The sequence below is a fragment of the Bradyrhizobium sp. Kon69 genome (assembly GCF_055807515.1).
Genome location: NZ_JBVVOS010000020.1, coordinates 107,897 through 161,984 on the forward strand (window position 1 = coordinate 107,897; position 54,088 = coordinate 161,984).

Here is a 54,088-nt window from a genome sequence, read left to right on the forward strand (position 1 = left end):
GATGGCGCCCGCGATCCAGCGATCGTTGCGACGGGCCATCACCAGCAGCACGTCATCGCTCATGGTCTCGCCGATCAGCGAAAAGAATTCCCGCGTCAGATAAGGCCGGCCCCATTTGCGCGAGCCGGTCTCCATGTAGAATTGAAAGAAGGCGTCCCAGGCATCTTCGGTGATGTCCTTGCCCGTGAGGCAGTGGATGGTGATCCCGGCTGCCAGCGCATCGCGCCGCTCGCGCTTGATCGATTTGCGGTGACGGGAGTTCAGCGTCGCCAGGAAATCGTCGAAACTCGCAAACCCCTCGTTGTGCCAGTGGAACTGCTGGTCGGTGCGCTGGAGGAAGCCGTGCTCGGCCAGCAGCTTCCACTCCGCCTCGCGGGCGAAGGTGACGTGGACCGAGGAAGCCTTGCTGACGCCGCACAGCGCCACCAGCCCGCTCGCCAGTGCCTCCGTGATACGCGCGCGGTCGACGCCGTCGCGGACCAGCAGTCGCGGTCCCGTGGCCGGCGTGAAGGGAACCGAAACCTGCAGCTTCGGATAGTAGCGCCCCCCGGCGCGCTCATAGGCATCGGCCCAGCCGCGGTCGAAGACATATTCGCCTTGCGAGTGCGATTTCAGATAGCAGGGCACGACGCCGGCGACGCGGCCGTCGACCTTGGCCACGAGATGCCGCGGCCCCCAGCCGGTGCGGATCGTGGCCGAACCCGATTTCTCAACGGCCGATAAAAACGCGTGGGAAACGAAAGGGTTATAGGCAGGCTTTGAGAGGCCGAGAGAATCGCCTGGATGCCCGGATGAGGTTCCCTTGTCATGCCCGTTGCAAGACTTGCCGGGATTGGCGCAGGCGTCCCAGTCGTCCGGCGATACTTCGCCAATGGAAGGTACGGCCTCAAGGGTGATTTCGGATGGTGCCATCGTGCCCAAGATCGTGCATTGCAGCAGCGACTTCAAGAGTGGGAAACATCAAGCCTACGGTACGAAGCCTTCGAAGATCATCTGATCCGCATGTTGCGCAACCCGCGTGCGCTGCTCGGTCGTGCGCACGGTCCAGCCAAGCAGGGCGCAGCCGAACGCATTGCGGGCGATCCAGGGGGCGGCGGCGGGCAGGTCGTCGACCCTGAAGGCAACGAAATGCGGCTGGGTCTGGAAGCCGTGGCGCAGGTACAGCATGCTGTCGCGCTGCTCCTGGGTCAGGTAAGCCCAGTATTCGTCCTCATAGCTCCGCTGCGCGACGATGCCGCGGGGACGGGAGGGCAACAGCTCGCGCAGCGCCAGCACCTGGTCCGGGTCGAAGGACATGCCGACGGCGGGGCCGTCATAGGACGCCAGCACCTCGGCCATCCGCCTCACCAGCTTGCGGTCGCCGTCAAAATGACTCTTCACCTCGATCACCAGCGGCACGCGGCCGGCGACCAGGCTGCAGAGGTCGCTGAGTGACATCATCCGCTCGGGCGTGTCCTTGAACGTGAGCGCCTTCAGTTCAGTGGCGGTTTTCTCGACCAGCGGGCCGGTGGCCTCAGTCAGGCGGCCGAGCGCATGGTCGTGATGCACCATGGCCTCGCCGTCGGCGGAGAGCTGGATGTCGACCTCGATCGAGAAATTGCCCGCAATCGCAGCCTGCACCGCGCCCGGCATGTTCTCGACGATGCCGCGGGAAATGTCGTGCAGGCCGCGATGGGCGACCGGGCGGGCTGTCAGCCAATCAGGAGCGCGCATTCGCCTCAGGCGACCTCGAACACGCCTTCGACCTCGACCGCCGCATCCGCGGGCAGGGAGGCGACGCCGACGGTGGTGCGAGCATGACGGCCCTTATCACCGAAGGCGGCGACCATCAGGTCGGAGGCGCCGTTGAGGACCTTGGGCCCGTCCAGGAAGTCCGGCGCCGAGTTGATGAAGCCGCCGAGGCGCACCACGCGCACGACCTTGTCGAGGTCGCCGAGCGCCGCCTTGACCTGGGCCAGCAGATTGACGGCGCAGCCGCGGGCAGCCGCCGCGCCCTCTTCGATGGTCACGCCGGCGCCGAGCTTGCCCTTGGCGATCAGCTTGCCGGCGGGATCGAAGCAAACCTGCCCCGAGACGAACAGCAGATTACCGGTGCGCACGAACGGAACGTAATTGGCCACGGGGGTGGGGGCCTCGTGCAGCTTGATGCCCTGTTCCGCCAGCTTCTGCTCGACCGTTCCCGCCATATCCGACCTCGTTGTCCAAAAATCCATCAGCCCCGGCGCATCCGATGCAGCCCGGGGCGGGCCCTGTTTCGCCCATCGTGCCGCCACATGCAAGCAACCCTCGGGGTGGCATTTTGTTGAGGCAGGGCAGGAGGTTCAACGCGGGGGCCGCAACTTTACGTGAAACGGCCTCAGTTGCGACGCAATGGAACGTTCATTAAAATGTCGAATCTGCGCTTTCCCCAAGGGACCAGACATGCTGCACCTTTTCCGGACTTCGCTCGGTGTGACGGCGCTCGCGGCGGCCGCTCTCGCCCCCGGAGGCGGGGCGCTGGCCGCGAACGGTCCGTTCCTCGCGCATCAGGCGCTCTATGATTTGAGCCTGGTGAAATCGCGCTCCAATTCGATCAACAGCGCGCGCGGCCGCATCCTCTACAATTTCACGGGAAGTTCGTGCGAGGGCTACACCTCCGAATTCCGCCAGGTCTCCGAGCTCGACAGCGGCGAGGGCAAGGTCACGCTCAGCGACCTCCGCTCCAATTCCTGGGAGGACGCCGGCGGCAAAAGCTACCGCTTCAAGATCGAGACGCGGATGAACGAGGCTGACGCCGGCCGGGTCGACGGTTCGGCGGAGCGCGACGGCGACCACATCAACGTCAAGCTGAAGCTGCCGGTGCCGAAGAGCTTTACGCTCGACGGCAAGATCGTATTCCCGACCGAACAGATCCAGCGCATCATTGCCGCCGCGAAGGACGGCAAGTCGCTGCTCGAGCTCTCGGTCTATGACGGCTCCGACGATGGCCAGAAGGTCTACAACACGCTGACCGTGATCGGCCAGCCGATCCCGGCCGAGCGCGAAGGTTCGCCCGATCCCTCAACATCCGATGAGCACATGAAGTCGCTCAAGCGCTGGCCCGTCACCGTCAGCTATTTCGACCGCGAGGCCCAGCAGAAGGAAGGCGAGCAGACGCCGGTCTATGCGATGGCGTTCGAGCTCTACGAGAACGGCGTCTCGCGCCAGCTCGTGCTCGATTACAATGATTTTGTGATTTCGGGCGCGATGGGCAAGTTCGACGCAAAGGACAGCAAGCCCTGCAATTGAGGGCTGGCCTGCAACGCGGTCTCTGGCTACGCTCCTCCCAACCACAAACATCCGGGAGGCTCACCATGCCCAAGCTCGATCATCTCCGCCCCAGCGGCTTGCATCACAATCCCGCCTATTCGCATGTCGTCACCGCCACGGGGGCGCGGACGATCTACATCTCCGGCCAGGTGTCGGTGGATGAGGAGGGGCGGATCGTCGGCGAGGGCGATCTCGCCGCGCAGACCACGCAGGTGATGCAGAATCTCGGGCACGCGCTGAAGGCAGCCGGTGCGAGCTACGCCAACATCGTGAAGATCACGACCTTCGTCGTGAACTACAAGCCGGAACTGCGCCCGATCATCGGCAAGGCCCGCTCGGCCTTCTTCGAAGGCATGGAGCCGCCGGCTAGCACCCTCGTCGGCGTCTCGGCGCTCGCCGCGCCGGAATGGATGATCGAGATCGAGGCGGTGGCGGTCGCGGATTGATCCTCCATCCGCGCTACGCTTCCCTCCTGCGCGACATCTCCTGCAGAAGAACCATCGCGTCGTTCGCCCTGTCAGCCGGCACAAACATATGATCGTGGTGGAACGCCGAAACGGCGTTCACGCTGATGCCGGCTGCGGCGAGGCGTGCCGTGATCGCCGCCAGGAAACCGACTGCATCGAGTGCGGAGTGAACCGTCAGGGTGATCAGGCACGATGCGAATGCGTAGCGTAGTCCCGCCGCTTCGGCCTGTTCGCGTGGGATTACGAGCGTCGTTCCTTCCTGCTCGCGGAACGTCAGCAAAGGGCTGAGCGCCGCAGGGATCGGCTGGTTTGTCGGGATGGTGCAGAACACGAAAATGCCCGGTCGCATCTCCGGCTTCATGCCTCTCAGCAGCGCGTCGAGATCGCGTTCGCCTGTCATCACTCCTGCGCCTTTTCCGGCCCCTCATACGCGATGCCGCGGATCACTGCGGCGCTGCCGAATTTCTTGCGCAAGCTGTCCACCGCGCGCTCGGCGTGGGCGGCACGGCGGTCGAGCATGTCGGTGTCGTCGGCAACCGAGCCCTCGCGCAATGCGCTGACGCCGGCGCCCATCAGGCGAAAGGCGGTGCCGTCGATCTCTTTCGCCAGCATCTCGCGGCAGATCGAAAAGATCTTTGCGGCAAGCTGCGTCGGGGCCATGATCGACTGCGAGCGCGTGCGCTGGCGGAAATCGGCGGTCTTCAGCTTCAGCGTGACGGTCAGGCCGGCGAGCTCGCTGCTCTTGAGGCGAGACGACGTCTTCTCGCACAGCCGCCACAGGATCTTCTCCAGCGTCGCGAAGTCGCGGATGTCGGTCTCAAACGTCGTCTCGCTCGAAATCGTCTTGGCGCCCCGATCAGGCTCCACGCGGCGGTCGTCGATGCCGCGTGCGAGCCGCCACAGCCTGCGGCCGTCGCTCGGAAATTGCCGCATCATCTCGATCTCGTCGGCCTTCTGCAGGTCGGCGATGATGCGGAAGCCGCGCTGCACCAGACGCTCCTGCGTTGCGGGTCCAACGCCGAAAATGAAACCGACCGGTTTGTCGGCCAGCATCTCGCGCGCTTCCTCCTGGTCGAGCGCGGCAAACCCGCGCGGCTTGTCGAGGTCGGAGGCGATCTTCGCCAGGAACTTGTTGCAGGAGAGGCCGACCGAGACGCTGATGCCGATGTCATGCTCGATGTTGCGTGCGAACCGCGCCAGCACCTTGGCCGGGATCATGCCGTGCACCCGCTCGGTGCCGGAGAGGTCGAGGAAAGCCTCGTCGATCGAGAGCGGCTCGACCAGCGGCGTCAGCGCCTGCATGGCCTGGCGCACCTCGCGCCCGACCCGGACATATTTCGCCATGTCCGGCGGGATCACGGCCGCATGCGGGCAGGCTTCAAGCGCCTTGTACATCGGCATGGCCGAGCGCACGCCGTAGGTGCGCGCGATATAGCAGGCGGCCGACACCACGCCGCGCTTGCCCCCGCCGATGATGACCGGCTTGTCGGCGATGTCGGGATTGTCGCGCTTCTCGACGGTCGCGTAGAAGGCGTCGCAGTCGATATGGGCGATGGTCAGGCTTGCGAGTGCGCGGTGGCGGGCGAGGCGGGGGGAACCGCAGGCGGAACAGCGCCGCACGCCCATATCCAGATCGGCCGAACAATCCCGGCAGAAGCAGCGGGGGCCGGCCGTCTCCAGGGAGGTCACGGCACGTCGCGCTCCCAATTGGGGTCGCCGAGTGCGTCGCCGAGAACCTGCCGCGCTGCGGCAACGTTGGTCGGATGCAGTTCCGCGGTGCTGGCGAAGGCCTTCACGGTGGCGTCGTCGCGCATCACGAAATCGAGCACGCTAAGCAGGAAATTGGGGTCCGAGGCCGCCTTGCGCAGCATCTCCGGGCCGACCCCTGTCTCGGCCAGGAACAGGCCCAGCCGCTCCGGCTCGCCCGCGACGAAAGACAGCGCCTGAAGCGCAACGATTTCAGCGACTTCGCGCGGGTTGTGAACAGGCTTTTTCACGTGGCCGGTTTGCCTTTCCGTTAACTTTAGGTGTCTACTTTGGGCCACCATGCCCGAGTCTCGTTCCTAAGTCTTGCGACCCCCGACAAGCAACTGGAAACCACATCGCAGAAAGTTGGCCCTCGGGTTTAACGAAACTCAAGCGAATTCGAGGCTAGTTTGAATCCAGTTTTCGAAGCGCCGGCGACCGGCGCCTGAGGCGTCACATGCATCGGTCTGCGGACCAATCAGGAGGGCGGGATGGCTAAGACCGTCCTGATCGTGGAAGACAACGAGCTCAACATGAAGCTCTTCCGCGACCTGTTGGAGGCGCACGGCTACCAGACCACCGGCACCAGCAACGGCTACGAGGCGCTCGACCTCGTTCGCAAGATGCGGCCCGACCTCGTGCTGATGGATATCCAATTGCCGCAGGTCTCGGGCCTGGAGGTGACGCGCTGGATCAAGGACGATCCGGAGCTGCGCAATATTCCCGTCGTCGCCGTCACGGCGTTCGCGATGAAGGGCGACGAAGAGCGCATCCGCGAGGGCGGCTGCGAGGCCTATTTGTCCAAGCCGATCTCGGTCGGCAAATTCATTGAGACGGTCCGACGTTTCATCGGATAGGAAGTGAGTTTACAGTGTCCGCGCGTATCCTCGTCGTCGACGACGTCCCTGCCAACGTCAAGCTGCTCGAAGCTCGCCTGTCCGCCGAATATTTCGACGTGATGACCGCCGCGAACGGCACCGAGGCGCTGGCGATCTGCGCCCGCGCCGAATGCGACATCATCCTGCTCGACGTCATGATGCCGGACATGGACGGTTTCGAGGTCTGCCGCCGCCTCAAGACCGATCCGGCCACGCATCACATTCCCGTCGTGATGGTCACCGCGCTCGACAGCCCGTCCGATCGCAACCGCGGGCTGGAAGCCGGCGCCGACGATTTCCTGACAAAACCCGTCTCCGACGTCGTGCTGATCGCGCGCGTGCGCTCGCTGACCCGGCTGAAGATGATGACCGACGAGCTGCGCATGCGCGCCATCACCTCGCTCGAGATCGGCATGCAGGCGCCCGAGCGCAGTGCAATCTCCGACACCGGCAAGGGCGGCCGCATCCTGCTGGTCGACGACCGCCAGTCCTCCTATGAGCGGCTGGCGACGATCCTCGCTGCCGAGCACACCATCGACGTGGAGCCGAACCCGACGGAGGCGCTGTTCCACGCCGCCGAGGGCAATTACGATCTGCTGATCGTCTCGCTCGACCTCAACAATTTCGACGGCCTTCGGCTGTGCAGCCAGGCGCGCTCGCTGGAGCGCACGCGACATGTGCCGATTCTGGCGATCGCCGACCCCGAGAACGCGACGCGGCTGCTGCGTGGGCTCGAGATCGGCGTCAACGACTATCTGCTGCGTCCCATCGATAAGATCGAGCTGCTGGCGCGTGCCCGCACCCAGATCCGTCGCCGCCGCTATACCGACCATCTGCGCGACAACGTGCAGAACTCGATCGAGATGGCGATCACGGATGCGCTCACCGGACTGCACAATCGCCGCTACATGGAGAGCCATCTCGCCACGCTGGCCGAGCAGGCCGCCACCCGCGGCAAGCCGCTGGCGCTGATGATCCTGGACATCGACTACTTCAAGTCGATCAACGACAATTACGGCCACGACGCCGGCGACGACGTGCTGCGCGAATTCGCCGTGCGGGTGCGCAAGTCGATCCGCGGCATCGACCTTGCCTGTCGCTACGGCGGCGAGGAATTCGTCATCGTGATGCCGGAGACCGATCTCCACGTCGCCGGCATGGTCGCCGAGCGCCTGCGCCGCTCGATCGCGGGCGAGCCTTTTGCGATCCACAAGGGCACCAAGCGCATCGAGGTCACGATCTCGATCGGCCTGACCACGCTGGAGCAGAAGGGCGAGGCGGTTGGCGACGTCCTCAAGCGCGCCGACACCGCGCTCTACCGCGCCAAGCACGACGGCCGCAATCGCGTGGTGTCGCACGCGGCGTGAGGCCGATTGCACAGGCCGGCGATAAAAAAGCGCGAAAACAACCCCATGCACAGTAGCCGACACTAGTCGGATCAATGGCTTACGTCGGCCGCAAAACGGCTGATGCAGACAGCAATGCCGTTTGACTCGTCGGGCAAAACAGGAGCATCCTGCTAGCATCCCGAACATCCCACGAACTTCGCTGTCATCGCGCAGGCGAGGAATCCGGCACGCCACGGCGGACCAGCGGGCATCCATTCTTCAAGTCAGGGAGGATACGGCTCCGACCATTCTGCCTTGGCCAGGGCCGCGCCGGTGCTGGACTTTGCGATGATCTCGTAAGTGTACAGGCCGGAATTGCAGGGGCCCCAGGTTCGTAAGCTCTCCGGCTTCACGATGTTGTCTGAAGGAAATGGGATCTCCTGGCCGCCCATCTCGTAGTTCTTCTCTCTGCGAAACTTGACGACGATCGTGCGCGTGCCGGGCGGAACACTTTTCATCTTGATTTCGGGATTTGGAAAGACGGTGGTGCAGGGCCGCGGAGGTCCAAACGTGAATTGGATCTTCATCTCGTCAGCCGCGGCCGGGGTGCAGATGATCGGGAATGAAATTAGCAGCAACGACGACAATCTAATCATGGGCACGCCCCAAAAAGAAACCAGTGTATCGGCAGGGCCGCCTGATGCCAAGTTTACCCGTTTTTCGCTCTCGCAGCCCTCTTCGGGACGTCACAAAAAAGGCCCGCCGTAGCGGGCCCTGTGGAGATGGAGAAAGTCCGGGTCACTTCTGATCGACGTTGCTGGTCCCCGAGCCGGGCGTGCCGATCGGCAAACCATTCGCCGCATGACCGACGCCAACGCCGGGCGCACTGACCGCTCCTGGAGTTTGATCCTGTGGAAGCGTCTTGACCCCGGTTCTTGCTTGTTCCGCGGGGCTCATCTGCCCCTTGTTGTCGCTGTTGGCACCGTTGGTGGCCGTGATGCCGGACCTGTCGGTCCCGTTTGGCGTGCCCGTCTGCGTCGACCCGGACGCGGTGTTGCCCGTGCCCGAGCTGCCCGGTGCGGCCGGTGTGCTCGCGGTGTTGCCGTTCGGCGTCGGGGGCTGAACGTTCGGATTGGTTGGAGAGTTGTTGGTGTGAGCGCCGGTTGAGGTTGCGTTTGTGCCCATGCCGGATGGGGCCGAGGGACCTCCATTGGCGGCACCAGACGTGCCAGTGCCTGCACCTGAGCTCGCGGATGATCCGGACGCGCCGCCGCTCGCCGCCGCGCCACCCGCGCCTCCGCCGGCACCACCACCACCACCACCGCCGCCTTGTGCGAAGACGGGCGCGGCAACAGCGAAGGACAGTGCGGCTGTAAGAAGAAGCGTTTTTCGATTCATGACCTTCTCCAGTGTAAAGAAGGTCAACTACGCCGAAATGACGATGGTTCCTTTTCCTCCACTCGCTTCAGGAGTTCAGCTTCTAGCGGAGCTTTCAATTCGCGGACGTTCGCGGCATACTCTTCGATGGTTCTCATCCCTCTCGCGCACTTTCACTTCTGGCTCGGACGTCGGTGGATCATCGCTCATGCGTCACCCCAGCTGTCCCTCGGCAGCCGACTTTGATCAAGACTAGATCAATGCGAAGGTGGGACTTGGTTGAGCAGCTGCGATACTGCCGTAACGACCTGGGCGGGCGCGAAGGGCTTGCTCAGCAGAACGCTATTGGGCACGCCGTGAGAGGGCCACTGATCGGCTCCAGCGCCGGTCATATAGACCACCGGCATCTCTGGATTGATCTCTCGGGCTTGCTTTGCAACGTCCCAGCCGGTGAGCTTACCGGCCAAATGAACATCGGTGAGCAACGCGCGGTATTTGGTGGGGTCGCCTTTCAGCAGGGCAACCGCGTCCTCGCCTGATGAAACAATCTCGGTCTGAAATCCACCGTCTACGAGGGCCTCGCCCACCATCTCTTGGATGAGAGCTTCGTCCTCTACAATGAGGACTAGCAACAATTGGCTATCTTGCACCGGCCCCACCCTCTGTCGCGCACCATCGCGACAGTACAGATAAGTGTAAAAGTGCACAAAAGTTCCCGCATGGAAACCTGCGCCGCGTGCACTCCCTCAGCGATATCGGCGCGCTCTCTTGGAGAGGTCGAAGGTGAAGCATGGCAAACTGGGGTGGAGACTGCGGTGCGTGCTCTCCCATCCGCCCTCTTGCGGCGAGCGGAATCGCGTTGACCCTTCAGCTGCGTCAGGGATGCCGGGCCGACCGCTTGCCTCGCTTCACCGCAGCCTCGTCTCCCACGTCCACCCCCGCATTCCGCAACAACACCGTCGCCGCCTCCTTCGCGGCACGCGCCATTGCGGGGTCGTCGCGGACGAGGTCCTGGGCGATCGAGCCGTCGACCAGCAGCACGAGCTGCGTTGCGAGCGCCTCCGCGTTCGCAATGCCGAGCTCGTTCAGGCGGTCGCGAAACCAGATGCGGCGGCTTTCCTTGAAGGCGATGGCGATCTTCTTCACGGCGCGGTCGGCCGGGCCAAGCTCGGCGACCGCATTCACGAACGGGCAGCCGCGAAAGTCTTTGGCGGAGAAGCGGCGCTCCAGCGAATCGAAGGTGGCGAGGATCTGCTCGGCCGGGGGCTTGTCCGAGGGGCGGGGCTGCACGAAACGGCGCTCCAGATAGGCCGCGATCAGCGCGTCCTTGGAGGGGAAGTGGTTGTAGAGCGTGCGCTTGGAGATGCCGATCTCGGCCGCGATGGTGTCGACGCCGATGGCGCGAATGCCCTGCAGATAAAACAGCTTGTCGGCGGTCTCGAGGATCCGCTCTTTCATCGTCTGTGGGGCGGGCGGGGGAGCCATGCGGCGGTGAATGTCCTGTTCGCTTGACAGCGCGCGCTAACCATAGCCTAAGTACACAGGTCTGTGTAACCAAAATCAACCGATATTGCAGACGACGGCGCCCGCGCCGCGCCGATAAGGGAGAACAAAATGCCCCTGTTGCAGGTCCTGCGCCCGACATTGCCCATCCTGATCGGCGCCTCGATCATGCTGACGCTGAGCATGGGGCTGCGGCAGAGCCTCGGCATCTTCATGCAGCCGCTGACCCACGACATCCATCTGTCGATCTCCGACTTCACACTGGCGCTGGCCGTGCAAAACCTCGCCTGGGGCTTTCTCCAGCCGCTCGCAGGCGCGATGACCACGCGCTACGGCTTCCGTCCGATCATGATCGCAGGCTCGTTCATGTACATCGCGGGCCTGGTGCTGATGGCAACCGCGAACGGCCTCGTCGCCATCATGATCGGCGCCGGCGTGCTGATCGGCACCTCGCTCGCCTGCACCGCGGCGGCAATCGCAATGTCGGTGGCGGCGCGCGCGGTGCCCGCAACGGTGCGCTCGACCGTGCTCGGCATCGTCTCCGGCGCTGGCTCGCTCGGCGCGCTCCTGTCGGCGCCGATCGGGCAGATGCTCAACGAGGGCTTCGGCTGGCGCGTCGGGCTTGCCGGCTTCGTGGTGATGTCGGTGCTGATGATCCCGGCGGCCTGGTATGCCGGGCGCGTCGACGCGGTCCCGCTGCCGAAGCCCGCGACTGACGAGATCGTCGATGCCACGGCGATGATTGCAGCGAAGACCGCCTTCGGCAATGCGTCCTTCGTGGTGATGACCTGCGCCTATCTCGTCTGCGGCATGCAGCTCGTGTTCCTCACCACGCACCTGCCGTCCTACCTCGCAATCTGCGGCCTCGATCCGATGCTGAGCGCGCAGACGCTGGGCATGATCGGCGGCTTCAACGTGCTCGGCTCGCTGTTCTTCGGCTGGGCCGGCCAGCGCTGGAACAAGCTCGCACTGCTCGGCGGCATCTACGTCTTCCGCTCACTCGCGCTCGCCTGGTACTTTACGCTGCCGGCCACACCGGCCTCGACCTTGCTGTTCGGCGCGATCATGGGCTTCCTGTGGATGGGCGTCGGCCCGCTGGTCGCGGGCGCCGTCGCCGAGATGTTCGGCCTGCGCTGGCAGGCGATGATCCAGGGCCTCGCCTTCATGAGCCACCAGATCGGCAGCTTTCTCGGCGCCTACGGAGGCGGCGTGCTCTACGACGCGCTCGGCTCGTATACGATGGCCTGGCGCATCGGCGTCGCGCTGGGATTGGCCGGTGGCATCATCCAGGTCGCATTCGCGCTGATCCGGCCGTCACAGCCGCCGGCGCCGGTGTTGCGGACGGCGTAGCGGGGTACCGACCTCAGAGGCGCTGGCTTTTTTCGGATCCTGTCGGAACACGACGGGTCGGTTGTCGGCCGCGGCACAGGGCGCGTCGAGGGCATCACTGCGAATCTCGTCGGCCTCTTTGTTCGAACGCCGAGTGACCCAAGTCACAGAGCTGTATTGCCTTCGCGAACGTTCTGGATACTACTTTATCCCGGTGCTTTCGCGGGGCTACGATGGGCGCATTCAGACTCGTCACATGTCTGATCCTTTTGCTTGGGTTGGGCGGAGTCGCGCACGCCGAACGTCGCGTCGCCCTGGTCATTGGCAATTCGGCCTACAAGAGCGCGCCGCTTCTCTCCAATCCCGTGAACGATGCGACGCTGGTCGGCGGCATGTTCAAGAAGGCCGGCTTCGACAGCATCGACGTCAAGCTTGATGTAAGTGCTGCCGAGATGCGCAGGTCGTTGCGCGAGTTTGCCAACCGAACGCGCGATGCGGATGTCGCCGTCATCTACTATGCCGGGCACGGTATCGAGCTGGACGGAAACAACTATCTGATCCCGATCGATGCGACGCTCGAAACGGACGGCGATGTGCTCGACGAGACGGTAGCGCTTGATCGTGCGCTGTTTGCCGTCGAGTCTGCGAAGCAGCTTAGGCTTGTCATACTCGACGCCTGCCGCGACAATCCGTTTGCCAGGACGATGAAACGCACCGTGGCTTCGCGCGCCGTCGGTCGTGGTTTGGCCAAGATCGAGCCGACGAGCCCCAACACCATGATCGCGTTTGCCGCAAAGGCGGGCTCGACGGCCTCGGATGGTGACGCCAAAAACAGTCCGTTTGCCGCAGCTCTGGTCGAGCGGCTGCCGACGCCGGGGCTCGATCTGCGCAAGGCCTTCGGATTCGTCCGCGACGACGTTCTCAAGAGCACCGGCTACAAGCAGGAGCCTTACGTGTACGGCTCGCTGGGTGGCAACGATGTCTCATTGGTCCCCGCCAAGCCGGTCACGGTTGGACCGCAGCCGAACCCGCAGGACGCGATCCGCCGGGACTACGAGCTCGCGATGCAGATCGGCACGCGAGAGGTCTGGACGGCCTTCCTGGCTCAGTATCCCGATGGGTTTTATGCCAGCCTTGCCAACGGACAGTTGAGCAGGGTTGCGGCCGAGGAAGCGCGCGCCGCCGCGGCCGACAAGACTCGGCAGGCCGAGGACGAGAAGGCCCGGCTTGCTACGGAGCGCGGCAGGAAGGCCGAGCAGGACAAGGCGGCGGCCGCAGCCAAGGCGGCCGAGGATGCCAAACTCGCCGCAGAGAAGGCCAAACAGGCCGAGGAAGTGAAGGCGACCGCTGCCGAGCAGCGGCGCAAGGAAGCCGAGGCTGCTGTTGCCAAGGCGCTGGCCGACAAGCTCGCCGCCGAAAAGGCGCTTGCCGAGAAGATTGCATCCGACAAGGCTGCGGCCGAGCTCGCCGCCAAACAGGCGGCGGAAAGGAAAACGCAGGCAGACGGTGAACAGAAGATCGCCGCTCTCGCCCCGGCCGCATCGCAGCCCGGCATGTCTGCGCAGGAGACGGCGAAGTTGCTGCAATCGGAATTGCGCCGGGTAGGATGCTTCGCAGCGGCTGCCGATGGAGCTTGGAGTGCATCGTCGCAGCGCTCGCTGACATTGTTCAACCAGTACGCCGGCACCAAGTTCGACGCCAAGCTTGCAAGCTTCGACGCCCTGGACGCGATCAAGGCGAAGCCGGGTCGGGTCTGTCCTCTGGTGTGCGATCGCGGCTTCAAGGCCGACGGCGATGCCTGCGTGAAAATCGCGTGTCGCTCTGGCTATCGCGTCAACGACGACAACGAATGCGAGAAGATTCCGGAGAAAAAGCCCGTTGCTACAAGAGATGACTCGAACAGGCGAGACGAGCAGCGCAAGCAGGTCGAGTCCGCCCCGGCCAAGCCGCAGGCGACCGGCCAGATGTTTTGCAACGGAGCAGGGTGCAGGCCCGTACGGTCCGGCTGCAAGCTGGTTCCCGGCGGCTCGAGTCTGCCTTCTGGCGATGGTAGGCCTAAGGCAATGCTGGAGGTTTGTGGTTAAGGTCGGCAGCCGCTTCGGATATTCAGCCCGACAGTCGAGCGTCTCGGTCGCGGCCGATAGTGGGAGCGCCTTTCGGCGAGATGGGTCGGCGCGCTGGACGTATGCTCATGAGCGTCCGCTTTGGAGTCTACAGCGGACGCTGCGCTTGCTTGGTCGTGACCGCCGGCTGGCGGCGTGCATCGATGAGCGTGCGTCTCTCAGGGACGAATGTTGATAATCGTATTCCCCTTGCGTCGCTTGGTCGGATTTAGCGCGGAGACGGCATCGTCGAGGGTCGAGACGTTGCCGATGTTCGTCCGCAGTCGTCCGTCCCGCACCCGCTGGACGATCTCACTCAGTTGGGCACGATCGGACTCGACGACGAAGTCGACCGCCAGGCCATCGGAGGGCCGCGTCTCGGCCGGCCCCACGATTGTCACCAATGTTCCTCCGGCTCGGATCCGTGCTGTGGATCGCTTCTGGATGTCACCGCCAATGACATCGAACACCAGATCGACTTTGCCCACGTCCCCCAAGGTGTCGTTGTCGAGGTCGACGAACTCCTTCGCGCCGAAGTCGAGCACTGTCTGACGGTCGGCGGCGCGTCCAGAGCCGATGACGTAGGCGCCGGCCTCTCGTGCGAGTTGCGTCACCATCGACCCGACTGCGCCGGCCGCGCCGTGTGCGAGGACGCTTTGCCCCGCCTGAAGGCGGCCGTGTTGGAACAGCCCTTGCCACGCCGTCAGGCCTGAGATCGGCAGACTCGCACCCACCGTAAAGTCGACGTCGCCCGGCAGCGGTGCAAGGTTGCGTGCCTCGATCGCCACATACTGCGCCAGTGTGCCGTCGCGATACCAGTCCGCGAGGCCGAACACCCGCTGTCCCACTGACAGCCCCGTCGTGCCATATCCGAGGGCGGAGACCACTCCGGCTAGCTCGTGCCCAGGGATCGACGGTGTTCGGTCACGTTCGAGGCGATCGGTCCAGGTCGAGGGCCACGCCAGCTCGGTCGGTACAAATCCCGACGCATGAACCTGAACGACGACGTCGTTTATCGCCGCCTGCGGCTCGGGCCGGTCCATTAGCTTCATCCCGGCCGTTCCTGCGGCCTGGTCCGTTACAACGATCGCCTTCATGGGAATTGTCTCCTCGGTCATTTGTCTCTTGATCGAATATGCAGAGAGCGTGGACGCAGCGGCTATCCACAGAATGCCGGGCTGTGTGAAACTCCTGTCTCCGTGTCCGCAATCTGCGCTGTCCGCATTGACCGGGACTCCCACTCATCCTGATGGATCGGGATCGCTCCGGTCGCTGGTGTCAGCGATTAGATGCGTTGCGCCCGGCTATAGAACAGTACCAAGAATGCCGATTTTGGCTGTACCAAGCGCGACGGCCGCCTCCCGATACAACTCGATTGTGCCAAACGGGCTCCATTGGCTGCCGAGATTTGCTCGGTGATCGAGAGCGCCTTGAGAGGGGCGAACAGGATCTGAATTGCGGACGGTTTCAGTCTTTCGAGCGCAGCCCCGCTTCGATGCGCTGGATCAGTTGCTCCCGCAGCGCAGGCACCACGTTTCCGAGGACGACGAAGGTGCGGACGATAGGCAGATACGGCTCCATTGCCGCCGTCAGCTCCGCCAGAGACATGCCGGCCAGCCGCGCATATTCGGATTGCGCCGCCGCATCGGTCGCGCGCGGCCGCTCCGGATTGTCGGCTATTTCGGGGGCGAGCTCGGACAGGATGACATGCAAGAACCCAAGATCGAGGGCGGCGGGCCCCCGCATCGCGAAGGTCCAGTCGACGAGCTTTGGGCCTTCCGCCGTCATGATCACGTTGCCGGGGCTAAGGTCGCAATGGCAAATCCCGTCGCCGGTCGGCAGGCGATCGATCAGGGCGAGGATATCGGTGGCGATGTGCTTCGGGACCTTGCCGTCGTCGTGCCGCAACTCGCTCTCCATATACGCGCGCATGGAGAGGAGCTCCGGCGGCGCGGACGTCTTGTGAAGAGTCATGGCCAGCGCCGCGACGATCGCGCCCGCCTGTTCGAACGTCACCGCGCCGGTCCGCGAGAGATGCAACAGGGTCGGTCCGTCGAGGCGCTCCAGCACGATGCCGAAGCGCCCATCCAGCGTCACCTCGCCGAATACCACCGGCACCGGGGCGCCGGCGGCCCGCACGGCGCGGATCATGCGTACCTCGTGTCGGCCGAGCAGATGAGAGACGCCGGCCTTGAACAGCTTCACGACCTGACCGGGCGCCCAGGCGTAGGCCTCGGAGAAGGCGCCTTCACCGATCTTTTCCCCCAGCGATCCCCGCATGCCCGTTCTCCGCCGTGCAGATGAAACACCGGCGGCGAGAAAAAAGGAACCCTTCACGTCGCGAGGGCAGCCGGAGATCATGATCGCGTTTTAACCTGCAGGGACCTTCGACAGCGTTCGCGCTGATCCGACCATCGCAACCGCCGGCGCCGGTGTTGCGGACGGCGTAGGCGAGGGTGTGCTCGCCGGAGTCAAGTCCAGAGGATGACGCTGATATCGCGCCGATCGGGGGTGACGCATTGGCAATGGTTGTAGTATTTGATATTGTACATCCTGAGATAGCATTGAAGCTATCCACTATTGGGGAGAAGACGATGAGAGCTTCGGTTTCTCTTCTTGCGGGTTTGACCATTCTGTCGGTCAGCGCAGCCAGCGCCGCCCCTAAGGGCGCTTCCGCTTCGATCTCCGAAACGAAGGTCAGCTCGGTCGCGTGTTCCACGTCTGGTGGAGGCTTCGGGACCTATCCGGCAGGCTGCCGAAACGGCGCAAACTTCAAGAGCTACAACGAATGCAAGGAATCAGGCGTCAAGCGCGGCTGGAGGCACGAAGACATGGCATGGTATTGCAGCGGGCTGGGACTGCAATAGCGAGCAGACGCCAAAGCGCGGGGACGGTTCATTCTGATCTCATCGCGCTCAAGGGCACCGCGACATTCACCTTGACCGACACGGGCAGCGGAAGGCGCAGCCCGCGGGCCGAAGCCTGATAGCGCGATGCCGGCTGTCTCTTCGGCAGCTTTCCGAAATGCGAGAGGGCCTGCATCAGCGCGCCTCTGACGGCGGGCTCGACCTTCGCACAAATGAGCCAGCAGACCAGAACAAGCAGGCCCAGCGCGATCCAGACGGCCGAGGTGGCATCGAAACCGGCATCGACCAGGGCACGAATGATCGCGGTGCCGATGACGTTATGCGTGAGATAGAGCGGATAGGTGATCAGTCCGAGCGTTCTCAAATAGGCTGGCGTTTCAGGAGAAGCTTTGCCCGCAGAGCGCCGGTGCCGCTTCGCGGCAATGGCAATGAGGAGCACTGCAGCAGCCCAGACCATGATCGGCACGAGAGCCGATTGATCGGAGATGGCGGGGATGGACGTCAAGAAGAACGAGGCGAAGAAGTAGATTTCCGCCGCGCCTGATAGACACGTGATGGCAATTGCGACCTGTTCGAGCGCCGTCAATTGTCTGTTCGCGGAGATGAACAGCCAGATCCCCAGCGCAAAGAAGCAGCCATGCGTCAGCAGGAATGCCGCGCACGGCACCCGAAACATCAGAATGACGAGGTAAGGCAAGTCGGATGGCGTCGTGCATGACAGCACGAGCAGCGCGACGGCATTGAATATTGCGCTGTAGATGGTGAGGCCCCAGGCCAGGTGCCGCAGGGTGACCTTCTTGGTGAGCATCGCGCAAAACACCAGACCATAAAATGCCGTCTCGGCTGCCAGCGTCCAATAGACCTCGTCAAGCCACTGACCAGTGACTCCCTTGGGGACCATCAGCATGGCGTGGATGTAGGGCAGAATGAGTTCGGATGCCGGTCCGCTCCCGAAGAGGAGCAGAACGAGGAAGGTCGCGGTCGCGCAAACCCAGACCGCCGGATAAATCCGAAGCGCACGGCCAAGAAGAAACCCGCCCGGCGAAGACGTGCTCGCGGAATTCGCGATGACGAAACCGGAAATGACAAAGAAGATTTCGACGCCGACCCAGCCGAACCACGTGTAAGGCGCGGCGGACGGGTAGAGAACATCGGCGGCGACGGTGCGCTCGAAACCCGGGACGCCAATCGAGGTCCAGGCCCAGGACCAGAACATCTGGTGGAACATGGCGACGCCGAGGGCGGCGGCGAAGCGCAGCGGATCCAGCAACGGCAAATGGCTCTTCACGCGAATGGACCAGGTTCATGCAACGATCCCGCTGGAGATATTGGAGCTGGTGAAGGCGCTCTGCGAGGTGGGTCACACTTGCTTTGCGTCGTCGAGATGCGCAGCACCCAATGGTTGCTGGTTGCGGGATTGACAACAAGTACAGTGCCGTCATCCTGAGGCGCGAGCCGTGCGGTGCGCAGCATCGCGCGGGGAGCCTCGAAGGATGATATTGTGGGCATCTATGTCTACATGCTGAAATGCGCGGATAGTTCCTTCTACATTGGAAGCGCCACCGGCGAGGACGTGTCCAAGAGAGTCCATGGGCACAATGCCGGCGCCTATCCGGGATACACCTTTTCGCGGCGTCCGGTCGTTCTGGTGTGGTCCGAATATTTCGACCGCATAACAGATGGCATCGCCGCCGAGCGGCAGCTCAAGGGCTGGAGCCGGGCCAAGAAAGAGGCTCTTGTTCGTTCGGATTGGAAATTGGTGAGCCAGTTTGCCCGACGGCGCGCGGGAGCGCCTCGATCTAAGAAGTAGAGATGATGCGGCTAGTGGGGCCGCTCATCCTTCGAGGCTCCCCGCACGATGCTGCGCATCGCGCGGTTCGCACCTCAGGATGACGGATCGGCAAACAAGACGGGCCAGAAAAGGCCCCTTCAAGCTCCGTGACGTCCGCGAGCTTACGACAGGAGGGCTAAGTTCAACTGCGCCAGAAAGCCGGCGGATGGCGTGGACTAACGCGTGCGTCCTGACCGCTTGAGATCGGCGACCTTAAACCTGTTGCCGGCGGCCAGGCTGCTGCACAACCAGTGGGCCTTGTTTCGGTTGTCGCCCAGGAACGTTCTGGTGTCGACGCAATCCAGGTAGGATTTGTGGGTGATGGTGTCGCGGCAGGTTGGCGAGAAAGGACCGTAGTCGATGTTGCCGCCCGACAGGCTGCATCCCACCCAGGGATCCTTGCCGCTTGGGAAGCTTGATGCACAGCCACCGTTGCAGCTGCTTGCGACTTTCTCCAGGCTGGCAATTCTCCCCATCACAGAACCCGGCGCATACGAAGGCGTGCGCGCGGTTGACGTTGGAGCTGTTGACGCAGTCCGACGCGGCGCAATTGTGTTTGCTCCCCGCTCCGACACGTGCGGCCTTGCCACCTGTTTCGGCGCGTCGACCGTGACGGGGGGAATCGTGGCGGCGGAGCCGGTTGGGATCTGCGACGCTGCCGGCGCGCACAGCAAGATTGTTGACAAGGCAGCGATGGTTGAAGGCACGACAAGGCTTGATGAGAATCTCATGACCATGTCCTTCCAAATCCGGCACGGACATTCCGCCCGGCAAGTGCACGGTAACATACATTCGGAAGCGAGCAACCGGGGGTTGAGAGAATATCTGGCGATGACTCGCTGTGCCGAGCTCAGCCCTCGTGCCCAGGTCGCAGCGTAGCGTCACGTCCACGGGGCGCTGCGCGTCCGGGACACGAGAGAGGGGCCAAAATAAAACGGGGCCCGAAAGGGCCCCGCAAAAGTCTTCTACGTTCCGCGATCTTCTTACTTGATCTTGGATTCGCGGAATTCGACGTGCTTGCGCGCGACCGGGTCGTACTTCTTCTTGACCAGCTTGTCGGTCATGGTGCGCGAATTCTTCTTGGCGACGTAGTAGAAGCCGGTGTCGGCCGAGGACACGAGCTTGACCTTGATGGTGACCGCTTTGGCCATGTTCAGTACCTCAGGAATGAAGGGAATCTGGAGCCGGCCAAATGGCCCGCGTTGGCCGGCAACCTAGCCAGAAACGGCCTGATGTCAAGATTTTAGGGGTCGAAAACCGCTCAAATCGGCCCGATCAGGCCTCGAAGAACCGGTTTTTCGGCCGCGGCAGGCCCAGATTCTCTCTCAAAGTGGGCCCTTCATACTCTTTCCGGAAAATCCCGCGGCGCTGTAGCTCCGGGACCACCTTGTCGACGAAATCGTCGAGGCCGGCGGGCAGGAACGGGAACATGATGTTGAAGCCGTCGGAGCCGCGCCCGACCAGCCACTCCTCCATCTGGTCGGCAATGGTTTTGGCCGTGCCGATGAAGGAGAGCCCGCCATAGCCGCCGACGCGTTGGGCGAGCTGGCGCACGGTGAGCTTGTCGCGGGCAGCGAGGTCGACCATGCGCTGGCGGCCGCTCTTGCTGGCATTGGTCTCGGGGATTTCGGGAAGCGGTCCATCCGGATCGAAGCCGGAGGCATCGGTGCCGAGGATGACCGAGAGCGAGGCGATGGCGCTGTCGTAGTGCACGCGGCTGTCGAGCAGCGCGCGCTTCTCCCTGGCCTCGTCGACGCTGTCGCCGACCACGACGAAGGCGCCGGGCAGGATCTTGAGGTGTTCGGGGTCGCGACCGACCTTCTCCATGCGGCCCTTGATGTCGGCATAGAGTTTCTGGCTGTCGGCAAGGCTGCCGCCGCCGGTGAAGACGGCTTCCGCGGTCTCGGCCGCGAGCTGCCTGCCGTCGTCGGAGGCGCCGGCCTGCACGATCACCGGCCAACCCTGGAGCGGGCGGGCAATGTTGAGTGGACCGCGCACCTTCAGATATTTGCCCTGATGGTCGAGCACATGCATCTTCGCGGGATCGACGAACACGCCGCTGTCGACATCGCGCACGAAGGCGTCGTCGGCAAAGGAATCCCAGAGGCCCGTGACGACGTCGTAGAACTCGCGGGCGCGCTTGTAGCGCTCGGCGTGCTCCATGTGGTCGTCGAGACCGAAATTCAGCGCCGCATCCGGGTTCGAGGTGGTGACGATGTTCCAGCCCGCACGGCCGCCGCTGAGATGGTCCAGCGAGGCGAAGCGCCGCGCGACGTGATAGGGCTCGTCGAACGTGGTCGAGCCCGTCGCAATCAGGCCGATCCGCTCGGTAACAGCCGAGAGCGCCGACAACAGCGTGAATGGCTCGAACGACGTGACCGTGTGGCTGCGCTTGAGCGCATTGACCGGCATGTTCAGCACGGCGAGGTGATCGGCCATGAAGAAGGCGTCGAACTTGCCGGCCTCGAGCTTCTGGATCAGCGTCTTGATGTGGCCGAAGTTGAAATTGGCGTCCGGCCAGGCCCCTGGATAGCGCCAGGCGCCGGTGTGGATGCTGATCGGGCGCATGAACGCGCCAAGCTTGAGTTGCCGTTGTGCCATCGCCCGGTGTCCGTTCTTGGTGTCGTTCCGGAAGACATAGGCATGCCGCGGAACTCCGCCATTGGGGGAGGCGGGAAGATTATTTTGTTTTTCGCGACGCTCTCAGCACATTCGCGTCATCCCGGGCCGCGCCCGGAATGACGGAGGAGGCCCATCGAACCGATCCACGGCTCACTCCGACCAAGCCATGACTTTCGCTCCCAAGGAGATCTTCGATGGCAGGTGCAATGACCGTGGACGGGCGCATCGTCCGCATCGACCGGCCCATGCCCTGGGTCGGGCGGCTGTTGTCATTGCCGCTGCTGGCGGCGAGCTTCTATCTGCTGTGGAATGTCGCGCTCGGCCCGCGGCAGGATTTCTCCGGTTTTGGCCGGCTCGCCGATGATCTCATGCCGGTGCTGGTGTTCACGGGACTCGGGTTGCTCGTCGGCATCCCCGGAATCATCCTGCTCACCTTCCGCACCTTCGTCATGCTGAACGAGACGCTGCGCCAGATCGTCATCACCAGGCAGTTCGGCCCGCTGAATTTTCGCAACCATCGCGATCTCGCCGATTATCATTTCATCAGCATTACCGACGAGGACGATCCGGAGCTGACGACATACGATGTCAATCTCTGCGGCAACAAAGGGACCGAGCCGATCACGCTGATGAGCTTCACCAAGCGCGAGGAAGCCAGTCGGTTCGCCAGTGAGCTCGGGCGAGTGCTGAACGTTCCCGCGCGCGACTATGTCGGCACCGAGCCTGACGCGCACGATGCGGACGTCACAAACTGATCAGCTCAAAATATCCTTCTGCATCTTGCCGCCGTAGAAATGGAAGAACGGCACCGGTGCATCATGGCGGAGCGGGCCGGTCGCAAGGCGCGCGTCGAGCTCGTTGAGCACGTTGCGCGTCATCGGATGCAGATCGGCGAGCGGCTTTGAGCCGAGCTCGACCCAGACCAGCTCGACCAGCTCGGCATCGGCATGGATCACGCCATCGACGCGATGGGTGATCGCGGAGGCGTCCGCGGTGAAGAAGCGCGTGTCGAACCGCTTGACGCGGCCGGGCGGGGTGATCGCGCGCGCGATCAGGAACAGGCTGGAGGGATCGGGCAGCAGGCCCGCATCTGCGAACGGCTTCCAGGCGCCCTCGAGTTTGGCCTTTCCCTCGGCCTTGCGCCCGAGGCAGAGGCCGGTCTCCTCGCAGGCCTCGCGGATCGCGGCAATCGCCAGCGACTTGGCGCGCGAGGCCGGCGTCTTCGGACTACCCTTGGCGAGATTGGCTTCCAGCTCGGCGGTGACAGGCGCCGCGCACGGCACGCGATAATCGTCCTTGTCGACACGGCCGCCGGGGAAAACGAACTTTCCGGGCATGAACACCACCTTGTCGTGGCGCTTGCCGACCAGGACCTTTGGAATGGCTCCGCTGCGATCGACCAGGATTAGTGTCGCCGCATCCCGCGGGCGGAAATAGGGATGATGGTCGGCTTCCTTGCCCTCGTGGATTTTTGCCTTTTCCGCCTGCGCCGTATCCGTCATGTCCTCACCCGAACTACTTTTGCTTATTTTGCTTACACAGGCGGAATACCATCCGTCGGGTTCTCGTCAAACCCGTGCATGCGCAGAGCCCATTGCAATCCGACCACGGCTCCCTTCACCGGCTGCAGCAGTGCCAGCGAGGCGACAAAGGTGAAGGGCAGATAGGCCGCGAAGCTGATCCAGACCGGCGTGGTGTAGTTGGTTTCGATCCAGAGGATGCTGGGCACCACGATATGGCCGACGATGACGATGACGAGATAGGCGGGCAAATCGTCGGCCCGATGCGGGGTGAAATCGAGGCCACAGACCGAGCAATTGTCCGCGGTCTTCAGGAAGGCGCGGAACAGTTTTCCGTCGCCGCAGCGGGGGCAGCGGCCGCGAAAGCCGCGCTTCATGGCAGCGAAGACGTCGCGCTTCTCGACGAGGCCGGTCTCGCGGGTCCAGATCTTCGGGGCTGTGCTCACCATGCCTTACCCTTCTGACCCTTGCCCTTGCTTTTTCCCTTGGTCTTTTTCCCCTTGCCGGGCTTCGGCTTGTCCGGCTTGCGCTTCTTGTCGGGACTGCGGCCGGGGTGCGCCTTGAACGAGGGGCGGCGTTGCGGACCGGATCCCCTGCGGCCGCGCGGCGCGGTCTCCCCGGTCGAGGACAGCAGCTCGAAGCGCAACGCGCCTGCGATGGGAGCCGCTTCGATCAGGCGGACGTCGACGACATCACCGAGCTGATGCATGGTGCCGCTGCGCGTGCCGACCAGGGCGTGGCGGCCCTCGTCATAGTTGAAATATTCCGTGCCGAGGGATCGGATCGGGATCAGGCCGTCGGCGCCGGTATCAGTGAGCTTGACGAACAGGCCGGCGCGCGTGACGCCGGAGACGCGGCCCTGGAAGCTCGAACCGATGCGGTCGGCGAGGTGATGGGCGATCAGGCGGTCGACGGTCTCGCGCTCCGCCTTCATCGCGCGCCGCTCGGTCACCGAGATGTGGGCGGCGACTTCGCTCAACGTTTCCGGCGTCTCGGTGTCGGGCAGCGCGCCTTCGCCAAGCCCGAGCGCGCGAACCAGCGCACGGTGCACGACGAGGTCGGCATAGCGGCGGATCGGCGAGGTGAAATGCGCGTAGCGGCGCAGGTTCAGACCGAAATGACCGTAATTCTCCGAGGAATATTCGGCCTGCGCCTGGGCGCGCAGCACGACCTCGCTCACCAGCGGAAAGTGGTCGTGGCCTTCGAGCTGCGCCAGCACGCGGTTGAACAGAGCGGGACGCAGCGCGCCACCTTTCGCGAACGGAACGTCGAGCGTCTGCAAAAACTCCGCGAGCGCGTGGACCTTTTCCAGGGTCGGCTCGTCATGCACGCGGTAGATCAGCGGCAGCGACTTCTTCTCGAGCATCTCGGCTGCCGCGACGTTGGCGAGGATCATGAACTCCTCGATCAACTTGTGCGCGTCGAGCCTGTCGGGCACGACGACGCGATCGACCGTGCCGTCGCTCTTCAACAGGATCTTGCGCTCGGGCAGATCGAGGTTGAGCGGATCGCGCTCGTCTCGCGCGCGCTTGACGCAGGCATAGGCGGCATAAAGCGGCCGCAGGATCGGATCGAGCAGGGGGCCGGTGGTGTCGTCCGGCCGGCCGTCGATCGCGGCCTGCGCCTGGGCGTAGTTCAGCTTGGCTGCGGAGCGCATCAGGATGCGATGGAAGCTGTGCGAGCGTTTGCGCCCGTCCGGAGCGATGATCATCCGCACCGCGAGCGCGCCGCGCGGCTCGCCCGGCACCAGCGAGCAGAGATTGTTGGAGATGCGCTCCGGCAGCATCGGCACGACGCGGTCGGGGAAATAGACCGAGTTGCCGCGATCGAGCGCGTCGCGGTCGAGCGCGGTGCCCGGCCGCACGTAGAAGCTCACGTCGGCGATGGCGACGTCGACGATGAAGCCGCCCTTGTTGTTGGGATCAGGATCCGGCTGCGCGTGCACCGCGTCGTCGTGATCCTTGGCATCCGGCGGATCGATGGTGACGAGCGGCACGTCGCGCCAGTCCTCGCGCCCCTTCAAATTGGCCGGCTGCGCCGCTTCGGCCTCGCGCTCCGCCGCGGGGCGGAATTGCATCGGAATGTCGTGCGCGTAGATCGCGATCAGGCTGATCGCCTTCTCCGACTTGACCGAGCCGAGCTTCTCCTTGACCCGGCCTGACGCCAGCCCAAAGCCGCGCGAGCGGATGATGTCGACGCTGACGAGATCGCCGTCCTGCGCGCCGTGTGTCTCGGTGGGTGCGATGTTCAGCTCGCGGTCGGCGGACTTCTTGTCGACGGGGATGATCCGTCCGCCGCCTTCGGGCAGGCTGCGGAAGACGCCGAGGATGCGGCTCTTCGTCTTATCGAAGACCTTGATGATGTGGCCGCGATAGGCCGGGCCTTCGGTGTCGTCCGAGCGCTCGACCCGCAGCAGCGCGCGATCGCCGACGCCGGCCGCGGTGCCTGGCTTCGGCCGGCGCGGCGTCGTGATGAGGATCTTTGGCGGTTCGCCGCTTTCGACCTCGTCCCATTCGGTGGGGGAGGCGACCAGCTCGCCGTCGGTGTCGCGGCCGGTGATGTCGGCGACCAGCGTCGGCGGCAGGCTGTCCGGCTCCGAAATCGTATGGCGCTTTTTCTTGACGAGCCCGTCGTCGGCGAGCTCGCGCAGCATGCGCTTGAGCTCGATGCGGTCGGCGTTCTTCAGGCCGAACTCGCGCGCAATTTCGCGGGTTCCGACCTTTCCGGGATTTGCCTTGATGAAGGCGACGATGGCTGCCCTTTCCGGAAAGCCACGGTCATTCTTGCGTTTCACTTAGCCTCTATTTGGTGCCGGCACTTTTCTTGGCCGGAGCTTTGGCGCCAGCTGCCTTGGTCGGCGACGTCTTGATGGCCGAAGTCTTGGCCGTCGACGACACGGCGGCGCGCGCCTTGCTGGTGGATTCGGATTTGGGTTTGGCCGCCTTCTTCGCGGCCGGCTTTTTGGTTTTTGGCGCGGCGTCGTCGCCGTCGGCCGCCTTCGCAGCAGCCTTCTTGGCCTTGGCCGGCTTCGCCGCCTTCTTCGGCTTCTTGCCGCCGCCCTTCGCCGCGCGCTCGTCGATCAGCGCGATCGCCTGCGGCAGCGTGATGGCGTCTTTCTCGATGTCGCTAGGGATCGTCGCGTTGACGCCGCCCGCCGTGACATAGGCGCCATAGCGGCCGCCCTTCACCGTGACGGTGCCGAGGCTGGGATGATCGCCGATCGCCTTGCCGGGATCGGCGCCGAAGCGGCGGCTCGGGCCCTTGGCGATCTTCTCCGCGATCAGCGTCACCGCCCGGTTGATGCCGATGTCGAACACTTCGTCGCCGGCCTCGAGGCTGGCATAGGTCTTCTCGTGCTTCACGAACGGCCCGAAGCGGCCGAGACCTGCGGTGATCGGCTCGCCGGTTTCCGGATGCTTGCCGATCTCGCGCGGCAGCGACAGCAGCTTGAGCGCGAGGTCGAGCTCGACATCTCCAGGGGAAGTCCCCTTCGGAATGCCTGCGCGCTTCGGCTTCTCGCCTTCCGCATAATCCTTCTGCTCGCCGAGCTGGATGTAGGGGCCGAACCGGCCGGCCTTGACCCAGACATCGCGACCCGTATCGGGGTCCTGGCCGAGCGAACGATCGGCCGTTGCCTCGCCGTCGGCGGCAAGCTGACGGGTGTAGCGGCATTCCGGATAGTTCGAGCAGCCGACGAAGGCGCCGAACTTGCCGGCCTTCAGATTGAGCCGTCCGTTGCCGCAGCTCGGGCATTGCCGGATGTCGCCGCCATCGGTGCGGGGCGGATAGATGTGCTGGCCCAGCATGTCGTCGAGCACGTCGAGCACCTGGGCGACGCGCAAATCCTTGATCTCGTCGACCGCGCCGATGAAGCCGGTCCAGAAATCCTTCAGCACCTGCTGCCAGGAGATCTCGTTGTTGGAAATGCGGTCGAGCTGCTCTTCCAGATTGGCGGTGAAGTCGTATTCGACGTAGCGGGCAAAGAAGCTTTCGAGGAACGCGACCACGACGCGGCCCTTGTCCTCGCCGTGCAGGCGCTTCTTCTCGAGCTTGACGTAGCCGCGGTCCTTGAGGACCTGGAGGATCGAGGCATAGGTCGAGGGCCGGCCGATGCCGAGCTCTTCCATGCGCTTGACCAGCGAGGCCTCGGAGAAGCGCGGCGGCGGCTCGGTGAAGTGCTGGGTGACGGCGAGCGACTGCCGCTTCAGCGCGTCGTTGGGACTCATCGCGGGCAGGCGGCGGGAATCCTCGTCTTCCTCGTCGTCGCGGCCTTCCTGATACAGTGCGAGGAAGCCGTCGAACTTGACGACCTGGCCGGTGGCGCGCAAGTCGAGCGTGCGGCCGCCGACCTTCGCCGTGATGTCGACCGTGGTGCGTTCCAGCTCGGCCGATTCCATTTGGCTCGCGATGGTGCGCTTCCAGATCAGTTCATAGAGTCTCGCCTGGTCGGACTCGAGCTTGCGGCTCATGCTGTCGGGACGGCGCGACATGTCGGTCGGCCGGATCGCTTCGTGGGCTTCCTGGGCGTTCTTGGCCTTGGCCTGATACTGGCGCGGCGCGTCCGGCACATAGGCGTTGCCGTAATCCTCGCCGATCACCTTGCGGGCCTGGGTGATCGCGGACGGATCGATCTGCACGCCGTCGGTACGCATATAAGTAATGAGTCCGGTGGTCTCGCCGCCGATGTCGATGCCTTCATAGAGCCGCTGCGCGATGCGCATGGTGTGCGCAGGCGCAAAGCCGTATTTGCGGCTGGCTTCCTGCTGCAGCGTCGAGGTGGTGAAGGGGGCCTGCGGATTGCGCCGGGCCGGCTTGGCATCGACCGTGGTCACCGCGTAGGCGGCTGCTTCCAGCGCCTTCTTGAAGTCTTCGGCTTCCGCGCCGGTGCCGATGTCGAGGCGCTGGATCTTCTTGCCGTCGGCACCGACGAGACGGGCCTCGAAGGCGTCGCCGCGCGGCGTCAGCAGGGTCGCGATCAGCGACCAGTATTCGCGGGCGACGAACTTTTCGATCTCGAGCTCGCGGTCGCAGACCAGCCGCAGCGCCACCGACTGGACGCGGCCCGCCGAGCGGGCGCCCGGCAGCTTGCGCCACAGCACGGGGGAGAGGGTGAAGCCGACCAGATAGTCCAGCGCGCGGCGCGCCATATAGGCGTCGACCAACGCACCGTCGATCTGGCGCGGATGCTTCATGGCGTCCGTGACCGCCTGCTTGGTGATGGCGTTGAACACCACGCGCTCGATCTTGTGGTCCTTGATCGCGCGCTTCTCTTTCAGGACCTCCAGCACGTGCCAGGAGATGGCCTCGCCCTCGCGATCAGGGTCGGTCGCGAGAATCAGGCGATCGGCGTTCTTGAGGGACTTGGCAATGTCGTTGAGCCGGCCGGCCGCCTTGGGGTCGATCTCCCAGATCATCTTGAAATTGGCGTCGGGATCGACGGAGCCGTTCTTCGCGGGCAAGTCGCGGACATGGCCAAACGAGGCCAGAACCTCGTAGGACGAGCCCAAATACTTGTTGATCGTCTTGGCTTTCGCCGGCGACTCCACAATGACGATATTCATGTAGTTCCAGTAACTTATGGGGAAATCTGGGGCCGAATTCGATGAGATTCGGGTCGGCCCTTTCGTCCCGAACATGGGTGGTGAGGCCGTCGCTGTCAAATCGAGGGGTGTTGAAAGCCATCCCGATGGGAAAAGTTTCATATCGAGAAAGTTGCAAAATACCACCTTTGAGTTGCGGCCGATGTCGGCGTAATGTTTCTGCGGGGCATGGATTCGGGTGGGGGCTGGTGACTAAGCCAGGAAAGAAACGGGCGGGCGCCGCATCGCGCGCGGCGGGAGGCACGCGTCACGAGGAACCGGGGGAGGGCGGCGTGGAGGAGGCGGTCGCCTTCATCGCCGAGCAGGTCGGGGCACTGCGCAAGCTCGCCGAGCGTCACAAGCTCGACGTGCTGCATTATCTCCTGGGAATGACCAAGCTCGAGGCCGACGAGCATCTGCGGCTGCGGAGCAAGCGCAGGCTGTCGTGAAGGCACCCGGCGAGTATCAGACCCGTCGCCCTTCGGAGGCTCGCCCCGCTTTGCAAGACGAGCACCTTAGGATGACGGTGAGAGATTGGAGTTCGCTGCATCAGCCTCGTCATGGCGAGCCGAGCGAAGCAATCCAGAATCCCACCGCGGAAAGACTCTGGATTGCTTCGCTGCACTCGCAATGACGGGTGAGGTTAGCCGTTGCGGCTTGCCAATTTGGCCAATCGCTGGCCGAGATATTCGGCGGTGCTGAGGTCGCTCTGAGGCAACGAGCTGTCAATCAAGTGTGTTGCCAGGCCAAGCTGGCTGCCCAAACGATTGCGGCCGCTCGGATCCTCCCCACCCGGAATATCCAGTCCGCACCAGAGCATGCCGTGCTGCGCGGCCAGAATGGAAAAGTAGGACAGTGTGTGGAGTTGGTCGCCGCCTGCGCAGGCGCCCGTGGTGAATCCGGCTGCGATCTTGTTGGCCCAGGCTTGCTTGCTCCATCTGTCGCTCGAAGCGTCTGCAAAAGCTTTGAATTGGGCGGCGGGTCCGCCCATGTAGGTGGGGCTGCCAAACGCAACGGCGTCGGCGCCGTCAATCGTCTCCAGTAAGCTCTCATTCTGAAACCGGCCTGACAGGATGTGGTCGCCTGTGATGCGACAAAGCGCGACATCCGCCATGCTATCCGCTCCGCTCGCGACCGCGTGCGCTAGCTTCTCGGTGGTGCCTGAGATGGAAAAATAGACGATGGCGAGGAGGGGCATGGTGGTGCCACTTGCTGTGTCTATCCATCTTTGACGCCATCGATGTTTGGTACAAGTCCCCCACGCAGTCATTGCGAGCGCAGCGAAGCAATCCAGAGTCTTTCCGCGGTGGCAGTCTGGATTGCTTCGCTGCGCTCGCAATGACGGGGTGGTGGCAGTTCGACGTTACTAGGCCGACCGCCGTCGCGACGCCGGCCGCGGCTTCAGCGTGGTATCGGCTTGCGTAAGCAGCCGCCCGTCCTCGGCGCGTAGTTCGAGCTTCTTCACCGGGCGGCCTTTCTCGCGATCGACGAGGATGGTCGCGATCTCCGATGGGCGATCGTCGAATTCCTCGCTCCATTGGCGCAGCGCTACCAACACCGGGAAGACGCCGCGGCCCTTCGGCGTCAGCACATATTCCTCGTAAGGGCTGCCGTCGGAGGCGGGGACCGTGGTCAGGATGCCGTGGTCGACCAGCGCGCGCAGCCTGGCCGACAAGATGTTCTTGGCCATGCCGAGCTTGCTCTGAAATTCGCCGAAGCGGCGCAGGCCGAACAGCGCCTCGCGGATGATCAGCAGCGACCACCAGTCGCCGATCGCCTCCAGCGAGCGTGCGATCGGGCAGGCATCGCCCTCGAAGCTCGTTCGTTTCACCATGGTCCGGTCCTTTCGCGATCGCACGGTCCAGTCGCCGTTCACGCGCTCGTGTGGTTGCATCTTAAAACCAGATAGCCTAGATGGCAATCATAGTTTTATGATGCAACCACTGGAGGCGAACGTGAGATTGAAGAACAAGACGGCCCTGATCACCGGCGGCAATAGCGGCATTGGACTGGCAACGGCAAAGCTGTTCGTGGCCGAGGGCGCCAAGGTGGTGATCACCGGGCGCAACAAGGAGACGCTCGAGGCGGCCGCGAAGGAGCTCGGGCCGAACGCGCTCGCGCTGGCCGCCGACGCCACCGACATTGCCGCGACCGAAGCTGCGATCAAGAAGGGCGCCGAAAAGTTCGGCAAGTTCGACATCGTGTTCGCCAATGCCGGCATCGCCGGCGGCACGCCGCTGGGGTCGGCCACGCTGGAGGTTTTCGAGAAGGTCATCAGCACCAATCTGACCGGCGTGTTCTTCACCGTGCAGTCCGCGCTGCCTTATCTCAACGACAACGCTTCGATCATCCTCAGCGGCTCGGTGATCTCCGTGCTCGGCATTCCCGGCTATTCGGCCTATGGCGCGGCCAAGGCCGGCGTGCGGGCGATGGCGCGGATCATGGCATCAGAACTGTCGCCGCGCGGCATTCGCGTCAACGTGGTCGCGCCCGGTGCGATCCGAACGCCGATCTGGGGAGCTGCGATCGCGACGCCCGAAGCCGAGAAGGCGTTCGAGAAGCGGATCGCGCTGACGACGCCGCTGGGGCGGATTGGTGAAACAGATCACGTCGCGAAGACGGTGCTGTTCCTCGCCTCCGACGATTCCGCGCATGTGCAGGGCCAGGAAATCTTCGTCGACGGCGGCGCAGTCGCCTCTCCGAGCGGTGCGCCGATCTATCGCGGCTGATCAATTGAAGTGAAAATTGAATCGGTCGGTGCAGCGGCGAGCGGTTGCGCCGGCCGGTTCCCACGTCTCGCGAGCTGTATTTTCTGAACCTTGCGCGAGGCGTTGAACCTTCGCTTGCGCTGCCAAGACACTTTTACGGGCAGGGGGTCACGAAGACTCATTTCCAAGGGAGCCCGATATGCCAAAGGCAGCTCGTATTATTTCCCCGATTTCAGCACCGCGTATTTACACCGAAAACTCCGCCGTTCCCGCCAAGCGTTCCGACACCTCCGAGTTCATCGGGGTCGCTCTTTTCTCCGGCATCGGCCTGTTCGTTTCGCTCGTCGCCGTCATCTTGGGCATTCAGGGCGCCTGGTTTTAGCTTCGCCGACCGCGCACCGGTCGATCAGCCGCCGCAAGCGATGTTGCGGCGGCTGACGATGTGCGCGCTGGCTCAGGCCGCGCGGAGGGCGGTTGCCGCCTGAAGCGCGCTTGCGAGCGACTTCTCGCGATGCTCCGGCCCGACCTGGATGCCATCGGCGCTGATGAATTCGGGATGATGGATGCCCATGAAGCCGAACACGCCACGCAGATAGCTTTCGAGGTGCTCCAGCGACGCGGCGGGCGTGCCCGCGCCGTAATAGCCCCCGCGCGAGATCGCGAAGATCACGCGCTTGCCGCCGGCAAGGCCCTGCGGTCCGTTCGCGCCGTAGCTGAACGTCTTCCCCGCCACCAGGATGCGGTCGATCCAGGCCTTGAGCTGGCTCGGAATGGTGAAATTGTACATGGGCGCGCCGATCACGACGATGTCGGCGGCAAGGAACTCGTCCAGCGCGGCCTTGCTGGCGGCGAGGTCGGGGCCGAGTTCCGCCGGCGCAGGCGCGCCTTGCGCCGCCGCCAGATGCGAACCGGAGAGATGGGCGAGCGGGCTCTGCGTCAGGTCGCGATAGACGATGTCGAGCGATGGCGTCGCCTGCCGCAGGCGGTCGACGATGGCGGCGGAGACCTGCCGGGAAACGGAGTGGGGGCCGAGCACGCTGGAGTCGATGTGGAGGAGTTTCATTCGGGATCACCCTGGTATATGTTTGTAACCAGAGCTACATGAGTGACTATCGAGATCCCCGCAAGAACGCACCTTTTTGAGCCATGGGCACATCCTTGAAACCTGCGCACATCGATCTGCCTGCCACGCCGATGCCGGATCGCGACCACGCGGACTGCCGTGGCGTCGCCTCCATCCTCGCGCGGGTCGGCGACAAATGGAGCGTGTTCGTCATCATGATGCTGAGTGACGGGCCCAAGCGCTTCAACGAGCTCAAGCGCATGATCAACGGCATCTCGCAGCGAATGCTGACCCTGACATTGCGCGGGCTCGAACGTGACGGCCTGGTCACACGCACGATCTTCCCGACCATTCCGCCGCGCGTGGACTACGAGCTGACCGATCTCGGCCGCGGACTGCAACAGCCGGTGAAGGCGCTCGGCGAATGGGCGATCACCCATCAGCAGCAGATCGCCTCGGCGCGTACGCGCTTCGACGAGCGGAACACTCCTTAAAGCAACGACACCAATCCGCCGCCGTGGCGTTCGAGCCTGCCGGCGAGCTCGAGCTCCAGGAGCACGGTGCGCACGATGGCCGGCGAGGCGCCGGACATCCGCACGAGATCGTCGATCGTGACAGGGGCGGGGCCGAGCAGGCCGGTGATCTGGTCGCGGTCGTGTCCTTGCGGGTCGCTTTCGAACGGCTCGCTGTCGGGCTCGTTCGCGGTGCGCATCAGCGGCCGCTCCATGATCGGTGCGACCGCGTTGACGACGTCGGCGGCTTCGGTGACGAGCGTCGCGCCCTGCTTGATCAGATCATTGGTGCCGGCGGCGCGCGGATCGAGCGGCGAGCCCGGCACTGCGAACACTTCGCGGCCCTGTTCGGCGGCCATGCGCGCGGTGATCAGCGAGCCCGAACGGTGCGCCGCCTCCACCACGACCACGCCGAGCGCGGCGCCCGAGATCAGCCGGTTGCGGCGAGGGAAGTCGCGGGCGCGCGGCTCGTGGCCGAGCGGCATCTCGGAGATCGCGGCACCCTTGCGGTCGAGGATCGAGGCCAGCAGATCGCCGTGCTCCGGCGGATAGATGCAGTCATGACCGCCGGCGAGCACGGCGATGGTGCCGCTCTCCACGCTGGCGCGGTGCGCGGCCTGGTCGACGCCGCGGGCAAGGCCGGAGATGACGACAAAGCCGGCCTCGCCGAGCTCGCGGGCGAGCTGACCGGCGAATTTCAAGCCCGCACCGGAGGCGTTGCGCGAGCCGACGATCGCGATCATCGGCCGCATCAGCGTCGCATGGTCGCCGCGCACGGCGAGCAGCGGCGGCGCATCGTCGAGCGTTGCCAGCCGCACCGGATAGCCGTCCTCGCCGGGCGCGAGCCAGGCAATTCCGAACTTGCGGCTCACGGCAAGCTCGGCCTTCGCCTCGTCGGCGCTACAGATGCGCGCCGATCGCTGCGCACCGCCGCGACGTGCGAGATCCGGCAGGCGCTCCAGCGCCGCGCGCGCCGTGCCGAAATGATCGACCAGCGACCGGAACGCGCGCGGCCCGACATTGTCGGACCGGATCAGCCGCAGGCGGTCGGTCCTGTCGGCCTCGGTCAGCTCTACGCTCGGATTGATGGCGTCCACGGCGGCTCCTTGCAGGCGCAGCATGGAACAACCTGAGCGCGTGGGCAACAAGGACGTGCGCTTGCGCGGCGTCGGCCCGATGCTAAAAGCGATACCAATAAGAAGGGTTTTGCCATGATCTCACTCGCCGACCTCCAGCGCCGCATCGAAGCGGGCGAGCTTTCGCCTGAGGCCGCCATCGCGCAATCGCACGCGGCGATCGAGGCCAGGGAGAAGGAGGTCCACGCCTTCGTCCGTCACGACAGCTCCGCGAAGGCGCAAGGCGCCGGGCCGCTGCGCGGCATCGCGGTTGGGATCAAGGACATCATCGACACCGCCAATATGCCGACCGAGATGGGATCATCGATCTATCGCGGGTGGCAGCCGCGCGCGGACGCGCCTGTGGTGATGATGCTGAAGCGGGCGGGCGCCACCATCATCGGCAAGACCACGACCACGGCGTTCGCCTCACGCGATCCGACCCCGACGCTCAATCCGCACAATCTCGGGCATACGCCGGGCGGCTCGTCCTCGGGTTCGGCTGCGGCCGTCGGTGCCGGCATGATCCCGCTGGCGCTGGGCACCCAGACCGGCGGCTCGGTGATCCGGCCCGCGGCCTATTGCGGCACCGCCGCGATCAAGCCGTCGTTCCGGATGCTGCCGACGGTCGGCGTCAAATGCTATTCATGGGCGCTCGACACGGTCGGCCTGTTCGGCGCGCGCGCGGAAGATCTCGCGCGCGGACTGCTCGCGATGACCGGCCGCAGCGAATTCGCCGGCATCGTGCCGGCGAAGGCGCCGCGCATCGGCGTGGTCAGGCAGGAGTTTGCCGGTGCCGTGGAGCCGGCCGCCGAAGAGGGGCTGCAAGCCGCGATCAAGGCCGCCGAGAAGGCTGGTGCTAGCGTGAAGACTATCGATCTGCCGCAGGCGGTGCAGGAGGCCTGGCGTATCCACCCGATCATTCAGGACTTCGAGGCGCATCGCGCGCTCGCCTGGGAATTTTCCGAACGCCACGACGAGATCGCGCCGATGCTGCGCGCCAGTCTTGATGCGACGGTCGGTCTCACACCCAAGGACTATGACGACGCGCGCCGGATCAGCCGCCGCGGGCGCCGCGAGCTTGGCGAATTGTTCGAGGGGTTCGACGTGCTGCTGACCTATTCGGCGCCGGGCACGCCGCCGGCCAAGGAGCTCGCGAGCACCGGCGACCCCCGCTACAACAGGCTCTGGACCCTGATGGGCAACCCTTGCGTCAACGTGCCCGTGCTGAAAGCCAATGGCCTGCCGATCGGCGTGCAGGTGATCGCGCGCTTCGGCAACGACGCGCATGCGCTGGCGACGGCGTGGTTCCTGGAGCAGGCGCTGGCGAAATCAGGCTAGCGCAGGTTCGAGGGCAACGATGCGCTGGCCGGATGCGGCCGGCGCTGCGCTGTGGTCGGTAACTTGCTTGAGCCAGCGCCCGGCAGCCTCGCGGCCGCTGCGGTGAAGCGCGCGAATGAAGCCGCGGCCGAGATCGGTCGATGAGCGCTGCGCCAGGCCGTCGACGAAATCTTCCGCGGCGATCCTGGAGAGCCGCAACGACGATGCGGCCTGCGATTGCGCCCATTCCACTGCCGCGATCTCGGCATTGAGGGCGGCGTTGGCCGCGATCTGGTCCAGCCTGCGGTCGATCGCGGCGAGCGTGATCGGCACGTAGCTGTCGCGCGCCGGCGTGACCTGGACCAGCAGGATGTCGGTGCTCGTCGTGTCCTGCACGAGCCGCAGCAGGGGCGGATTGCCGCCGAGGCCGCCGTCCCAATAAGCCTCGCCGTCGATCTCCACCGCGCAATGAACCAGCGGCGGGCAGGTCGAGGCCAGCGCGACGTCGGCGGTGATCACGTCGTTGCGGAAGATCTGCTGCTGCCCGTCGCGGATCCGGGTCGCCGCGATCAGAAGCTTCGGGCAGCGCGGGTCGCGCAAGGCGGAAAAGTTGATGTCGCGCGACAGCGCCTGCCGCAGCGGATCGAGATCGAATGGATCGAACTGGCCGGAGCGCAGCGTCGGACCGAACGCGACCGAGCTTCCCGCCGGCGAGAAGCCGCCGATCAGCATCAGCGATCGGAACGAGGCCTCGTGCATCAGCCGGATCCAGAACCGGTTCAGCCGCGCGCGCGCACCTTCACGGCCGCCCTCGGCGAAACCGGAGGCGAGCAGCAGTGCGTTGATGGCGCCGGCACTGGCGCCGCTGATGGTGTCGATCGCAATGGATGGCTCTTCCAGCAGCCGCTCCAGCACGCCCCAGGTGAAAGCAGCGAAGGTGCCGCCGCCCTGAAGCGCCAGCGACAGTTTTTGCGGCGGCCATGGGTTAGCGCTGGGCCGCGCGGGTGCAATTGGAGCCGCAGCGATCACGGCCTCAACTGTCAGAGGAGCTTCGGCGATGCGAGCAGGGTCCGGCGCTGGTGGCGAAACGGGCACAGGCTTGGGAGCAGGAACCGGCGAGGGCGCACCGGACCAGATGTCCGTGGTCGAGAGCATCCGGCTTGCCGCAGTGCCCTGCAAGCCACCTTCAACATGCGCGCTGACAATCTTCTCGCTCATTCTGAGCAACCGCGTAGAGCCATGCCCATGATCAGGGCCAAGGCTTGGAACCCGTTCGTCCATACAGCCGTGATTCGGCTGCAAGTTGCGAACACCATTTGGGATATAATGCAGAAGGGGTGCCGCGGTATCCGTGGATTCCCGGCTTATGCCTTCTCGCCGATCCGGCTTTCCTTGCCCGATTGCAGTCGCTTGATGTTCTCGCGATGAGCATAGAACAGCAGCAGCGTCAGCACCGCCGCCAGCGCTGCGAGTGCGGGCTGGCCGAACCACAGCAGGAACAGCGGGGTGATGAACGAGGCCACCAGGGCGGAGAGCGAGGAATAGCGGGCGGTGAAGGCGGTCGCCAACCAGAGCAGGCAGAACACCACCGCGGCCGGCCAGAACAGCCCGAGCATGATGCCGATATAGACGGCGACACCCTTGCCGCCTTTGAATTTGAGCCAGACCGGAAAGAGATGGCCGAGGAAGGCGCCAAGCCCAGCCAGCATCGCGGCATTGGGACCGGCGATGTAGCCCGCGATCACCACCGCCACGGTGCCTTTGAGCGCGTCGAACAGCAGGGTTGCGGCGGCAAGGCCCTTGCGCCCCGTGCGCAGCACGTTGGTGGCGCCGATGCTGCCGGAGCCGATCGAGCGGATGTCCTGCGTGCCGCCGAGTTTCGTCAGGATCAGTCCGAACGGAATCGAGCCGAGCAGGTGGCCGATGACGAAAGCCACCGGCAGGAACAATTCAAGCGCCATGTCTGCAAATTCCATGTCTGCAAAATCCCTGGCTGCAGCTCCGCACGTCAGACATGCTCGTACACCGTCCGTCCGCCGACAATGGTGCGCACCACGCGGCCTGTAAAGCGGGCCTCGTCAAACGGCGTGTTCTTGCAGGGCGATTTGAGGTCGGCGGGATCGACCACCCAGGGCACATCTGGGTCGATCACGATGACGTCGGCCGGGGCACCTGTGCGCAGGGTTCCGCCAGGCAACCCCAAAATCTCGGCCGGCCGGGTCGACATCGCCCGGATCAGCGTCTTGAGGTCCAGCTCCTCATTGTGCACGAGGCGAAGGCCCGCCGGGAGCATGGTCTCGAGCCCGATGGCGCCGGGAGCTGCTTCCGCGAAAGGCAGGCGCTTGACCTCGACGTCCTGCGGGTTGTGGTCGGACATGATGACGTCGACAAGGCCGGAGGCGACGGCGGCGACCAGCGCGCGGCGGTCGTCCTCGGTGCGCAGCGGCGGCGACAACTTCAGGAACGAACGGTAAGGGCCGATGTCGTTCTCGTTCAGCGCAAGGTGGTTGATCGAGGCCGAGGCGGTCACGGCGAGGCCGGCGTCGCGGGCGCGCCGGAGGATTTCGAGCGACTCGATGCAGGTCAGCGACGCCGCGTGATAGCGGCCGCCGGTGAGCGCGACCAGGCGCATGTCGCGCTCCAGCATCACGGCCTCCGCCGCGTTCGGGATACCCATCAGTCCGAGCCGCGAGGCGAACTCGCCCTCGTTCATCACGCCTTCGCCGACGAGATCGCGATCCTCGGTATAGTGCACGATCAGCGCGTCGAAATCGCGCGCATAGGTCAAGGCGCGGCGCATCACCTGCGCATTGATCACGCTTTTGTCGCAGTCGCTGAAGGCGATCGCGCCGGCCGCCTTGAGCAGACCGAACTCGGTCATCTCCTCGCCGTGCATGCCTTTGGTGAGCGCCGCCATCGGCTGGATGTTGACGATCGCGGTGTCACGGGCGCGACGCATCACGAAGTCGACGGTCGCCGAGTTGTCGATCACCGGCAAGGTATCAGGCTGGCAGATGATGGTGGTGATGCCGCCGGTCGCAGCCGCCTGGCTCGCGGAGGCAAAGGTCTCGCGATGGCTGAAGCCGGGCTCGCCGACGAAGGCGCGCATGTCGATCAGGCCGGGTGCGACGATCTTGCCGGCGCAGTTGACGACGTCGGTGCCTTCGGGGACGCCGGCAGCGCCAATGCCGCGGCGGGTCTCCCGGATGACGCCGTCGGCAATCAGGACATCGCCGGGTCCATCGAAATCCCGGGAGGGGTCGACGACGCGGGCGTTGGCAAGCAGGATGGGTCGGCGATCGGTCAACATGAGCATCACGCGTTCGGCAGGTTGCGGGCGAGCGCTTCCAGCACCGCCATGCGCACGGCCACGCCCATTTCCACCTGTTCGCGGATCAGGGACTGCGCGCCGTCAGCGACCGCAGTGTCGATCTCGACGCCGCGGTTCATCGGGCCGGGATGCATGACGAGGGCGTCGGGCTTGGCGTAGGCGAGCTTCTTCTGGTCCAGCCCGAAATAATGGAAGTACTCGGAGGTCGACGGCACGAAGGAGCCGTTCATGCGCTCGCGCTGGAGCCGCAACATCATGACGATGTCGGCGCCGTTGAGCCCCTCGCGCATGTCGCGCGCGACCTCGACGCCCATCCGCTCGATCCCGGGCGGCAGCAGCGTGGAGGGGCCGACGACGCGGACGCGGGCGCCCATCGCGTTGAGCAGGATGATGTTGGAGCGGGCGACGCGCGAATGCAGCACGTCACCGCAGATCGCGACCACGAGGCCCTCGAGCCGACCCTTGTTGCGGCGGATGGTCAGCGCATCGAGCAGGGCTTGTGTCGGATGCTCATGCGCGCCGTCGCCGGCATTGATCACGGAACCGTCGACCTTGCGGGCCAGCAGTTCCACCGCGCCGGAGGCGTGATGGCGCACCACCAGGATATCCGGGTGCATGGCGTTGAGCGTCATTGCGGTGTCGACCAGCGTCTCGCCCTTTTTGATGGACGAGGAGGACACCGACATGTTCATGACGTCGGCGCCCAGCCGTTTGCCGGCGAGCTCGAACGAGGATTGGGTCCGGGTGGAAGCCTCGAAGAAGAGGTTCACCTGCGTCCGTCCACGCAGGACGGTGCGCTTCTTGTCAACTTGGCGGTTGAGCTCGACATATTCTTCGGACAGGTCGAGGAGGCCGGTGATGTCGGCCGCGGAAAGGCCCTCGATGCCCAGCAAATGCCGGTGGCCGAGGACGAAGGTCGATTTCGATGTCATTAAAGCGAGAGCTATAGGCGGGGATGGCCGGGGGGGCAAGGGCCAAAGCCCGGGCGGGGAGTTATCCCCCGGTAGTGCTCCTTCCTCCGTCATGCCCGGGCTTGTCCCGGGCATCCACGAACTTGCACGCTCGGCGCAAAAAGGGCGTGGATGGCCGGGACAAGCCCGGCCATGACGATGCGGAGGGATATTGTGAGATCACTTCTAATTGCGGCCATAGCGATAACCATAGTGTCGTCAGCCCACGCCCAATCGCTTCCCGGCGGTTTCGTCTATTTGCACGACATCGACCCCAGCATCATCCAGGACATCCGCTACGCCACCTCGAACAATTTCGTCGGCCGTCCGCTCGCCGGCTACGGCGCCGGCGAATGCGTGGTGAAGCGGGAGGTTGGGCTGCGGCTGAAGGCGGTGCAGCAGGAACTGGCGGCGCAAAATCTCTCGTTGAAGATGTTCGACTGCTACCGGCCGGCGCGGGCCTCGCTCGACATGGTCAAGTGGTCGCAGAACGGCCACGAGACCGCCGCCGAGCGGCGCTACAATCCGAAAATTCCCAAGACCGAGCTGTTCCGCCTCGGCTACATCGCAAGTCGCTCGCAGCATTCGACGGGCGCCGCGCTCGATCTCACGCTGGTCGATCTCACGGCCGACAATTCAGGCAAATACGACCCGTCAAAGGCCTACGCCGACTGTACCGCGCCTGTCGAGTCGCGCCCGCCCGAGGGCAGCGTCGACATGGGCACCGGTTACGACTGCACCGACGCGAAAGGGCACACCGCCGCACCGTCGATCAGTCCGGACCAGCGCGCCTGGCGCAAGCGGCTCGTGGCTGGGATGGCGAGGCAAGGCTTTGTGAACTATGCGAAGGAGTGGTGGCATTTTTCCCTGCCGGGGGCGGGCGGGGCGGCCTATGATTTCCCGATTCCGCCGCGGACGAAGTAGATCGCTACCGACCCGCCCGGAATGCTCCCCAATGAAAGCGCCTTGATGGACTCGCTCAATCCCGATCATCCGCCGCTGACCGTGACGCCAGCGCACGAGGCGCCGCGCGTCTGGAAATTCTGGGGCACGGCGATATGGGGCGTCGTCATTTTCGCTGCAATGTTCGTCGGGCAGATCGGCGCCATCCTTCTGCTGGCGGTGCAGCGTGGCCTGCCGATGGACCTCGCCTCGCTTCAGCTCGTCGGCGGTGAGCCGCAGACGCTCGCGTTGTCGGTGATCATGGGCCTGCCGGCGACGCTGGCCGCGGTGTGGCTTGCCGTCCGCATCAAGAAGGCCTCCTTCGTCGACTATCTTGCGCTGCGCTGGCCGTCCTGGAAGCAACTCCTGTTCGGCGCCGTCGGGCTTGTCCTGATCGTCGTGGCCTGGGAGACGATGTCGCGGAGCCTCGGCCGCGAGGCCACGCCGGGCTTCATGTCCGATCTGTTGAAATCTGGTCGCGACAAGGGTGCAGCCTTCTTCCTGCTGTTCGCCTTCAGCGTGGCAGCGCCGATGTCGGAAGAGGTTTTGGCGCGCGGCTTCCTCTATCGCGGCTGGTCGGCGAGCTTCCTGCGCGTGCCCGGCGCCATCATCCTGTCGTCGCTGCTGTGGACGGTCGTGCACCTGCAATACGACCTGTACTTCCTCGCCGAGGTCTTCTCCATCGGCCTGTGGTTCGGGTATATGCGTTATCGCAGCAGCTCGCTCTGGCTCACGATCGTGCTGCACGCGCTGAACAATCTGACGGCGGTGGTGCTGACGATGTGGCTGGGGAGCTGAGGTTTCATACTCCGTCATTGCGAGCGCAGCGAAGCAATCCAGACTTCTTCCGCTGAGACAGTCTGATTGTTCGTCGCAAGAGCTCCTCGCAATGACGAGGTCTAGGCCACCAGCGCGATCGCGATCGGCATCGTGATCGCCGCCAAAATCGTCTGCAGTGTGATGATCTGCGCCAGCAGCGGGGCATCGCCGCCCATCTGGCGGGCCAGCACATAGGCGCTGGTCGAGGTCGGCACCGCCGCGCAGATCGCGACGATCGCGAGGCTGTCGCCGGACAGTCCGAACCCGACGGCGAGCACCAGCGCAACCATCGGCATCAGCACCAGCTTGAACACCACGCCGATAGCGGCGGCCGCGCTGGGGCGGAGCAGGCCTTCGAGATGCAGGCCGGCACCGGTGACGAGCAGGCCGATTGCGAGGGAGGAGCGGCCGAGTGCGTCTGCCACCTCATGCCAGATCCTGGGCAGCGGCAGGTGGATGACGTTGATGACGAGGCCGATCACGCAGGCCCAGATCAGGGGATTGCGGACAACCGTCATGACGATCGCCCGCGCGGATTGCTTCTCCGGAGCGGCGTAGTGCGCGAGCACCGCCACGCTCAGGACGTTGACCAGCGGAATGATCGCCACCATCGCGACGGAGGCGAGCGCCAGCCCGACCTCGCCGAACATGTTGGCGGAGACGGACAGCGCCACATAGGTCTGCCAGCGGATCGCGCCTTGGAAGATCGAGGTGAAGGCGGGGCCGTCGATATCGAGCCGCGCGAGAACCGGGCGGAGCGCGAGGCAGAGCAGCGACATTGCGAGCGCCGACAGCAGCAGCGCGCCGCCGACGCCTGCGACCGGGACCTTGGACAGGTCAGCCTTCACCAGCGTCTGGATCAGCAGCATCGGAAACAGCACGAAATAAGTCAGCCGCTCCAGCCCGTTCCATTGCGTCTCGAGCCGCATCAGGCTGCGCTTCAGCACCACGCCGAGCACGATCAGGATGAAGACAGGGAGGAGCGCCGCGATCACGACGGCCATGGATCAGTCAGGCCCCGGGGCTGCGCGCAGATTGGCGAGGCGGTCGAGCGCGCCTTGCAGGATGAAGATCGCCGCGTGCTCGTCGATCACTTCGGCGCGTTTGGCGCGGCTGACGTCCATGCCGATCAGCTCGCGCTCGACCGCGGCGGTCGACAGACGCTCGTCCCAGAGGCCGATGGGAAGCACGGTCAGGCCGGCGAGGTTGCGGGCAAACGCCCGGGTCGATTGCGCGCGCGGGCCTTCGCTGCCGTCCATGTTGATGGGCAGGCCGAGCACGAAGCCGACGGCCTTGCGTTCACTGGCGATCGCGAGCAGCCGGGCGGCATCCTGCTTGAACGCCTTGCGCTGGATGGTCTCGACGCCGGTCGCTAACCGGCGGTCCGGATTGGACACGGCAACGCCGATGGTCTTGGTACCGAGATCGAGTCCGACCAACCCGCCGCGTTCGGGCCAGTGGGTTGCAGCATCGACGAGAGGCAGGATAAGAGCCGGCATGGTGTTAGCGCATATCACGCGTCGCGCTGCGGAGTGAACCCGGAACATGGATGCGCTGACATTATTCGGCTTGGTCGCCGTGACGGCGATGCTGGTCACTTACGCCCTGGAAGATCGCAGCCGCTGGTTCGTGCTGCTGTTCGCAATGTCCTGCGTGCTCGGTTCGGCTTACGGATTCCTGCAAGGCGCCTGGCCGTTCGGCGTGGTCGAGGCGATCTGGGCTTTGGTTGCCTTGCGGCGCTGGCATCTCAAGTCGGAGAGATAGGCCGGGCGAGGGCGTCTGCGGACGCAGGGTCCTCGCCCGGTATCGGATCAGCGGATCGCGATCGGGTTGATCATCGCCTGCACGCCGCCGGTCCAGCGCGGCTGGCCGAGCACAAACAGGAATTCATAGCCCTTGTCCCGGGCGAGCGCGGCCGTATCCATGTTCTCGAGGATGTAGGTCCCGTTCATCGCGAGCAGGATCTGGTGCACCTCGAATACGTTCTTGGACTCGAACGGCAGCACCTCGAGCGCCCAGGTGTCGGCACCGATGGCGACGACGCCCTTGCTGGTCAGGTATTTTGCGCCTTCGACGCCGAGACCGGGCTCGCCGGCCGAATAGCGCTTGTCGTCCTTGCCGATCAGGCTGAGCCAGCCGGTGTGGAAGATGACGACGTCACCCTGTCGAATCTCGACGCCCTGCTTCTTGGCGACCTCGTCGATCTCCTTGACGTTGAAGGCGGTGCCTTCCTTCACGATATCGGTGTTGTAATAGGCCGCCATGTCGAGGAGCACGCCGCGGGTCACGATCGGCGGGACCTTCTCGACCCCGAGCTTCTTCAACCCGTTCGGGTCGGCGAAGTCGGCTAGCTTGTTGCCGTTGTAATAGACGTGCTCGACGCCGAGATGGCCAAGGCCGTCGATCTGGCTGCCGATGCCGACCCAGGTGTCGAGGATGTCGTCATTGTAGGTGGCCTTGTTCGGGCCCAAACCCGGGATGCCCGCCTGTCCGGGTTGCACGATGGTGAGCTTGAATGCGCGCGGCGGATAGGCGGGCGTTTGTGGTGTAACGGGAATGCCGAGTGCGTAGGTCTTTCCGGTCTTCACCAGAGATGCAGCCTTCAGCACGAGTTCGGGCGTCATGTAGTTGGCCGCACCAATCTCGTCGTTCGGTCCCCATTTCGATTTGGTCCAGTCTTGAGCGCTTGCTGTTTCGATCGTCGCAGACAACGCGGCGACACAGCACAACACGAGCGTATTGCGCATCGATAGTCCTCCCGATGTTTTTGCCGATGTTTGGCTTCGTTATGATTTCGCGCTGGCCAGTCGCTCATCCTAACGTAGAAAAGCCGCGGGCTTCAAAACTTTTCGCGGTGCCATGCTGCGGCGGCTGAATGCAGCACTCGCCGCGCGCAGCGTCGATTAAATCAAGTACGACAGATTTGTGACAATGAATTTCGCGCGGTGGAACGCGCTGGCATCTCAGGCCGCGATGACATCGTCGTCTTGCTTCAGGCAGGCGGCAAACCCACTCAGCGCGCTGGTTTGATGTCCGGCACGACGCTGGATGAAGAGCGTCTCGACCTGCGCGTGCGAATGGCTCAGCGCGTGCATCGACACGCTGCCGTTGATCGCACTGCGTTCGACCACGGCGCGCGGCAGCAGTGTCACGCCCATGTCGGCGGCGACACAGCCGATCATGCCGTCGAGCGTGCCGAGCTCGAAGCGTGCGGCTGACGGCCAGCCGAACTCGACAAAGATCTGTTCCAGCCGCTGCCGGTAGGTGCAGCCGGTGCGGAACGCCAGCGCGGTCGGGCCGGATTCCGGCGTGCCGGCGCGCAGCTCGGCGAGTGTGGCCCAGCGCCGCGCGCTGACCAGCACCAGCTCTTCGCGGAACGCGCTTGTCGCGATGAGATCGGCATGCGCGATCGGACCTGCGACGAAGGCGCCGTCGAGCGTGCCTTCGAGCACGCAAGCGACGAGGTCGGCGGTGGGCGCGGTGCGCAGGCTCAGCCGGACGGCGGGAAAGCGGTGATGAAAGTCCGCGAGCAATGGCGGTAGCCGCACCGCCGCGGTCGTTTCCATCGAGCCAATCGCGAGCGGTCCCTTGGGCTCGCCGTCGTCGCAAGCCGCGAGCACGGCCTCGCGCGCCAGTGCGGACATCCGTTGCGCGTAGGGCAAAAGGCGCTTGCCCGCGCCGGTCAGGGTCATGCCGCGGCTATGGCGTTCGAACAGCGGCGTGCCAATCTCCGCCTCCAGCGCCTTCACGCGCTGGGTGACGTTCGACTGCACCGTGTTGAGCTCTTCGGCCGCGCGGGTGATGCCCCCGGTACGGGCGACTGCGGCGAAGGTCTGGATGTCGCTGAGTTCCATGGCATCGTTTCTCTTTTGAGATGGCAGCGTTCGCTAGAATTCAATTTTAGAGAATGGTATTCGCGCCTAGTCTCGCTGTCCAGACCAGGGAGGAGCCATGCCGATCGCGACGTCGCTGACCACGCTATTGGAGATTGAGCATCCGATCCTGCTGGCGCCGATGGACGTGGTAGCAGGCAGCCGCCTCGTGGCGGCGGTGAGCCGCGCCGGGGGCTTCGGCATCCTGGGCGGCGGCTACGGCGAGAGGATTTGGCTGGAGCAGGAGATTGCCAAGCTCGCCGGCATGAAAGCGCCGTTCGGGATCGGCTTTATAACTTGGAGCCTCGCCAAGCGGCCCGAACTTCTCGACATCGCACTCGCCGCAAACCCATCCGCGATCATGTTGTCGTTCGGCGATCCCGCACCCTTCGCAGCCAGCATCAAATGCGCCGGGGCCCGCCTGATCTGCCAGGTGCAGGACGAGACGATGGCGCGGCAAGCGCTCGATACGGGCGCCGATGTCCTGATCGCGCAGGGGACAGAGGCCGGCGGTCACGGCGCCTCGCGCACCACGATCGATCTCGTGCCGGCAATCGTCGATCTTGCCGCGGGTCGTGTGCCGGTGGTGGCGGCCGGCGGTATTGCCGATGGGCGGGGACTTGCGGCCATGATGATGCTCGGTGCGGGCGGCGTGCTGCTCGGCACGCGCTTCTACGCGAGCCAGGAGGCCGATGGTGCTGAAGAGGCCAAGCGGCGTATCTGCGCGGCAGATAGTGGCGCAACGGTGCGCGGCATCATTTTCGATCTCTCCCGCAACAATGTCTGGCCCGCGCCGTTTACCGGCCGGTGCCTAGTCAACGATCACGCCAGACGCTGGATCGGCCGCGAGGTCGAACTGATGCAGAATGTCGCCGCAGTCGGGGCCGACTATGCGGCTGCGAAGGCAGCCGGGAATTTCGACATCGCTGCGGTGATCGCGGGCGAGGCTGTCGGCCTGATCCATGATATTCCGTCCGCCACCGAAATCGTCGAACGTATTGCGACCGAGGCCGAGCAACTGCTAGCCGGCCTGCGCAATTCCAATATTTCTTTTCCTTCTCCCCTTGTGGGAGAAGGTGGCGCGGATGCAATCCGCGCCGGATGAGGGGTCTGTCTCCGCGGATACAAACCCCTCACCCGTCTCGCCGCTGCGCGGCGATCCACCCTCTCCCACAAGGGGAGAGGGGAAGAGCGAACACGAGAGAACAACCATGTGGCCGAACCGTCGACTGATCGATCTCTTCAAGACCGAATTCCCGATCGTGCTGGCGCCGATGGCTGGCGTGATGGACGCGGAGCTGGTGATCGCCGTTGCGCAAGGCGGCGGGCTCGGCTCGCTGCCGAGCGCGATGCTGTCGCCGGACAAGGCGCGCGAGCAGGTCAACATCATCCGGCAGCGCGTCTCCGCGCCGGTGAACATGAATTTCTTCTGCCACACACCGGTCGAGCTCACGGCCGAGGCGGAGGCGCGCTGGAAGCAACGCCTCGCGGGCTACTACAATGAGCATGGCGTCGATCCCGCCGCACCCATCAATGCCGCAAACCGCGCGCCGTTCGACGCCGGCTTCTGCGCGGTCGTGGAGGAGCTGAAGCCGGAGATCGTCAGCTTCCATTTCGGCCTGCCGGAGGCCGCGCTGCTCAAGCGGGTCAAGGCCGCAGGATGTCTCGTCATCTCCTCGGCGACCACGGTGAAGGAAGCGGTCTGGCTCGAGCAGCACGGCGCTGATGCGGTGATCGCACAAGGCGCGGAGGCCGGTGGCCATCGCGGCATGTTCCTGACCGACAAGATCTCGGAACAGCCCGGCACCTTTGCGCTGGTGCCGCAGGTGGTCGACGCCGTGAAGGTCCCGGTGATTGCGGCCGGCGGTGTTGCGGATGGCCGCGGTATCGCAGCCGCCTTCGCGCTCGGCGCGGCCGGCGTGCAGATCGGGACTGCTTATCTGCGCTGTCCGGAATCCAAGGTCAGTGCGGCGGCACGCGCGGCGCTCGCCGAGGGGCGGGATGATTCCACCGTTATCACCAATGTCATGACGGGGCGGCCGGCGCGCGGCGTCCAGAATCGACTGATGCGCGAAGCCGGCCCGATTTCGCCGGACGCGCCGCCATTTCCCCATGCCGCAACGGCGCTGGGACCGCTCAAGGCCGCGGCCGAAAAGCAGGGCAGGGTGGATTTCACCAATCTCTGGGCCGGGCAGGCCATCGCCCTGGGCCGCGAGGTCCCGGCAGCCGAATTGACCCGGGATCTCGCCAAATCGGCGCTTGCCCGGATGAAGGCGCTGGCCGGATAGCTCCCGGCGCCGGTTGCGGCGCAAAAGCGGCCTCTGCTATACGGCACATAGGTTTTGCCGTGAGAGGCCCTATATAATGTCCGTCGACGCCGCTACCGTCCGCCGCATCGCGCATCTGGCGCGCATTGCGGTTTCCGAGGGCGAGGTTCCGCATCTGCAGGGCGAGCTCAACGCCATGCTCGCCTTTGTCGAGCAGCTCTCGGAGGTCAATGTCGAGGGTGTGGAGCCCATGACCTCGGTCACCCCGATGCAGATGAAGAAGCGGCAGGATTTGGTCAATGACGGCGAGATCGCCGACGATATCGTTGCCAACGCGCCCGCGACCGAAGGTCACTTCTTCCTGGTGCCGAAGGTCGTCGAGTAACTCTTAGGACGCTGTCGATGTGCATGCTTTGCGACGATGAGAAGGCCTATCAGGCCTACATGAACTACCTCGACAAGATGGAGCGGCAGGGCAAGGCTGCCGACCCCAATGTCGCCGTCAATGCCGTGCTCGACGAGATCGAGGCGGCGGCGAAAGCGGCCGCCAAGAAAGACGACCCGGCCAACGACAAGTCCCTGTCTCCGTTCTTCTGCAGCCCGATCAATAAATGACCGATTTGACATCGCTGACGCTCGCTGAGGCCCGCAAGGGCCTCGCGGCCAAGACTTTCACGTCCCTCGAGTTGACCGACGCGCATCTGAACGCGATCGAAGCCGCGCGCGTGCTCAATGCTTTCGTCATGGAGACGCCGGACCAGGCGCGAACCATGGCGCGCGAAGCGGACGCCAGGATCGGGAAGGGCGATGCGGGGCCGCTCGCCGGCATTCCGCTCGGCATCAAGGACCTGTTCGCGACCAAGGGCGTGCGCACCACGGCGTGCTCGAAAATCCTCGGCAATTTCGTGCCGACTTACGAGTCCACCATCACCTCACAGCTGTGGCGCGACGGCGCGGTGATGCTGGGCAAGCTCAACAATGACGAGTTCGCGATGGGCTCGTCGAACGAGACCTCGTGCTTCGGCCCGGTCGGCAATCCCTGGCGGCGTGATGGCTCCAACACGACGCTGGTGCCGGGCGGCTCGTCCGGCGGCTCGGCCTCCGCCGTGGCGGCGCTGCTTTGCATGGGCGCGACCGCGACCGACACCGGCGGCTCGATCCGTCAGCCGGCGGCGTTCACCGCGACCGTCGGCATCAAGCCGACCTATGGCCGCTGCTCGCGCTGGGGCATCGTCGCCTTTGCCTCCTCGCTCGACCAGGCCGGTCCGATCGCGCGCAGCACGCGCGACGCCGCGATGCTGCTGCGCTCGATGGCCGGCCACGATCCGAAGGACACGACCTCGGTCGACATGGCCGTGCCGGACTACGAGGCTGCGATCGGCAAGTCCGTGAAGGGCATGAAGATCGGCATTCCCAAGGAATACCGTCTCGACGGCATGCCGGCCGAGATCGAAAAGCTTTGGGAAGCGGGCGCGGCCTGGCTGAAAGCGGCCGGCGCCGAACTCGTCGAAGTGTCACTGCCGCACACCAAATACGCGCTGCCGGCCTATTACATCGTGGCGCCGGCGGAGGCGTCCTCCAACCTCGCGCGCTACGACGGCGTGCGCTACGGCCTGCGAGAGCAGGGCAGGAATATCAACGAACTCTACGAGAACACCCGCGCCGAAGGTTTTGGCGCGGAGGTGAAGCGCCGCGTCATGATCGGCACCTACGTGCTCTCGGCCGGCTATTACGACGCTTATTATTTGCGCGCCCAGAAGGTGCGCACGCTGATCAAGAAGGACTTTGAGGACTGCTTCGCCAAGGGCGTCGACGCGATCCTGACGCCGGCGACGCCGTCGGCGGCCTTCGGCATCGGCGAGAAGGGCGGCGCGGACCCGGTCGAGATGTACCTCAACGACATCTTCACGGTGACCGTGAACATGGCGGGCCTGCCGGGCATCGCCGTGCCCGCCGGCAAGGACGCGCAGGGCCTGCCGCTCGGCCTGCAGCTGATCGGCCGTCCCTTCGACGAGGAGACGCTGTTCTCGCTCGGCGAGGTGATCGAGCAGGCCGCCGGCCGCTTCACGCCGGCGAAATGGTGGTGAGCGTGGCGGCGTATATCGCCAGCCTCGACGGCGCCGCGCCAGCGCCGGATCTCAGCGCGCCGCTCGCCGCATTGTGGTGGGCCGCCAAGAGCGACTGGGACCAGGCGCACAGAATCGTCCAGGACGAGAGCAGCCGCGAGGCCGCCTGGGTGCACGCCTATCTGCACCGTGTCGAGGGCGACCTCGGCAATGCCGGCTATTGGTACCGCCGGGCTGGCCAGCCCGTGGCAACGGATTCATTACAAGCAGAGTGGGATCGGATCGCTGCCACGCTGCTCGGGAGCAAGACATGAGCACGGCCACGCACAAACTTCTCAAGGGCGCCACCGGTGACTGGGAGATGGTCATCGGCCTGGAGGTCCACGCTCAGGTGACGTCGAACGCGAAGCTGTTCTCCGGTGCCTCCACCGCGTTCGGCGGCGAGCCGAACACGCATGTGTCGCTGGTCGACGCGGCGATGCCGGGCATGCTGCCGGTCATCAACGAGGAGTGCGTCAGGCAGGCTGTCCGGACCGGACTCGGGTTGAACGCGCAGATCAATCTGCGCTCGGTGTTCGATCGCAAGAACTATTTCTATCCGGATTCCCCGCAGGGCTACCAGATCAGCCAGTACAAGTCGCCGATCGTCGGCGAAGGCGAGGTCGTGGTCGAACTGGACGGCGGCAAGACCGCCACGATCGGGATCGAGCGGCTGCATCTGGAACAGGACGCCGGCAAGTTGCTGCACGATCAGTCGCCGACCATGTCCTATGTCGACCTCAACCGCTGCGGCGTGGCGCTGATGGAGATCGTGTCGAAGCCCGATATCCGCGACGCCGAGCAGGCCAAGGCCTACGTGACAAAACTGCGCTCGATCCTGCGCTATCTCGGCACCTGCGACGGCGACATGGAGAAGGGATCCCTGCGCGCCGACGTCAACGTCTCCGTGCGCAAGCCGGGCGCGCCGCTCGGCACCCGCTGCGAGATCAAGAACATGAACTCGATCACCTTCATCGGCCAGGCGATCGAATACGAGGCCCGGCGCCAGATCGAAATCCTCGAGGACGGCGGCGCGATCGACCAGGAAACCCGGCTCTACGATCCCAACAAGGGCGAGACGCGGTCGATGCGATCCAAGGAAGAGGCGCACGACTATCGCTACTTCCCCGATCCCGACCTGCTGCCGCTGGAGTTCTCGCAAAGCTTCGTCGACGCGCTGAAGGCTGAGCTGCCCGAGTTGCCGGACCAGAAGAAGGCGCGTTTCGTCGCGGATCTTGGCCTGTCGGCCTACGACGCCAGCGTGCTGGTCGCCGAGCGCGAGAGCGCGGTGTTCTACGAGACCGTGCTGGAGAAGCTCGTCAACCGCGCGCGCGACGGCAAGGTCGCAGCGAACTGGGTCATCAACGAGCTGTTCGGCCGTCTCAACAAGGAAGGCCGGGATATTACGGACTCTCCGGTCGATGCCGCACAGCTCTCAGGCATCATCGACCTGATCGGCGAGGGTACGATCTCCGGCAAGATCGCCAAGGATCTGTTCGAGATCGTCTGGCAGGAGGGCGGCGATCCCCGCGCGCTGGTCGAAAGCCGCGGCATGAAGCAGGTCACGGATCTTTCGGCGATCGAAAAGGTTGTCGACGACATCATCGCGGCCAATCCCGACAAGGCGGCGCAGGTCAAGGACAAGCCGCAGTCGCTCGGCTGGTTCGTCGGCCAGGTGATGAAGGCATCCGGCGGCAAGGCCAACCCGCAGAGCGTCAACGAGCTGCTCAAGTCCAAGCTCGGCATCTGACCTCGCGCGTTCGAACGAGGTGACGGATAGGCGTCGTCACCTCGCTTTCGGTTCGCGATGCGACGCTCGCACGCATCCTCGGCGACGAACTTCATCCCGTTCGAACGCGATACGCCGACCGAATCGCCGTCACGCGATTCGCGCAAAACGGCGACTTGCACACGCTCCGACGAGCGCTCGCGCCGTTAATCATGAAAATATTTTCGTTGCCAAAAGTCGCGACTCAGAGTCCGCGAAGCGCCCTCACGAGGCGCTCGCGCGATCGGCAGGATGCATCATTGCAACGATCGCGCGCGATGCGCACGCGCAAAAAAATACTTTCTGCATAGTGTTTTTCTGCAATCGCATCTCTCGCAAAGGTCGATGCCGCGGGCACTCTCCGCGATCGCAAGCACAACTCATGCAGACCGCTTGCATCGTGTTCGCCAAGCGCAGGCGCGTTTCGTCGTCAACACTTCTTTAAGCGAGACGCTGTTTTTTTCGTTGTGTTGGTGTATTCGGGATGAGTGTGCACTCGATCCCCGACTGCATGCAGCGATTAAGCCATCTCACACATCGGAGGGCAACATGGCCAAGAAAGCTAAGAAGGCAAAGAAGGCGAAGAAGGCGAAGAGCGCAGTGAAGAAGACTGCGAAGAAGACCCGCAAGGTCGCCAAGAAGAAGTAACTTCGCTTTTTGAAGTTGCCGGCTCCTAGAGAGCCGGCACGTCATCAGCGCCTTCTCGAAGGTTCTGGTCGACGATAGAGGGTGTCGGCGAGACATCAGGTCAACGGTCGGATCGTTCTCTTTCGCGGGTTCGCTCGCCAAAGGCCGGTCCGGCAGAAGAAACAAGTTTTCTTCGTTCGTGCGGTTCTCCGTAAGGGGCTCCGCAATTTCACAAGTGGCCTTCGGGCCAACGTGGAAGCTGGTCCTGACGTGTTCGCCGACGCCCTCGTTCTCATGAGGCCGGGGTATTGCCGGCATTCCCAAATCCCGACATTGCTGATCTGATCGCGACGTGGCTGTGCTGCCCTTGAGCAGGCAGGGCTATCGCAAATGACGTCTCAGCGGTGCCTGAGCGAGCGCCTCGTCCTTCGAGACGACCGCTTCGCGGCCTCCGCAGGATGAGGCTCAGCTGTATCCATCTGCGTTGATGTTGCCGCATACTCGTCCCTCATCCTGAGGGCCCGCCTCAGGCGGGCGTCTCGAAGGATGGCCGCAGTCGAGCTCCCCGCCATATGTTTCTTCATAGGCGCGCCCTGCTTGAACAGGCGATCCAGTACGCCGCAGCTTCTCGTGGGACCATTGCTGTCTCTGGAATACCGGTGATGACAGCGGACGGGGACACCACAGGACGCGCCTCACCGTGCGCGATGGTTATCGTTCTCCCAAAATCCCAAGGTAAACCGAATCTGACGAATTGCGGATGTGCCTGCAAAACAAGGACTTCTTGCATTTGTGGCATGCGCCTGGTGCGGGCGCGTTTACGTCTGCTTCATCGCGATACTTAAACTGCCATTCAAATTTGCCCGCCATCATTACTTCCAACAAGCCGGCAAACGGCACGGGCAAAAAGCCTCGGGGATGAGTTGAACAGTTGATCGGACGGGAGCCGCGCTCGGGGGACGAGGCGGCATAAGAAAAAAGGGGATGCGTTATGTTTCAGGGTACTTTCGATCTGGAGACCGCGACGCCGATCGACGCAGGCGCGTTGTCGGACGTGCTGTTCGAGCGCGGCCTCTATTGGGCGAGCGGTCGCTCCGGTCTGGTCGATCTCGTCGCCGCGCACAAATGGTTCAACCTCGCCGCGCTCAAGGGCCGCAAGGACGCCGTGACGCTGCGCCAGGAAGTCGCCGGGCAGATGTCGGACGCCGATATCTCGGCCGCTCAGCGCGAGGCGAGGGCGTGGGTCTCCACTCACTAAGCGGAGATCACGTCCCGGCTTGGCAGGTGAAAACTGATTTTCGCTGAATCAGGTTCCCTCGTGGTCGCCAACCGGATTCGGAGCGGCATGAGGCCACCGTCGCGCGTCAGCGGAAGGAACGCACAGATCTCGGATTCTGCTGAGCGGTGGCGGAGAGGGAGGGATTCGAACCCTCGATACAGCTTGAGACCGTATGACGCTTTAGCAAAGCGTTGCCTTCAGCCACTCGGCCACCTCTCCGGTGCGAGCCTTATGCATCTAATTACTTGGGCTGGTCAATTTGGAAGCGTGTGTTTTTGCTCGAATATTCCCAGCGAATTCCGAAACCAAGCGGTTTGCTCCCGGGGCGAGAACATAACGCTGCGATAACGGACACTAAGCTGGAGGTTCTGGCGCCCGTATTTAGAGTGGTTCTGGCGCGGACAAAGGCTCCCTTCACCCACATAAACGATTGATTTTGCTTTCAAATTGGATCGGATGCCCGCGCTTGGGACGATTGCCTTCGTCGCCGACCGCCTCCATCAAGCGATTCATTTGCAAGTAATTGATTTGATTGTCTGTTTCAGCGATTCGCCACAAGCTATGGAGCGATGATGCCCTCAGATCGGCCGACGGGGTCCCGTGTCAGGCTGCGGGAAGGGCGCTCTCACTATTAGTCGGGATAACTCGCTCGCCGGCTGAGGAGCTACCCCGTCGCGCCGGACGTCGCCGCAATTAGGGAGGGCCTGTCTTGGGGCGATTGCTCTTTCAGTTGGAACAGCGCCCTCGAGATCAAAGCGGGGAGGGCTGCCGGGCTGGCACGCTCGCTCTTCCTTCGACTGCCGGGCTGCGCCGCTACGGATCTTATCTTACTTACGATGTCAGGACGCAGAGCATCCAGCTGGGTACCTCACCGCGAGATATCGATAGGCAACATCCGCACCGCTTGGAGACTTATGCCTTTTCAATCGGCCCTGACGACAACAGCGATCTCCGCAAGCGGCTCGAAAAATCA

Annotated in this window: 59 protein-coding genes and 1 tRNA gene (2 of these 60 cut by a window edge); 26 read left to right on the plus strand and 34 right to left on the minus strand. The window is 64.3% G+C overall.

All coding sequences use genetic code 11. The features are described 5' to 3' along the window. The 3 genes in view from AC0L3U_RS25475 to AC0L3U_RS25485 are tightly spaced (at most 54 nt apart) and all read right to left on the minus strand, a layout consistent with a single transcriptional unit that may run on beyond the window. A protein-coding gene (locus AC0L3U_RS25475; RefSeq protein ID WP_473363662.1) for a GNAT family N-acetyltransferase crosses the window boundary here: on the minus strand, positions 1-912 show its 5' portion. It extends 330 nt beyond the left edge of the window; the window shows 912 of its 1,242 coding nt (coding positions 1-912); its start codon is at positions 910-912; the stop codon falls past the left edge of the window. A gap of 54 nt (positions 913-966) precedes the next feature. Next, entirely contained in the window at positions 967-1,713 is a 747-nt protein-coding gene (locus AC0L3U_RS25480; RefSeq protein WP_473363663.1) for a glycerophosphodiester phosphodiesterase, read from the minus strand. Positions 1,714-1,718: 5 nt separating this feature from the next. Beyond that, positions 1,719-2,186: a RidA family protein gene (locus AC0L3U_RS25485; RefSeq protein WP_007603263.1), complete on the minus strand. Its 468-nt coding sequence runs from the start codon at positions 2,184-2,186 to the stop codon at positions 1,719-1,721. A 235-nt stretch (positions 2,187-2,421) separates the two neighbouring features. On the opposite strand from AC0L3U_RS25485, the gene AC0L3U_RS25490 reads away from it, so the two are divergent. Further along, the gene (locus AC0L3U_RS25490; RefSeq protein ID WP_473363664.1) at positions 2,422-3,267 is read left to right on the plus strand and encodes a cell envelope integrity EipB family protein; all 846 of its coding nucleotides are present in this window, start codon (positions 2,422-2,424) and stop codon (positions 3,265-3,267) included. A 65-nt stretch (positions 3,268-3,332) separates the two neighbouring features. Then, positions 3,333-3,734 (plus strand): RidA family protein, encoded by a 402-nt coding sequence (locus AC0L3U_RS25495; protein WP_007603265.1) that lies wholly within the window; start codon positions 3,333-3,335, stop codon positions 3,732-3,734. Positions 3,735-3,747: 13 nt separating this feature from the next. Here AC0L3U_RS25495 and AC0L3U_RS25500 read toward each other — a convergent pair whose 3' ends face one another. Genes AC0L3U_RS25500 through AC0L3U_RS25510 form a run of 3 tightly spaced genes read right to left on the minus strand, consistent with a single transcriptional unit; the run spans position 3,748 to position 5,752 of the window. Continuing rightward, positions 3,748-4,155 carry an ACT domain-containing protein gene (locus AC0L3U_RS25500; protein WP_473363665.1) on the minus strand — a complete coding sequence of 136 codons (408 nt, stop codon included), beginning with the start codon at positions 4,153-4,155 and terminating at the stop codon, positions 3,748-3,750. Next, the gene (locus AC0L3U_RS25505) at positions 4,155-5,444 is read right to left on the minus strand and encodes a DNA polymerase IV (protein WP_473363666.1); all 1,290 of its coding nucleotides are present in this window, start codon (positions 5,442-5,444) and stop codon (positions 4,155-4,157) included. Before AC0L3U_RS25505 ends, AC0L3U_RS25500 begins: the two co-directional genes overlap by 1 nt. Then, positions 5,441-5,752, minus strand: a complete 312-nt coding sequence (locus AC0L3U_RS25510; protein WP_456769577.1) for a DUF3572 domain-containing protein — start codon at positions 5,750-5,752, stop codon at positions 5,441-5,443. Before AC0L3U_RS25510 ends, AC0L3U_RS25505 begins: the two co-directional genes overlap by 4 nt. 240 nt (positions 5,753-5,992) lie before the next feature. Here AC0L3U_RS25510 and AC0L3U_RS25515 point away from each other — a divergent pair, with 240 nt between their 5' ends. After that, positions 5,993-6,358, plus strand: coding sequence for a response regulator (locus tag AC0L3U_RS25515; protein ID WP_007611272.1), 366 nt, complete (start codon positions 5,993-5,995; stop codon positions 6,356-6,358). A 14-nt stretch (positions 6,359-6,372) separates the two neighbouring features. Further along, the gene (locus AC0L3U_RS25520) at positions 6,373-7,746 is read left to right on the plus strand and encodes a PleD family two-component system response regulator (RefSeq protein WP_018455158.1); all 1,374 of its coding nucleotides are present in this window, start codon (positions 6,373-6,375) and stop codon (positions 7,744-7,746) included. Between the two features lie 245 nt (positions 7,747-7,991). Here AC0L3U_RS25520 and AC0L3U_RS25525 read toward each other — a convergent pair whose 3' ends face one another. Next, positions 7,992-8,225: a hypothetical protein gene (locus AC0L3U_RS25525; protein ID WP_245313367.1), complete on the minus strand. Its 234-nt coding sequence runs from the start codon at positions 8,223-8,225 to the stop codon at positions 7,992-7,994. 52 nt (positions 8,226-8,277) lie between these two features. Here AC0L3U_RS25525 and AC0L3U_RS25530 point away from each other — a divergent pair, with 52 nt between their 5' ends. Then, a complete protein-coding gene (locus AC0L3U_RS25530; RefSeq protein WP_473295239.1) occupies positions 8,278-8,475 on the plus strand; it encodes a hypothetical protein in 198 nt (65 codons plus the stop codon). Positions 8,476-8,505: 30 nt separating this feature from the next. Here the strand turns inward: AC0L3U_RS25530 and AC0L3U_RS25535 are convergent, their stop codons facing one another. From AC0L3U_RS25535 to AC0L3U_RS25545, 3 genes are all read right to left on the minus strand, one after another. Beyond that, positions 8,506-9,105, minus strand: a complete 600-nt coding sequence (locus AC0L3U_RS25535; protein WP_473295240.1) for a hypothetical protein — start codon at positions 9,103-9,105, stop codon at positions 8,506-8,508. 236 nt (positions 9,106-9,341) lie between these two features. Beyond that, complete coding sequence (locus AC0L3U_RS25540) at positions 9,342-9,734, minus strand: response regulator (protein WP_245286272.1); 393 nt, start codon at positions 9,732-9,734, stop codon at positions 9,342-9,344. A gap of 226 nt (positions 9,735-9,960) precedes the next feature. Next, complete coding sequence (locus AC0L3U_RS25545; protein ID WP_473295241.1) at positions 9,961-10,569, minus strand: TetR/AcrR family transcriptional regulator; 609 nt, start codon at positions 10,567-10,569, stop codon at positions 9,961-9,963. Positions 10,570-10,698: 129 nt separating this feature from the next. Here AC0L3U_RS25545 and AC0L3U_RS25550 point away from each other — a divergent pair, with 129 nt between their 5' ends. Then, positions 10,699-11,937 (plus strand): MFS transporter, encoded by a 1,239-nt coding sequence (locus AC0L3U_RS25550; protein ID WP_473363667.1) that lies wholly within the window; start codon positions 10,699-10,701, stop codon positions 11,935-11,937. A 212-nt stretch (positions 11,938-12,149) separates the two neighbouring features. Next, positions 12,150-14,000 (plus strand): caspase family protein, encoded by a 1,851-nt coding sequence (locus AC0L3U_RS25555; protein ID WP_473363668.1) that lies wholly within the window; start codon positions 12,150-12,152, stop codon positions 13,998-14,000. A gap of 197 nt (positions 14,001-14,197) precedes the next feature. Here AC0L3U_RS25555 and AC0L3U_RS25560 read toward each other — a convergent pair whose 3' ends face one another. Beyond that, a complete protein-coding gene (locus AC0L3U_RS25560; protein ID WP_473363669.1) occupies positions 14,198-15,115 on the minus strand; it encodes an NADP-dependent oxidoreductase in 918 nt (305 codons plus the stop codon). A 370-nt stretch (positions 15,116-15,485) separates the two neighbouring features. Next, on the minus strand, positions 15,486-16,379 hold the full coding sequence (locus tag AC0L3U_RS25565; RefSeq protein WP_473363670.1) for an aminoglycoside phosphotransferase family protein: 894 nt from the start codon (positions 16,377-16,379) through the stop codon (positions 15,486-15,488). Positions 16,380-16,612: 233 nt separating this feature from the next. Between AC0L3U_RS25565 and AC0L3U_RS25570 the strand changes: the two genes are divergently transcribed. Next, positions 16,613-16,885, plus strand: a complete 273-nt coding sequence (locus tag AC0L3U_RS25570) for a hypothetical protein (protein WP_456769586.1) — start codon at positions 16,613-16,615, stop codon at positions 16,883-16,885. A gap of 28 nt (positions 16,886-16,913) precedes the next feature. Here AC0L3U_RS25570 and AC0L3U_RS25575 read toward each other — a convergent pair whose 3' ends face one another. Further along, on the minus strand, positions 16,914-18,173 hold the full coding sequence (locus AC0L3U_RS25575; RefSeq protein WP_473363671.1) for an acyltransferase family protein: 1,260 nt from the start codon (positions 18,171-18,173) through the stop codon (positions 16,914-16,916). 213 nt (positions 18,174-18,386) lie between these two features. Here AC0L3U_RS25575 and AC0L3U_RS25580 point away from each other — a divergent pair, with 213 nt between their 5' ends. Then, complete coding sequence (locus AC0L3U_RS25580; protein ID WP_473363672.1) at positions 18,387-18,695, plus strand: GIY-YIG nuclease family protein; 309 nt, start codon at positions 18,387-18,389, stop codon at positions 18,693-18,695. 197 nt (positions 18,696-18,892) lie between these two features. Here the strand turns inward: AC0L3U_RS25580 and AC0L3U_RS25585 are convergent, their stop codons facing one another. The 3 genes from AC0L3U_RS25585 to AC0L3U_RS25595 form a co-directional block, all read right to left on the minus strand. Continuing rightward, positions 18,893-19,447 carry a hypothetical protein gene (locus tag AC0L3U_RS25585; RefSeq protein WP_473363673.1) on the minus strand — a complete coding sequence of 185 codons (555 nt, stop codon included), beginning with the start codon at positions 19,445-19,447 and terminating at the stop codon, positions 18,893-18,895. 252 nt (positions 19,448-19,699) lie between these two features. Beyond that, positions 19,700-19,867, minus strand: a complete 168-nt coding sequence (gene rpmG / locus AC0L3U_RS25590; RefSeq protein ID WP_045008041.1) for a 50S ribosomal protein L33 — start codon at positions 19,865-19,867, stop codon at positions 19,700-19,702. Positions 19,868-19,991: 124 nt separating this feature from the next. After that, positions 19,992-21,317, minus strand: a complete 1,326-nt coding sequence (locus tag AC0L3U_RS25595; RefSeq protein ID WP_473363674.1) for an LLM class flavin-dependent oxidoreductase — start codon at positions 21,315-21,317, stop codon at positions 19,992-19,994. A 215-nt stretch (positions 21,318-21,532) separates the two neighbouring features. On the opposite strand from AC0L3U_RS25595, the gene AC0L3U_RS25600 reads away from it, so the two are divergent. Beyond that, entirely contained in the window at positions 21,533-22,093 is a 561-nt protein-coding gene (locus AC0L3U_RS25600) for a hypothetical protein (RefSeq protein ID WP_473363675.1), read from the plus strand. On the opposite strand, the gene AC0L3U_RS25605 is transcribed toward AC0L3U_RS25600, so the two are convergent. From AC0L3U_RS25605 to topA, 4 genes are read right to left on the minus strand one after another with little or no spacing between them, the layout of a single operon-like run. Further along, positions 22,094-22,840 (minus strand): NUDIX hydrolase, encoded by a 747-nt coding sequence (locus AC0L3U_RS25605; protein ID WP_473363676.1) that lies wholly within the window; start codon positions 22,838-22,840, stop codon positions 22,094-22,096. It abuts the gene before it with no gap. A gap of 32 nt (positions 22,841-22,872) precedes the next feature. Then, positions 22,873-23,307, minus strand: a complete 435-nt coding sequence (locus AC0L3U_RS25610) for a DUF983 domain-containing protein (RefSeq protein ID WP_473363677.1) — start codon at positions 23,305-23,307, stop codon at positions 22,873-22,875. Further along, the gene (gene rnr, locus AC0L3U_RS25615; protein ID WP_473363678.1) at positions 23,301-25,652 is read right to left on the minus strand and encodes a ribonuclease R; all 2,352 of its coding nucleotides are present in this window, start codon (positions 25,650-25,652) and stop codon (positions 23,301-23,303) included. The genes AC0L3U_RS25610 and rnr overlap by 7 nt, the downstream gene beginning before the upstream one ends. Before the next feature lie 7 nt (positions 25,653-25,659). Further along, a complete protein-coding gene (gene topA / locus AC0L3U_RS25620; RefSeq protein WP_473363679.1) occupies positions 25,660-28,419 on the minus strand; it encodes a type I DNA topoisomerase in 2,760 nt (919 codons plus the stop codon). Between the two features lie 311 nt (positions 28,420-28,730). Between topA and AC0L3U_RS25625 the strand changes: the two genes are divergently transcribed. Beyond that, positions 28,731-28,886 carry a hypothetical protein gene (locus tag AC0L3U_RS25625; protein WP_473363680.1) on the plus strand — a complete coding sequence of 52 codons (156 nt, stop codon included), beginning with the start codon at positions 28,731-28,733 and terminating at the stop codon, positions 28,884-28,886. A gap of 194 nt (positions 28,887-29,080) precedes the next feature. Here AC0L3U_RS25625 and AC0L3U_RS25630 read toward each other — a convergent pair whose 3' ends face one another. Then, positions 29,081-29,635, minus strand: coding sequence for a flavodoxin family protein (locus tag AC0L3U_RS25630; RefSeq protein WP_473363681.1), 555 nt, complete (start codon positions 29,633-29,635; stop codon positions 29,081-29,083). 168 nt (positions 29,636-29,803) lie between these two features. Beyond that, a complete protein-coding gene (locus tag AC0L3U_RS25635; protein WP_473363682.1) occupies positions 29,804-30,271 on the minus strand; it encodes a winged helix-turn-helix transcriptional regulator in 468 nt (155 codons plus the stop codon). Positions 30,272-30,392: 121 nt separating this feature from the next. On the opposite strand from AC0L3U_RS25635, the gene AC0L3U_RS25640 reads away from it, so the two are divergent. After that, positions 30,393-31,166 carry an SDR family oxidoreductase gene (locus AC0L3U_RS25640; protein ID WP_473363683.1) on the plus strand — a complete coding sequence of 258 codons (774 nt, stop codon included), beginning with the start codon at positions 30,393-30,395 and terminating at the stop codon, positions 31,164-31,166. Positions 31,167-31,344: 178 nt separating this feature from the next. Next, positions 31,345-31,527, plus strand: coding sequence for a hypothetical protein (locus AC0L3U_RS25645; protein ID WP_027518388.1), 183 nt, complete (start codon positions 31,345-31,347; stop codon positions 31,525-31,527). 72 nt (positions 31,528-31,599) lie between these two features. On the opposite strand, the gene AC0L3U_RS25650 is transcribed toward AC0L3U_RS25645, so the two are convergent. Further along, a complete protein-coding gene (locus tag AC0L3U_RS25650; RefSeq protein ID WP_473363684.1) occupies positions 31,600-32,208 on the minus strand; it encodes an FMN-dependent NADH-azoreductase in 609 nt (202 codons plus the stop codon). A gap of 83 nt (positions 32,209-32,291) precedes the next feature. Between AC0L3U_RS25650 and AC0L3U_RS25655 the strand changes: the two genes are divergently transcribed. Further along, complete coding sequence (locus AC0L3U_RS25655) at positions 32,292-32,702, plus strand: winged helix-turn-helix transcriptional regulator (protein WP_473295257.1); 411 nt, start codon at positions 32,292-32,294, stop codon at positions 32,700-32,702. On the opposite strand, the gene dprA is transcribed toward AC0L3U_RS25655, so the two are convergent. Beyond that, complete coding sequence (gene dprA, locus AC0L3U_RS25660; RefSeq protein WP_473363685.1) at positions 32,699-33,841, minus strand: DNA-processing protein DprA; 1,143 nt, start codon at positions 33,839-33,841, stop codon at positions 32,699-32,701. The genes AC0L3U_RS25655 and dprA overlap by 4 nt on opposite strands. A 90-nt stretch (positions 33,842-33,931) precedes the next feature. Between dprA and AC0L3U_RS25665 the strand changes: the two genes are divergently transcribed. Beyond that, positions 33,932-35,176, plus strand: coding sequence for an amidase (locus AC0L3U_RS25665; protein ID WP_473363686.1), 1,245 nt, complete (start codon positions 33,932-33,934; stop codon positions 35,174-35,176). On the opposite strand, the gene AC0L3U_RS25670 is transcribed toward AC0L3U_RS25665, so the two are convergent. From AC0L3U_RS25670 to AC0L3U_RS25685, 4 genes are all read right to left on the minus strand, one after another. Then, the gene (locus AC0L3U_RS25670; protein ID WP_473363687.1) at positions 35,168-36,373 is read right to left on the minus strand and encodes a patatin-like phospholipase family protein; all 1,206 of its coding nucleotides are present in this window, start codon (positions 36,371-36,373) and stop codon (positions 35,168-35,170) included. The genes AC0L3U_RS25665 and AC0L3U_RS25670 overlap by 9 nt on opposite strands. Positions 36,374-36,519: 146 nt before the next feature. Next, the gene (plsY, locus tag AC0L3U_RS25675) at positions 36,520-37,116 is read right to left on the minus strand and encodes a glycerol-3-phosphate 1-O-acyltransferase PlsY (protein WP_473363706.1); all 597 of its coding nucleotides are present in this window, start codon (positions 37,114-37,116) and stop codon (positions 36,520-36,522) included. 47 nt (positions 37,117-37,163) lie between these two features. Further along, positions 37,164-38,465 (minus strand): dihydroorotase, encoded by a 1,302-nt coding sequence (locus AC0L3U_RS25680; RefSeq protein WP_473363707.1) that lies wholly within the window; start codon positions 38,463-38,465, stop codon positions 37,164-37,166. Between the two features lie 5 nt (positions 38,466-38,470). Beyond that, positions 38,471-39,418, minus strand: a complete 948-nt coding sequence (locus AC0L3U_RS25685) for an aspartate carbamoyltransferase catalytic subunit (RefSeq protein ID WP_007603315.1) — start codon at positions 39,416-39,418, stop codon at positions 38,471-38,473. A 177-nt stretch (positions 39,419-39,595) separates the two neighbouring features. Here AC0L3U_RS25685 and AC0L3U_RS25690 point away from each other — a divergent pair, with 177 nt between their 5' ends. Beyond that, complete coding sequence (locus tag AC0L3U_RS25690; protein WP_473363708.1) at positions 39,596-40,360, plus strand: M15 family metallopeptidase; 765 nt, start codon at positions 39,596-39,598, stop codon at positions 40,358-40,360. A 45-nt stretch (positions 40,361-40,405) separates the two neighbouring features. Then, positions 40,406-41,176, plus strand: coding sequence for a lysostaphin resistance A-like protein (locus tag AC0L3U_RS25695; protein WP_473363688.1), 771 nt, complete (start codon positions 40,406-40,408; stop codon positions 41,174-41,176). A gap of 101 nt (positions 41,177-41,277) precedes the next feature. Here the strand turns inward: AC0L3U_RS25695 and AC0L3U_RS25700 are convergent, their stop codons facing one another. Both AC0L3U_RS25700 and ruvX read right to left on the minus strand, forming a co-directional pair. Beyond that, entirely contained in the window at positions 41,278-42,201 is a 924-nt protein-coding gene (locus AC0L3U_RS25700) for an AEC family transporter (RefSeq protein ID WP_473363689.1), read from the minus strand. A 3-nt stretch (positions 42,202-42,204) separates the two neighbouring features. Continuing rightward, a complete protein-coding gene (gene ruvX, locus AC0L3U_RS25705) occupies positions 42,205-42,696 on the minus strand; it encodes a Holliday junction resolvase RuvX (protein WP_473363690.1) in 492 nt (163 codons plus the stop codon). Positions 42,697-42,742: 46 nt separating this feature from the next. Between ruvX and AC0L3U_RS25710 the strand changes: the two genes are divergently transcribed. Then, a complete protein-coding gene (locus tag AC0L3U_RS25710; protein ID WP_473363691.1) occupies positions 42,743-42,961 on the plus strand; it encodes a hypothetical protein in 219 nt (72 codons plus the stop codon). Positions 42,962-43,008: 47 nt separating this feature from the next. Here the strand turns inward: AC0L3U_RS25710 and AC0L3U_RS25715 are convergent, their stop codons facing one another. Together AC0L3U_RS25715 and AC0L3U_RS25720 are read right to left on the minus strand one after the other, a co-directional pair. Beyond that, positions 43,009-43,944: a cyclase family protein gene (locus AC0L3U_RS25715; protein ID WP_473363692.1), complete on the minus strand. Its 936-nt coding sequence runs from the start codon at positions 43,942-43,944 to the stop codon at positions 43,009-43,011. A 216-nt stretch (positions 43,945-44,160) separates the two neighbouring features. Further along, positions 44,161-45,051, minus strand: coding sequence for a LysR family transcriptional regulator (locus tag AC0L3U_RS25720; RefSeq protein WP_456769607.1), 891 nt, complete (start codon positions 45,049-45,051; stop codon positions 44,161-44,163). Positions 45,052-45,148: 97 nt separating this feature from the next. Here AC0L3U_RS25720 and AC0L3U_RS25725 point away from each other — a divergent pair, with 97 nt between their 5' ends. The 8 genes from AC0L3U_RS25725 (at position 45,149) to AC0L3U_RS25760 (ending at position 53,094) form a co-directional block, all read left to right on the plus strand. Beyond that, positions 45,149-46,174 carry an NAD(P)H-dependent flavin oxidoreductase gene (locus AC0L3U_RS25725; protein WP_473363693.1) on the plus strand — a complete coding sequence of 342 codons (1,026 nt, stop codon included), beginning with the start codon at positions 45,149-45,151 and terminating at the stop codon, positions 46,172-46,174. A 106-nt stretch (positions 46,175-46,280) separates the two neighbouring features. Continuing rightward, positions 46,281-47,357: an NAD(P)H-dependent flavin oxidoreductase gene (locus AC0L3U_RS25730; protein WP_473363694.1), complete on the plus strand. Its 1,077-nt coding sequence runs from the start codon at positions 46,281-46,283 to the stop codon at positions 47,355-47,357. 76 nt (positions 47,358-47,433) lie between these two features. After that, entirely contained in the window at positions 47,434-47,721 is a 288-nt protein-coding gene (gene gatC, locus AC0L3U_RS25735; protein WP_007603335.1) for an Asp-tRNA(Asn)/Glu-tRNA(Gln) amidotransferase subunit GatC, read from the plus strand. 17 nt (positions 47,722-47,738) lie between these two features. Further along, positions 47,739-47,951, plus strand: coding sequence for a hypothetical protein (locus tag AC0L3U_RS25740; RefSeq protein WP_007611210.1), 213 nt, complete (start codon positions 47,739-47,741; stop codon positions 47,949-47,951). Then, on the plus strand, positions 47,948-49,423 hold the full coding sequence (gene gatA, locus AC0L3U_RS25745; protein WP_456769610.1) for an Asp-tRNA(Asn)/Glu-tRNA(Gln) amidotransferase subunit GatA: 1,476 nt from the start codon (positions 47,948-47,950) through the stop codon (positions 49,421-49,423). Before AC0L3U_RS25740 ends, gatA begins: the two co-directional genes overlap by 4 nt. Then, entirely contained in the window at positions 49,414-49,716 is a 303-nt protein-coding gene (locus AC0L3U_RS25750) for a hypothetical protein (RefSeq protein ID WP_473363695.1), read from the plus strand. Before gatA ends, AC0L3U_RS25750 begins: the two co-directional genes overlap by 10 nt. Beyond that, complete coding sequence (gene gatB / locus AC0L3U_RS25755) at positions 49,713-51,191, plus strand: Asp-tRNA(Asn)/Glu-tRNA(Gln) amidotransferase subunit GatB (protein ID WP_473363696.1); 1,479 nt, start codon at positions 49,713-49,715, stop codon at positions 51,189-51,191. Before AC0L3U_RS25750 ends, gatB begins: the two co-directional genes overlap by 4 nt. 1,636 nt (positions 51,192-52,827) lie before the next feature. Continuing rightward, entirely contained in the window at positions 52,828-53,094 is a 267-nt protein-coding gene (locus AC0L3U_RS25760) for a hypothetical protein (protein ID WP_473363697.1), read from the plus strand. Between the two features lie 147 nt (positions 53,095-53,241). Here AC0L3U_RS25760 and AC0L3U_RS25765 read toward each other — a convergent pair. Both AC0L3U_RS25765 and AC0L3U_RS25770 read right to left on the minus strand, forming a co-directional pair. Then, a tRNA-Ser gene (locus AC0L3U_RS25765) sits at positions 53,242-53,334 on the minus strand. 693 nt (positions 53,335-54,027) lie between these two features. Beyond that, on the minus strand, positions 54,028-54,088 hold the 3' portion of the coding sequence (locus tag AC0L3U_RS25770; protein WP_473350024.1) for a hypothetical protein. The gene runs 98 nt beyond the window's last position; only the last 61 of its 159 coding nucleotides appear in the window; the start codon falls outside the window, past its right edge; the stop codon is at positions 54,028-54,030.

Excerpts from the sequence above, each read along its gene's own strand:
- AC0L3U_RS25480 (WP_473363663.1), bottom strand. The coding sequence starts at position 1,713 with ATGCGCGCTCCTGATTGGCTGACAGCCCGCCCGGTCGCCCATCGCGGC.
- AC0L3U_RS25485 (WP_007603263.1), bottom strand. The coding sequence starts at position 2,186 with ATGGCGGGAACGGTCGAGCAGAAGCTGGCGGAACAGGGCATCAAGCTG.
- AC0L3U_RS25490 (WP_473363664.1), top strand. The coding sequence starts at position 2,422 with ATGCTGCACCTTTTCCGGACTTCGCTCGGTGTGACGGCGCTCGCGGCG.
- AC0L3U_RS25495 (WP_007603265.1), top strand. The coding sequence starts at position 3,333 with ATGCCCAAGCTCGATCATCTCCGCCCCAGCGGCTTGCATCACAATCCC.
- AC0L3U_RS25500 (WP_473363665.1), bottom strand. The coding sequence starts at position 4,155 with ATGACAGGCGAACGCGATCTCGACGCGCTGCTGAGAGGCATGAAGCCG.
- AC0L3U_RS25515 (WP_007611272.1), top strand. The coding sequence starts at position 5,993 with ATGGCTAAGACCGTCCTGATCGTGGAAGACAACGAGCTCAACATGAAG.
- AC0L3U_RS25525 (WP_245313367.1), bottom strand. The coding sequence starts at position 8,225 with ATGAAAAGTGTTCCGCCCGGCACGCGCACGATCGTCGTCAAGTTTCGC.
- AC0L3U_RS25535 (WP_473295240.1), bottom strand. The coding sequence starts at position 9,105 with ATGAATCGAAAAACGCTTCTTCTTACAGCCGCACTGTCCTTCGCTGTT.
- AC0L3U_RS25545 (WP_473295241.1), bottom strand. The coding sequence starts at position 10,569 with ATGGCTCCCCCGCCCGCCCCACAGACGATGAAAGAGCGGATCCTCGAG.
- AC0L3U_RS25550 (WP_473363667.1), top strand. The coding sequence starts at position 10,699 with ATGCCCCTGTTGCAGGTCCTGCGCCCGACATTGCCCATCCTGATCGGC.
- AC0L3U_RS25555 (WP_473363668.1), top strand. The coding sequence starts at position 12,150 with ATGGGCGCATTCAGACTCGTCACATGTCTGATCCTTTTGCTTGGGTTG.
- AC0L3U_RS25560 (WP_473363669.1), bottom strand. The coding sequence starts at position 15,115 with ATGAAGGCGATCGTTGTAACGGACCAGGCCGCAGGAACGGCCGGGATG.
- AC0L3U_RS25565 (WP_473363670.1), bottom strand. The coding sequence starts at position 16,379 with ATGATCTCCGGCTGCCCTCGCGACGTGAAGGGTTCCTTTTTTCTCGCC.
- AC0L3U_RS25570 (WP_456769586.1), top strand. The coding sequence starts at position 16,613 with ATGAGAGCTTCGGTTTCTCTTCTTGCGGGTTTGACCATTCTGTCGGTC.
- AC0L3U_RS25585 (WP_473363673.1), bottom strand. The coding sequence starts at position 19,447 with ATGAGATTCTCATCAAGCCTTGTCGTGCCTTCAACCATCGCTGCCTTG.
- rpmG (WP_045008041.1), bottom strand. The coding sequence starts at position 19,867 with ATGGCCAAAGCGGTCACCATCAAGGTCAAGCTCGTGTCCTCGGCCGAC.
- AC0L3U_RS25595 (WP_473363674.1), bottom strand. The coding sequence starts at position 21,317 with ATGGCACAACGGCAACTCAAGCTTGGCGCGTTCATGCGCCCGATCAGC.
- AC0L3U_RS25600 (WP_473363675.1), top strand. The coding sequence starts at position 21,533 with ATGGCAGGTGCAATGACCGTGGACGGGCGCATCGTCCGCATCGACCGG.
- AC0L3U_RS25605 (WP_473363676.1), bottom strand. The coding sequence starts at position 22,840 with ATGACGGATACGGCGCAGGCGGAAAAGGCAAAAATCCACGAGGGCAAG.
- AC0L3U_RS25610 (WP_473363677.1), bottom strand. The coding sequence starts at position 23,307 with ATGGTGAGCACAGCCCCGAAGATCTGGACCCGCGAGACCGGCCTCGTC.
- topA (WP_473363679.1), bottom strand. The coding sequence starts at position 28,419 with ATGAATATCGTCATTGTGGAGTCGCCGGCGAAAGCCAAGACGATCAAC.
- AC0L3U_RS25630 (WP_473363681.1), bottom strand. The coding sequence starts at position 29,635 with ATGCCCCTCCTCGCCATCGTCTATTTTTCCATCTCAGGCACCACCGAG.
- AC0L3U_RS25635 (WP_473363682.1), bottom strand. The coding sequence starts at position 30,271 with ATGGTGAAACGAACGAGCTTCGAGGGCGATGCCTGCCCGATCGCACGC.
- AC0L3U_RS25645 (WP_027518388.1), top strand. The coding sequence starts at position 31,345 with ATGCCAAAGGCAGCTCGTATTATTTCCCCGATTTCAGCACCGCGTATT.
- AC0L3U_RS25650 (WP_473363684.1), bottom strand. The coding sequence starts at position 32,208 with ATGAAACTCCTCCACATCGACTCCAGCGTGCTCGGCCCCCACTCCGTT.
- AC0L3U_RS25655 (WP_473295257.1), top strand. The coding sequence starts at position 32,292 with ATGGGCACATCCTTGAAACCTGCGCACATCGATCTGCCTGCCACGCCG.
- dprA (WP_473363685.1), bottom strand. The coding sequence starts at position 33,841 with ATGCTGCGCCTGCAAGGAGCCGCCGTGGACGCCATCAATCCGAGCGTA.
- AC0L3U_RS25665 (WP_473363686.1), top strand. The coding sequence starts at position 33,932 with ATGATCTCACTCGCCGACCTCCAGCGCCGCATCGAAGCGGGCGAGCTT.
- AC0L3U_RS25670 (WP_473363687.1), bottom strand. The coding sequence starts at position 36,373 with ATGAGCGAGAAGATTGTCAGCGCGCATGTTGAAGGTGGCTTGCAGGGC.
- plsY (WP_473363706.1), bottom strand. The coding sequence starts at position 37,116 with ATGGCGCTTGAATTGTTCCTGCCGGTGGCTTTCGTCATCGGCCACCTG.
- AC0L3U_RS25680 (WP_473363707.1), bottom strand. The coding sequence starts at position 38,465 with ATGTTGACCGATCGCCGACCCATCCTGCTTGCCAACGCCCGCGTCGTC.
- AC0L3U_RS25685 (WP_007603315.1), bottom strand. The coding sequence starts at position 39,418 with ATGACATCGAAATCGACCTTCGTCCTCGGCCACCGGCATTTGCTGGGC.
- AC0L3U_RS25690 (WP_473363708.1), top strand. The coding sequence starts at position 39,596 with ATGCGGAGGGATATTGTGAGATCACTTCTAATTGCGGCCATAGCGATA.
- AC0L3U_RS25695 (WP_473363688.1), top strand. The coding sequence starts at position 40,406 with ATGGACTCGCTCAATCCCGATCATCCGCCGCTGACCGTGACGCCAGCG.
- AC0L3U_RS25700 (WP_473363689.1), bottom strand. The coding sequence starts at position 42,201 with ATGGCCGTCGTGATCGCGGCGCTCCTCCCTGTCTTCATCCTGATCGTG.
- ruvX (WP_473363690.1), bottom strand. The coding sequence starts at position 42,696 with ATGCCGGCTCTTATCCTGCCTCTCGTCGATGCTGCAACCCACTGGCCC.
- AC0L3U_RS25710 (WP_473363691.1), top strand. The coding sequence starts at position 42,743 with ATGGATGCGCTGACATTATTCGGCTTGGTCGCCGTGACGGCGATGCTG.
- AC0L3U_RS25715 (WP_473363692.1), bottom strand. The coding sequence starts at position 43,944 with ATGCGCAATACGCTCGTGTTGTGCTGTGTCGCCGCGTTGTCTGCGACG.
- AC0L3U_RS25720 (WP_456769607.1), bottom strand. The coding sequence starts at position 45,051 with ATGGAACTCAGCGACATCCAGACCTTCGCCGCAGTCGCCCGTACCGGG.
- AC0L3U_RS25725 (WP_473363693.1), top strand. The coding sequence starts at position 45,149 with ATGCCGATCGCGACGTCGCTGACCACGCTATTGGAGATTGAGCATCCG.
- AC0L3U_RS25730 (WP_473363694.1), top strand. The coding sequence starts at position 46,281 with ATGTGGCCGAACCGTCGACTGATCGATCTCTTCAAGACCGAATTCCCG.
- gatC (WP_007603335.1), top strand. The coding sequence starts at position 47,434 with ATGTCCGTCGACGCCGCTACCGTCCGCCGCATCGCGCATCTGGCGCGC.
- AC0L3U_RS25740 (WP_007611210.1), top strand. The coding sequence starts at position 47,739 with ATGTGCATGCTTTGCGACGATGAGAAGGCCTATCAGGCCTACATGAAC.
- gatA (WP_456769610.1), top strand. The coding sequence starts at position 47,948 with ATGACCGATTTGACATCGCTGACGCTCGCTGAGGCCCGCAAGGGCCTC.
- AC0L3U_RS25750 (WP_473363695.1), top strand. The coding sequence starts at position 49,414 with ATGGTGGTGAGCGTGGCGGCGTATATCGCCAGCCTCGACGGCGCCGCG.
- gatB (WP_473363696.1), top strand. The coding sequence starts at position 49,713 with ATGAGCACGGCCACGCACAAACTTCTCAAGGGCGCCACCGGTGACTGG.
- AC0L3U_RS25760 (WP_473363697.1), top strand. The coding sequence starts at position 52,828 with ATGTTTCAGGGTACTTTCGATCTGGAGACCGCGACGCCGATCGACGCA.